The sequence below is a fragment of the Nitrosomonas sp. Is37 genome, assembly GCF_033063275.1.
Lineage (GTDB): Bacteria > Pseudomonadota > Gammaproteobacteria > Burkholderiales > Nitrosomonadaceae > Nitrosomonas.
This window is the reverse complement of sequence record NZ_JAWJYP010000009.1, coordinates 57,672-115,342: the sequence shown is the minus strand read 5'-3', so window position 1 is coordinate 115,342 and position 57,671 is coordinate 57,672. Positions and strand designations below refer to the sequence as shown.

Annotated in this window: 56 protein-coding genes and 3 pseudogenes (2 of these 59 cut by a window edge); 38 read left to right on the top strand and 21 right to left on the bottom strand. The window is 43.6% G+C overall.

What is annotated here, in order from left to right; all coding sequences use genetic code 11:
• Window positions 1-155: pseudogene (locus tag R2Q26_RS06185) on the top strand (IS5 family transposase); its annotated part reaches 280 nt to the left of the window's first position; the annotation flags it as partial.
• A 143-nt stretch (window positions 156-298) separates the two neighbouring features.
• Here the strand turns inward: R2Q26_RS06185 and R2Q26_RS06180 are convergent.
• The 4 genes and pseudogenes from R2Q26_RS06180 to R2Q26_RS06170 all read right to left on the bottom strand — a co-directional run bounded on the left by R2Q26_RS06180 (window position 299) and on the right by R2Q26_RS06170 (window position 2,327).
• The gene (locus R2Q26_RS06180; protein ID WP_317535476.1) at window positions 299-487 is read right to left on the bottom strand and encodes a hypothetical protein; all 189 of its coding nucleotides are present in this window, start codon (window positions 485-487) and stop codon (window positions 299-301) included.
• Window positions 488-738: 251 nt separating this feature from the next.
• A complete protein-coding gene (locus R2Q26_RS06175; protein ID WP_411182326.1) occupies window positions 739-1,704 on the bottom strand; it encodes an IS481 family transposase in 966 nt (321 codons plus the stop codon).
• Window positions 1,705-1,791: 87 nt separating this feature from the next.
• Window positions 1,792-2,004, bottom strand: a pseudogene (locus tag R2Q26_RS15500) (transposase); the annotation flags it as partial.
• A gap of 20 nt (window positions 2,005-2,024) precedes the next feature.
• Window positions 2,025-2,327, bottom strand: coding sequence for a transposase (locus R2Q26_RS06170; RefSeq protein ID WP_317535474.1), 303 nt, complete (start codon window positions 2,325-2,327; stop codon window positions 2,025-2,027).
• A gap of 383 nt (window positions 2,328-2,710) precedes the next feature.
• Here R2Q26_RS06170 and R2Q26_RS06165 point away from each other — a divergent pair, with 383 nt between their 5' ends.
• Window positions 2,711-3,697 carry a multicopper oxidase domain-containing protein gene (locus R2Q26_RS06165; protein ID WP_317535473.1) on the top strand — a complete coding sequence of 329 codons (987 nt, stop codon included), beginning with the start codon at window positions 2,711-2,713 and terminating at the stop codon, window positions 3,695-3,697.
• Window positions 3,698-3,748: 51 nt separating this feature from the next.
• Window positions 3,749-6,496 carry a multicopper oxidase domain-containing protein gene (locus tag R2Q26_RS06160; RefSeq protein ID WP_317535472.1) on the top strand — a complete coding sequence of 916 codons (2,748 nt, stop codon included), beginning with the start codon at window positions 3,749-3,751 and terminating at the stop codon, window positions 6,494-6,496.
• Between the two features lie 114 nt (window positions 6,497-6,610).
• Here the strand turns inward: R2Q26_RS06160 and R2Q26_RS06155 are convergent, their stop codons facing one another.
• The gene (locus R2Q26_RS06155; RefSeq protein ID WP_317535471.1) at window positions 6,611-7,447 is read right to left on the bottom strand and encodes an SDR family oxidoreductase; all 837 of its coding nucleotides are present in this window, start codon (window positions 7,445-7,447) and stop codon (window positions 6,611-6,613) included.
• Window positions 7,448-7,583: 136 nt separating this feature from the next.
• Here R2Q26_RS06155 and R2Q26_RS06150 point away from each other — a divergent pair, with 136 nt between their 5' ends.
• The 7 genes from R2Q26_RS06150 to R2Q26_RS06120 all read left to right on the top strand — a co-directional run bounded on the left by R2Q26_RS06150 (window position 7,584) and on the right by R2Q26_RS06120 (window position 14,685).
• Complete coding sequence (locus tag R2Q26_RS06150; RefSeq protein ID WP_317535470.1) at window positions 7,584-7,940, top strand: DUF6164 family protein; 357 nt, start codon at window positions 7,584-7,586, stop codon at window positions 7,938-7,940.
• A 71-nt stretch (window positions 7,941-8,011) separates the two neighbouring features.
• On the top strand, window positions 8,012-9,505 hold the full coding sequence (gene lnt / locus R2Q26_RS06145) for an apolipoprotein N-acyltransferase (protein WP_317535481.1): 1,494 nt from the start codon (window positions 8,012-8,014) through the stop codon (window positions 9,503-9,505).
• A 44-nt stretch (window positions 9,506-9,549) separates the two neighbouring features.
• Window positions 9,550-10,467 carry a glycine--tRNA ligase subunit alpha gene (gene glyQ / locus R2Q26_RS06140; protein WP_317535469.1) on the top strand — a complete coding sequence of 306 codons (918 nt, stop codon included), beginning with the start codon at window positions 9,550-9,552 and terminating at the stop codon, window positions 10,465-10,467.
• Between the two features lie 2 nt (window positions 10,468-10,469).
• A complete protein-coding gene (gene glyS / locus R2Q26_RS06135; protein WP_317535468.1) occupies window positions 10,470-12,668 on the top strand; it encodes a glycine--tRNA ligase subunit beta in 2,199 nt (732 codons plus the stop codon).
• A gap of 1 nt (window position 12,669) precedes the next feature.
• Window positions 12,670-13,209: a D-glycero-beta-D-manno-heptose 1,7-bisphosphate 7-phosphatase gene (gene gmhB / locus R2Q26_RS06130; RefSeq protein WP_317535467.1), complete on the top strand. Its 540-nt coding sequence runs from the start codon at window positions 12,670-12,672 to the stop codon at window positions 13,207-13,209.
• A complete protein-coding gene (locus R2Q26_RS06125) occupies window positions 13,206-13,988 on the top strand; it encodes a lysophospholipid acyltransferase family protein (RefSeq protein WP_317535466.1) in 783 nt (260 codons plus the stop codon). The genes gmhB and R2Q26_RS06125 overlap by 4 nt, the downstream gene beginning before the upstream one ends.
• On the top strand, window positions 13,936-14,685 hold the full coding sequence (locus tag R2Q26_RS06120; RefSeq protein WP_317535465.1) for a SprT family zinc-dependent metalloprotease: 750 nt from the start codon (window positions 13,936-13,938) through the stop codon (window positions 14,683-14,685). Before R2Q26_RS06125 ends, R2Q26_RS06120 begins: the two co-directional genes overlap by 53 nt.
• A 148-nt stretch (window positions 14,686-14,833) precedes the next feature.
• Here R2Q26_RS06120 and ybaL read toward each other — a convergent pair whose 3' ends face one another.
• The gene (gene ybaL / locus R2Q26_RS06115) at window positions 14,834-16,543 is read right to left on the bottom strand and encodes a YbaL family putative K(+) efflux transporter (protein WP_317535464.1); all 1,710 of its coding nucleotides are present in this window, start codon (window positions 16,541-16,543) and stop codon (window positions 14,834-14,836) included.
• Between the two features lie 358 nt (window positions 16,544-16,901).
• On the opposite strand from ybaL, the gene R2Q26_RS06110 reads away from it, so the two are divergent.
• The 3 genes from R2Q26_RS06110 (at window position 16,902) to R2Q26_RS06100 (ending at window position 18,978) form a co-directional block, all read left to right on the top strand.
• Entirely contained in the window at window positions 16,902-17,426 is a 525-nt protein-coding gene (locus R2Q26_RS06110; protein WP_317535463.1) for a cytochrome P460 family protein, read from the top strand.
• A gap of 188 nt (window positions 17,427-17,614) precedes the next feature.
• Window positions 17,615-17,773 (top strand): hypothetical protein, encoded by a 159-nt coding sequence (locus R2Q26_RS06105; RefSeq protein ID WP_317535462.1) that lies wholly within the window; start codon window positions 17,615-17,617, stop codon window positions 17,771-17,773.
• A 254-nt stretch (window positions 17,774-18,027) separates the two neighbouring features.
• Window positions 18,028-18,978, top strand: a complete 951-nt coding sequence (locus tag R2Q26_RS06100; protein ID WP_317535461.1) for a L,D-transpeptidase family protein — start codon at window positions 18,028-18,030, stop codon at window positions 18,976-18,978.
• Between the two features lie 59 nt (window positions 18,979-19,037).
• Here the strand turns inward: R2Q26_RS06100 and R2Q26_RS06095 are convergent, their stop codons facing one another.
• From R2Q26_RS06095 to R2Q26_RS06065, 7 genes are all read right to left on the bottom strand, one after another.
• The gene (locus R2Q26_RS06095; RefSeq protein ID WP_090572223.1) at window positions 19,038-19,325 is read right to left on the bottom strand and encodes an Lpp/OprI family alanine-zipper lipoprotein; all 288 of its coding nucleotides are present in this window, start codon (window positions 19,323-19,325) and stop codon (window positions 19,038-19,040) included.
• Between the two features lie 631 nt (window positions 19,326-19,956).
• Window positions 19,957-20,262 (bottom strand): hypothetical protein, encoded by a 306-nt coding sequence (locus R2Q26_RS06090; RefSeq protein WP_317535460.1) that lies wholly within the window; start codon window positions 20,260-20,262, stop codon window positions 19,957-19,959.
• A gap of 115 nt (window positions 20,263-20,377) precedes the next feature.
• Window positions 20,378-21,727, bottom strand: a complete 1,350-nt coding sequence (gene chrA, locus R2Q26_RS06085) for a chromate efflux transporter (protein WP_317535459.1) — start codon at window positions 21,725-21,727, stop codon at window positions 20,378-20,380.
• A gap of 16 nt (window positions 21,728-21,743) precedes the next feature.
• The gene (locus R2Q26_RS06080) at window positions 21,744-22,214 is read right to left on the bottom strand and encodes a hypothetical protein (RefSeq protein ID WP_317535458.1); all 471 of its coding nucleotides are present in this window, start codon (window positions 22,212-22,214) and stop codon (window positions 21,744-21,746) included.
• A 42-nt stretch (window positions 22,215-22,256) separates the two neighbouring features.
• A complete protein-coding gene (locus tag R2Q26_RS06075; protein ID WP_317535457.1) occupies window positions 22,257-24,662 on the bottom strand; it encodes a penicillin acylase family protein in 2,406 nt (801 codons plus the stop codon).
• 21 nt (window positions 24,663-24,683) lie between these two features.
• Window positions 24,684-25,172 (bottom strand): DUF1499 domain-containing protein, encoded by a 489-nt coding sequence (locus tag R2Q26_RS06070; RefSeq protein WP_317535456.1) that lies wholly within the window; start codon window positions 25,170-25,172, stop codon window positions 24,684-24,686.
• 132 nt (window positions 25,173-25,304) lie between these two features.
• On the bottom strand, window positions 25,305-25,931 hold the full coding sequence (locus tag R2Q26_RS06065) for a hypothetical protein (RefSeq protein WP_317535455.1): 627 nt from the start codon (window positions 25,929-25,931) through the stop codon (window positions 25,305-25,307).
• A 142-nt stretch (window positions 25,932-26,073) separates the two neighbouring features.
• Here R2Q26_RS06065 and R2Q26_RS06060 point away from each other — a divergent pair, with 142 nt between their 5' ends.
• The 4 genes and pseudogenes from R2Q26_RS06060 (at window position 26,074) to R2Q26_RS06045 (ending at window position 29,506) form a co-directional block, all read left to right on the top strand.
• Complete coding sequence (locus R2Q26_RS06060) at window positions 26,074-26,847, top strand: glycerophosphodiester phosphodiesterase family protein (protein ID WP_317535454.1); 774 nt, start codon at window positions 26,074-26,076, stop codon at window positions 26,845-26,847.
• Entirely contained in the window at window positions 26,825-28,000 is a 1,176-nt protein-coding gene (locus R2Q26_RS06055; RefSeq protein ID WP_317535453.1) for a glycerol-3-phosphate dehydrogenase/oxidase, read from the top strand. The genes R2Q26_RS06060 and R2Q26_RS06055 overlap by 23 nt, the downstream gene beginning before the upstream one ends.
• 14 nt (window positions 28,001-28,014) lie before the next feature.
• Window positions 28,015-28,686, top strand: a pseudogene (locus R2Q26_RS06050) (FGGY family carbohydrate kinase).
• Window positions 28,628-29,506, top strand: coding sequence for an FGGY-family carbohydrate kinase (locus R2Q26_RS06045; protein WP_317535480.1), 879 nt, complete (start codon window positions 28,628-28,630; stop codon window positions 29,504-29,506). The pseudogene R2Q26_RS06050 and the gene R2Q26_RS06045 overlap by 59 nt, the downstream one beginning before the upstream one ends.
• A gap of 169 nt (window positions 29,507-29,675) precedes the next feature.
• On the opposite strand, the gene R2Q26_RS06040 is transcribed toward R2Q26_RS06045, so the two are convergent.
• The 8 genes from R2Q26_RS06040 to R2Q26_RS06005 form a co-directional block, all read right to left on the bottom strand.
• Window positions 29,676-31,070, bottom strand: coding sequence for a transporter (locus R2Q26_RS06040; protein WP_317535452.1), 1,395 nt, complete (start codon window positions 31,068-31,070; stop codon window positions 29,676-29,678).
• Window positions 31,071-31,302: 232 nt separating this feature from the next.
• Window positions 31,303-31,794, bottom strand: coding sequence for a hypothetical protein (locus tag R2Q26_RS06035; protein WP_317535451.1), 492 nt, complete (start codon window positions 31,792-31,794; stop codon window positions 31,303-31,305).
• 18 nt (window positions 31,795-31,812) lie between these two features.
• A complete protein-coding gene (locus tag R2Q26_RS06030) occupies window positions 31,813-32,514 on the bottom strand; it encodes a C39 family peptidase (protein WP_317535450.1) in 702 nt (233 codons plus the stop codon).
• Window positions 32,515-32,531: 17 nt separating this feature from the next.
• Window positions 32,532-32,903 (bottom strand): hypothetical protein, encoded by a 372-nt coding sequence (locus tag R2Q26_RS06025; RefSeq protein ID WP_317535449.1) that lies wholly within the window; start codon window positions 32,901-32,903, stop codon window positions 32,532-32,534.
• A 177-nt stretch (window positions 32,904-33,080) separates the two neighbouring features.
• Window positions 33,081-33,953, bottom strand: coding sequence for a hypothetical protein (locus R2Q26_RS06020; protein WP_317535448.1), 873 nt, complete (start codon window positions 33,951-33,953; stop codon window positions 33,081-33,083).
• 445 nt (window positions 33,954-34,398) lie between these two features.
• The gene (locus R2Q26_RS06015; RefSeq protein ID WP_090571860.1) at window positions 34,399-35,055 is read right to left on the bottom strand and encodes a response regulator; all 657 of its coding nucleotides are present in this window, start codon (window positions 35,053-35,055) and stop codon (window positions 34,399-34,401) included.
• Window positions 35,056-35,500: 445 nt separating this feature from the next.
• Window positions 35,501-35,737: a hypothetical protein gene (locus tag R2Q26_RS06010; RefSeq protein WP_317535447.1), complete on the bottom strand. Its 237-nt coding sequence runs from the start codon at window positions 35,735-35,737 to the stop codon at window positions 35,501-35,503.
• A 25-nt stretch (window positions 35,738-35,762) separates the two neighbouring features.
• On the bottom strand, window positions 35,763-36,971 hold the full coding sequence (locus tag R2Q26_RS06005) for an ATP-binding protein (RefSeq protein ID WP_317535446.1): 1,209 nt from the start codon (window positions 36,969-36,971) through the stop codon (window positions 35,763-35,765).
• 638 nt (window positions 36,972-37,609) lie between these two features.
• On the opposite strand from R2Q26_RS06005, the gene R2Q26_RS06000 reads away from it, so the two are divergent.
• The 21 genes from R2Q26_RS06000 to R2Q26_RS05900 all read left to right on the top strand — a co-directional run.
• Window positions 37,610-37,906, top strand: coding sequence for a hypothetical protein (locus R2Q26_RS06000; protein WP_090571857.1), 297 nt, complete (start codon window positions 37,610-37,612; stop codon window positions 37,904-37,906).
• A 260-nt stretch (window positions 37,907-38,166) separates the two neighbouring features.
• Window positions 38,167-39,255 (top strand): histidinol-phosphate transaminase, encoded by a 1,089-nt coding sequence (gene hisC / locus R2Q26_RS05995; protein ID WP_317535445.1) that lies wholly within the window; start codon window positions 38,167-38,169, stop codon window positions 39,253-39,255.
• A 30-nt stretch (window positions 39,256-39,285) separates the two neighbouring features.
• Window positions 39,286-39,873: an imidazoleglycerol-phosphate dehydratase HisB gene (gene hisB / locus R2Q26_RS05990; protein WP_317535444.1), complete on the top strand. Its 588-nt coding sequence runs from the start codon at window positions 39,286-39,288 to the stop codon at window positions 39,871-39,873.
• Window positions 39,874-39,897: 24 nt separating this feature from the next.
• Window positions 39,898-40,548, top strand: coding sequence for an imidazole glycerol phosphate synthase subunit HisH (hisH, locus tag R2Q26_RS05985; RefSeq protein ID WP_317535443.1), 651 nt, complete (start codon window positions 39,898-39,900; stop codon window positions 40,546-40,548).
• Between the two features lie 71 nt (window positions 40,549-40,619).
• Window positions 40,620-41,366: a 1-(5-phosphoribosyl)-5-[(5-phosphoribosylamino)methylideneamino]imidazole-4-carboxamide isomerase gene (hisA, locus tag R2Q26_RS05980; protein WP_317535442.1), complete on the top strand. Its 747-nt coding sequence runs from the start codon at window positions 40,620-40,622 to the stop codon at window positions 41,364-41,366.
• Window positions 41,367-41,458: 92 nt separating this feature from the next.
• Complete coding sequence (gene hisF, locus R2Q26_RS05975; protein ID WP_090571864.1) at window positions 41,459-42,235, top strand: imidazole glycerol phosphate synthase subunit HisF; 777 nt, start codon at window positions 41,459-41,461, stop codon at window positions 42,233-42,235.
• Between the two features lie 44 nt (window positions 42,236-42,279).
• A complete protein-coding gene (gene hisI / locus R2Q26_RS05970; protein ID WP_317535441.1) occupies window positions 42,280-42,669 on the top strand; it encodes a phosphoribosyl-AMP cyclohydrolase in 390 nt (129 codons plus the stop codon).
• Window positions 42,666-42,995: a phosphoribosyl-ATP diphosphatase gene (locus R2Q26_RS05965; RefSeq protein WP_317535440.1), complete on the top strand. Its 330-nt coding sequence runs from the start codon at window positions 42,666-42,668 to the stop codon at window positions 42,993-42,995. Before hisI ends, R2Q26_RS05965 begins: the two co-directional genes overlap by 4 nt.
• On the top strand, window positions 42,996-43,346 hold the full coding sequence (locus tag R2Q26_RS05960; protein WP_090571850.1) for a histidine triad nucleotide-binding protein: 351 nt from the start codon (window positions 42,996-42,998) through the stop codon (window positions 43,344-43,346).
• 26 nt (window positions 43,347-43,372) lie between these two features.
• The gene (tatA, locus tag R2Q26_RS05955) at window positions 43,373-43,615 is read left to right on the top strand and encodes a Sec-independent protein translocase subunit TatA (RefSeq protein WP_090571849.1); all 243 of its coding nucleotides are present in this window, start codon (window positions 43,373-43,375) and stop codon (window positions 43,613-43,615) included.
• 119 nt (window positions 43,616-43,734) lie between these two features.
• A complete protein-coding gene (gene tatB / locus R2Q26_RS05950) occupies window positions 43,735-44,139 on the top strand; it encodes a Sec-independent protein translocase protein TatB (RefSeq protein WP_317535439.1) in 405 nt (134 codons plus the stop codon).
• Window positions 44,140-44,209: 70 nt separating this feature from the next.
• On the top strand, window positions 44,210-44,992 hold the full coding sequence (gene tatC, locus R2Q26_RS05945) for a twin-arginine translocase subunit TatC (protein WP_317535438.1): 783 nt from the start codon (window positions 44,210-44,212) through the stop codon (window positions 44,990-44,992).
• Between the two features lie 169 nt (window positions 44,993-45,161).
• Complete coding sequence (locus R2Q26_RS05940; RefSeq protein ID WP_317535437.1) at window positions 45,162-48,479, top strand: mechanosensitive ion channel domain-containing protein; 3,318 nt, start codon at window positions 45,162-45,164, stop codon at window positions 48,477-48,479.
• Window positions 48,480-48,853: 374 nt separating this feature from the next.
• The gene (locus tag R2Q26_RS05935; RefSeq protein WP_317535436.1) at window positions 48,854-51,379 is read left to right on the top strand and encodes a PAS domain S-box protein; all 2,526 of its coding nucleotides are present in this window, start codon (window positions 48,854-48,856) and stop codon (window positions 51,377-51,379) included.
• A gap of 5 nt (window positions 51,380-51,384) precedes the next feature.
• Window positions 51,385-51,819, top strand: coding sequence for a response regulator (locus R2Q26_RS05930; RefSeq protein WP_317535435.1), 435 nt, complete (start codon window positions 51,385-51,387; stop codon window positions 51,817-51,819).
• 26 nt (window positions 51,820-51,845) lie between these two features.
• Window positions 51,846-52,295, top strand: coding sequence for a response regulator (locus R2Q26_RS05925; RefSeq protein WP_317535434.1), 450 nt, complete (start codon window positions 51,846-51,848; stop codon window positions 52,293-52,295).
• Window positions 52,296-52,316: 21 nt separating this feature from the next.
• Window positions 52,317-54,782, top strand: coding sequence for an EAL domain-containing protein (locus R2Q26_RS05920; RefSeq protein WP_317535433.1), 2,466 nt, complete (start codon window positions 52,317-52,319; stop codon window positions 54,780-54,782).
• A 251-nt stretch (window positions 54,783-55,033) separates the two neighbouring features.
• Complete coding sequence (atpD, locus tag R2Q26_RS05915) at window positions 55,034-56,404, top strand: F0F1 ATP synthase subunit beta (RefSeq protein WP_411182325.1); 1,371 nt, start codon at window positions 55,034-55,036, stop codon at window positions 56,402-56,404.
• A 15-nt stretch (window positions 56,405-56,419) separates the two neighbouring features.
• Window positions 56,420-56,830 carry a hypothetical protein gene (locus R2Q26_RS05910; protein ID WP_317535431.1) on the top strand — a complete coding sequence of 137 codons (411 nt, stop codon included), beginning with the start codon at window positions 56,420-56,422 and terminating at the stop codon, window positions 56,828-56,830.
• 9 nt (window positions 56,831-56,839) lie between these two features.
• The gene (locus tag R2Q26_RS05905; RefSeq protein ID WP_317535430.1) at window positions 56,840-57,112 is read left to right on the top strand and encodes an AtpZ/AtpI family protein; all 273 of its coding nucleotides are present in this window, start codon (window positions 56,840-56,842) and stop codon (window positions 57,110-57,112) included.
• Window positions 57,112-57,671, top strand: partial view of a F0F1 ATP synthase subunit A gene (locus R2Q26_RS05900; RefSeq protein ID WP_090572065.1) — the 5' portion only. It continues 112 nt past the right edge of the window; 560 of the gene's 672 nt are visible here — the first part of the coding sequence; the start codon lies at window positions 57,112-57,114; the stop codon falls past the right edge of the window. Before R2Q26_RS05905 ends, R2Q26_RS05900 begins: the two co-directional genes overlap by 1 nt.

Here is a 57,671-nt window from a genome sequence, read left to right as displayed (position 1 = left end):
ATGTTAAGACACACCAGCATAGTGCGGAGGCAGCCGATAAGAAGCCGCAGGCCATCGGTAAAAGCCGTGCAGGGAATACCACAAAGATTCATCTGGTGGTTGATGATTATGGTTTGCCAGTTGAATTTGAAATCACTGGTGGAGAAATCAATGATCCTAAAAAATGCAGTTGCCCATCATTTTAGTGGATCAAGAGTTGAACTTGGGGTAGGTCGATAGCTGTAAATGTCTATTTGAGATGGTCGCACACGTTATGCCACACGGTAGTTGTTTTCAACTGCTCTGCAGTAGTTTTAGCCTAAGCTTGAAGCTGTGCAGAAATTTGCGTGAGCAGCTGTTTTGCCTTCTTGAAATGGGCATGCAAACCAGTCAGTGTGAGGGTGGTCTGACTGGCATGCTCGGTTCGTCGCCCGATTGACGACATCAACCACGGCCGGCTGGTTATAGTTTCGCGCCGTCCCTCAGGGCTAGCCAGACGAACAAACAAACTCCACCAATTATCCTTATAGCGTTTTTTAGGATTATTTTGATGAAGAAATATAGATTTTCAATTTAAAACTTGATATGAAATAATTTTAGAAACAGCGGAAGACTGTGGCTAAGCAGCTCTCATAATGGATAAAAAATAAGGATTAATTTTTATGCTTAGGAAGATCACTAAAATTGGGGATATAAACACTTCTAATAATCATGTAGTACATCAAGTAATTGAAGACTTTCATTTTTATAGCCAATTACCTAATTGTTTAGTCCCACGGTGTGCTGGAAAGGGTCAACGTTAAAGCGTTCAGGTTCTTTTGTCCATATATTGCAGATATATTCGTAAGGGGTAAGACCCTTGAGTGTTTTGAGCCTGCGGGCGAAGTTGTAGGCCATCAAGAAGCTGTGCATGTGGGCTTTCAACTGATCGTGGGAGGCATAGTAATACCGCTTTACGGTGGCTTCCTTGAGAGTTCTGTTCATGCGTTCCACCTGTCCGTTCGTCCATGGATGTTTTGGTTTTGTGAGTCTGTGTTCGATGTTGTGCTCGTTGCAGCAAAGATCAAACATATGTGTGATGTATTGCGCTGTCGGTCCATTACGGTAACGTGGCGGATGGCAGAACTGGCTGCCATTGTCAGTCAGGATGGTGTGGATTTTATAAGGAACAGCCTTGATCAGATTACGCAGAAACGCGGTCGATATCTCTCTATCCGATTTATCGTGTAATTCCACATAAGCGAACTTCGATGTCCGGTCGACGGCAACGAACAGATAAAGCTTCCCTTCTTTTGTGCGCGCTTCAGCCAAGTCGATATGAAAATAGCCAATCGGATAGTTTTTAAATTTCTTCTTTGCAGGCTTATCACCCTCGACATCCGGCAGACGGCTGATGCCGTGACGCTGATAACAGCGATGCAAGGTCGAGCGTGACAAATGCGAGATCATGGGCTGCAACGCATATAGGCAATCGTCTAGAGGCAAGAGCGTATGCCGCCGAAAAGCCACACACAGAGCTTCTTCTTCTGGCTTCAAAACCGTGGAGGCAGGTTCCTTTGGTCCCATCGGCGCATCATGGATAAAGTCACGTTTGCGCCACTTGGCTACGGTTTTCGGATTGATGCCGTACCGCTTCGCCAGAACGTTCAGGCTCTCTTGACTATGTTGTATCGTTCGACGCACCGCCTCCGTCGTGCGGGCGCTTCCATGCAGAATTTGTCCCATAATGCCTCCTTCCGTAGCTGTTCGTATATTATACCAGTACACCGTGGGACTAAACACTCTCTCTCTCTCAACAAAGTCTACAGCAGTACCCCGATAGCCTGCGTCACCGGAGAAGACGCTCATACGCGGAGATTTTTCCACTGTCGCACGCAATACGGAATGAGCTGCCTTAGTGTCATGAATATTCGCAGCATGAACAACGACCTGGATCAGATGGCCTAGCGTGTCAACCACGATATGGCGCTTCCTACCCTTGATTTTCTTGCCCCTGTCGAAGCCACGGAAATCACTGTATGACACAGTCTTAACGCTTTGCGAGTCTATGATTCCAAAACTGGGGGTTGGCTCTTTGCCGCTTTTTTTCGATGGAGTTCATTGATCTCGTCCAGTACGTTCTCCCAGATATTCCGTTGGTTCCAGCGCCAATAGTGGTCGTAAACAGTTTTCCACGGCGGAAAATTCATGGGCAGCATGCGCCATTGAGCACCAGTTTTGCTGATGTAGAGAATCGCATTAACGATGATACGTTTGCTATGTGTCGGCTTTTGTCCCCGAGGATCTTTGCGCTCAAAATGGTGGGCAACCAATGCCCATTCCTCGTCAGATAAATCACTTGGATACATAGAATTCATAAAATAGTTGAGAACATCGTTGCAACTATATGACAAATCATCAAATTATTTCAAGACGGCCACTTAGTTGCTTATTTGACTTATAGGGGAAAGCTATGCAGGAGTCTTTATATTTTTGTCACCACTCCACTCCAACTTCCTATGCCTAATCGATGTTTTTCTCAATCTGTATGCTATCTGTAAGTAAATTAATGCTAAAAATCATTCCGCTAAATATAGAAGCAGAAATGGAGGTCATTAACTTAGATATATTGAATATATATAAATATTGATTTGAATTTATTTAAAAAATAATTATGAACAGTTAAGCGGTTATTTTGAAGCTGTGATAAATCGTACTTTAATCTAACCACGCCAAAGGGAGGGCGATAAAAATGGGGGGTAAACTCGTTCCAGAGCTAGTTGCAGATAGCTTCAATTCATCGCATAAAAGAAAAAAGAAATGCGATTTACGCTCATCATCAACCATTTGGTCGATGATGTTGCTTGTCATATCCTTGCTATTTTGGGGGAGTAATGTATTAGCAGGAAATCTTCATCGCATCGGCATGTTTGCTGAGGAAATTCAAGGTGGTTATTATGCTTATCGCATGATGCGATATGAAATTATAGGCCAAGATGGTAACTCAGCTGATATAACCAGCCGCTATAGCAATGCGGCTACGATTCCAGGACCGACCATAATCATTACTGAAGGTGATGAGGTTGAAATCGAACTCATGTATCAAATTCATCCCGATAGGGAAAATTCTAAGCATAATCAAGTCAGCATACACGTGCATGGGGTTCACTACGATAAAGACAGCGATGGTACGTTGAAATATATCAATCTGTACAAAGATGAAAGTGCTACCCCTGTCATGTCGTATACCTACCGTTGGCATGCTGCACTCGGCACTGCCGGCACATGGCCCTATCATGATCACAATATGGATAGCCATAATGGTGCTGAAGATAGGGGACTCTTTGGAGCGCTTATCGTGAATCCTGCATCTGCTGCAATGAATAACATTAAAAAGGAATTTGTTCTTTACATTGTTGATGACGCTTTTGTAGGAATGGAGACCAATAACACGACTGGTCAGCACACGCCTCTTTGGGTTAATCCTACTCTGACTACAGAGAAAAATAGCGATGTCAGATTTCATGTGCTTGCATTGGGCACCAATTTCCATCAATTTCAACTTAATGAGTACACATGGGTAGATCCAGGGACGGTTAATCAGATCAACACAAAAGCGATAGGCCCTCTTGAAAAACATGTATTTGTAGTTAATGCAACTCATTCTTCAAGCTATATGGATACAGCTTTCTCAAGCGTATTACTCGGCATGAAAGGCGATTTTGTTGTCGCTCATTAAGGTCAATTTCTAATGAAAGGAAATATGAGTTCACATATTTATGGAAAAAAAATGAAAACCATTACAGCAATTATATTGTTTATTACAACATGGCTGTTTTCCTCGATTACGCTGGCAGCCTCGCATAACATCATATTATCAGCCGAAACACTTCCTAATGGGCAATATGGTTATAAAATGATCAGCCATACCACTGATGGTGCTGCGCCAAATTATCCAGCCGACGCAGTTATTCCTGGTCCCACTTTGTTTGTACAGGGAGGAGATGTCGTTAATATTCAACTCACAAACAATACCAATATCAAAGTTGGATTCAATGTTGGTGGATTATCTGTCGGTAATGCCATATCCATTTTACCGAAACAGACAAGGAATTATAGATTTAACGCCGATAAAGTGGGTACTTTCCCCTATGGTGATGAGAAGTCAGCATTACTGGGATTATTTGGCGCCATTGTAGTGGATGATCCAAGTGGGAAGGTGCAAAGCTTTCTCGATGGTGATGGGACGCTAACTGCTGTCAAGCGCGATCAACTAAACAAAGAGTTCGTTATGTTCATGGTTGGCTCAACCTTCTGGGGAGCCGAAATCAGTGCGGATGGCACACAAAAACCGTTGTGGACTAACCCGACTTTGGGTGCAGTTGAGAATCAGCTTGTGCGCTTCCACGTTCTTGCAGTTGGTCATGCTCATACTTTCCATTTACATGCACATCGCTGGCCTGATTCGACCAATAATGGCAATACAGCTTCATCAAATATCATCGATGTTAAATTGATGAACAGCCCTCATAGTAGCCATACTTTTACCATTAAAGCTGGAACAGGTGTGGGGCCAGGTGTCTGGCAATATCACTGTCATGTGATGTCACATATGCAATCCGGCATGAATGGCAAATTCCATGTAGTTACAGCTGGATCGGGTGAGACAGGCGACAGCATCGCTGGCGCCTCTCCCCGTGGCAAAATATTTTTGAACGATAGTGATGAACCGGGTCTGGTTACCTTCATTATGTCGGACGAACCAGGTAGCTGGTTTAGAAGTGCGCGAGGAGATGCATTAAGCCCTGTGACTCACACTAAATCACTGGAAATTATTCCTCCAGGCAACAGTGTTCATTTCATCATGTCCGACACCAACGGTGTACATACCGTTACCAATCTTCTGTGGCCGAGCGATGCAGGGAAAAATGATCATGGCGGAGATCATTTTATGATTCCTATTGACGAGACTAAAGCTTACCGGGGTGGTGGCATAGTACAACTCAATGTGCCTGGCTTATATGTATTTACCTGCAAGATTCACCCATTCATGTTCGCAGCAGTCATTGTTGATGATCCTAAAACAGATGGATTGGATCTCGGTAATACCATCGATCTGGTATCAGGTATCAAAGACTTGCCTACCAGCAGTGACTTGGCAACCCGTTTAGTAAGTACCTTCTTTATTGCCACCACACCGAGTAATTGGCGAGATTTTACCTCAGCTAATCCTTGGCACGTAGCCTATCCAAATGTGGATGTTGTAACTGATGCGGGCAAACTCTCATTGGTGGAGGTTCTTGAAGCAAGGTATGGTCAGGATGTTAAACTGGCACCATTATTTAACCCGACTACACCGGGTGTAGGTGAAGTATGGGTCGACACTCAGTTTGAGAAAACATCTGGTAAAACCAAACCCGGCACTATTACTGTTCTGGATACCAGTGACTGGACACTTAAAAGAAAAATTGCACTACCGCAGATTAATATGAATAATCCACATAACATGTGGGCTGATCGCGATCATTCAGTCGTTTATGCAACTCAGTGGTTTGATACCAAACTGACTTTGATCGATCAAAAAACAGGTAAGTTGATCAAAAATATCCACGTTGGGGATACTCCTTCGCATGTTATGACTCTTCCTACTACGGACGATGTGACTATAGCGATTCATGGTGAGAATGGCGTAGTCCGCATGCCTGTCGGTACTACCGAGGTGGATTACATGATGCCGACCCAACAGCATGGACAAGCCCCGGCTAACCCACATGGGCACTGGATTTCTGCCGATGGTAAACGCATCATTACGCCTAATGAAAATACCGGTGATGCCGGTATTTATGACACAGAAACAGGCCAAATCGTGGCTAGAACACAGACAGGTGGGGGGGCGCCTGCACCACATCCAATTGCTATCGGTCTGATGCCGGATTCCAGTAAAGCTTATGCTGCGAATTTGCTGCATCACAGCATTAGTGTGTTGGATGGCAACAATGGCGCACTGTTAAATACCATCAATTTGATTGCTGATTATAATCCAGTTACCGGTGAATTCGCGGATAAAGATGGAAATGGAGTAGTCGCCGTTGGCGTGCTTCCGATTCAGACTCCAGTATCACCGGATGGCAAAGTAATGGTAACTGCTTCGATGGGTGGACAGATTGTCATCACTGATACGACTACTAATAAGATCGTTAAAATGCTGTCATGTGATCCTGGCTGCCATGGGGCAAACTTTGGTGCCAAACAAGGCGGTGGTTACTATGCTTATGTTTCCAGCAAGTTCTCCAACCGTCTGATCGTTGTTGATCCCGATCCAAATGGTGATGGCAAATTGGATGATGCTGAGATCGCCGGTTCCGTTTCCATGGTGGCTGATAAGGGTGTGCCAAAAGATGATACTGTCAGCAGTCTGGCTGGATTTGGTGGTCAGGGCGTGTTGCCACTGCCCATTGTCTATAATGGCTGGGTACAGAATCTCCCAAGTGAATGGAGCGCAGGATTAACAGATAATCAACGTAATCCAATCCACTAGATGGAGAATTAGGTATCAAGTATAAAATTAAAAAACTTTTGTAGTCATAACATAACGCTAATCAGATATTTTCTGGTTAGCGTTATTTTTGCTTAATAACGGATAAAGTTGGGATTAATTGCTATTACCAGCTTTAGCAAGCAATTTATCTAACAAACGAATGCTCAGGAAGCGTTTGAGGAAACCAAATAAATAGGTGGGGAAAGTAACGTAATAACGCGGTTGAGGGTTGTGCGCTTCAAGTGCATGAATGACTCTTTGAAGTACAGCCTCGGGCGGCAGTGTGAAAGGAACGGCTGGCCCTTGCTTGTTGAGTCGATTCAATACCCTGAGGTATTTTTCACCATGGAAGCTATTGTCTATATCGATATATTTTTGTAATGCCTTAAGTGCGTTAGCCCGGAATTGAGTAGCAATCGGACCTGGCTCGATCAAGCTTACAAAGATTTGAGTACCCATCAACTCAAGACGGAGCGTATCGCTCAATCCTTCGATAGCATATTTGGAAGCATTGTAGGCGCCGCGAAATGGCATGGCTGCAAAACCAAGCACAGAACTATTCTGGATAATTCGACCATAACCTTGCTTGCGCATGATGGGCAACACAAGATTTGTCAACTCTAGCCAGCCGAAAACATTGGTTTCGAATTGTGCACGTAAGGCGTCGCGACTTAAATCTTCAACTGCTCCCGGTAAACCATAGGCGCCATTATTGAACAGGGCATACAATTGACCATGAGTGCGATGCATGATTTCTTTAAATGCTTGCTGAATCGAATCTGGATCATTTAAATCTAGACGAAGGCTTTCTAGCCCTTCAGCTAGTAACATTTCGACACTTTCCCGCCGTCGCGCTGTGGCGAATACGCGATAGCCTCGTTTGTGCAATGCATGGGCGACACAATAACCAATGCCGCTGGAGCAACCAGTGATTAAAATAGATTTTTTCATCAACCAAGCTTATCTTGAAAAACCATTCATATTTGTTTTGGACTTGACACAAGAAAAAGCATAATCATAGCATCACATAGATAGATTCATTACAAATGACATCACAATGATCATAATTGAATAAATGGCAAGAATATTGTTTAAACTACGAAACGTTCCAGATGATGAAGCAGAAGAAGTGCGCGAGTTACTGATCAACCATCATATTGATTACTATGAAACATCTGCTGGCAATTGGGGTGTTTCAATGCCAGCTCTCTGGGTAAAAGATGATAATCAATTCCGGAAAGCAAAAGAATTACTTGATGTTTATCAGGAAGCACGTTCAATACGGATCAGGGAAGAATACGTCCGACTCAAAAGAGAAGGCAAAAACAAAACGGTGTTGGATAGTATGAAGAAAAATCCTGTCTTGTTTGTTGCCTATATATTGATTGTGCTGACCTTGCTTTACTTGCCATTCAAGCTGATCATGGAGCTAGCCAGGTTGTAGTTTCTTATTTTATTCCCTCGTTGCTCGAAATCATTTGAGATCTTTTTGCTTAGTGGTCCGAATTGAACCAAATTAATTTAAAAATAATCATTTCTTTCCTATCAGGTGCGCTTACTGTTCTAGGGTTTGCACCGTTTTATTTTTTTCCAATCCCCTTAGTTACCCTGGCGTTACTAATCTATTTCTGGCGTAAGAGTGTAAAGCCTTTAAGTGCTGCAATGCTGGGTTTTTCTTTCGGCATGGGGATGTTTGGTGCAGGTGTAACTTGGATTTATGTCAGTCTGCATGATTTTGGCGGTATGCCGATGCCATTGGCTGTATTGGCTTTGATCCTGCTCTGTGCTTATCTCTCGTTGTTTCCTGCATTCACTGGATGGATTTCGGTAAGATTGCGCACTGCTGCGCCAGCTATTTGGCCATGGATGGTTGCGTCGTTATGGATGTTATCAGAGTGGTTGCGTGGTACCTTGTTTACTGGTTTTCCCTGGCTAGCGGTCGGTTATTCGCAGGCACCCTATAGCCCTCTCGCAGGTTTTGCTCCAGTAGTGGGGGTCTATGGTATTTCGCTACTGCTGGTTGTGAGTGCTGGCTGGCTATCAGGCTGGTTTGAGCAAAGGCGTGCATGGCGATTTTTATTCTTTCTGAGTGGTATCTGGGCAATAGGCCTGGGACTACAGTGGATAAACTGGACTCAACCCCAAGGGGATGTCTTGAAGGTAAGTTTATTACAGGGAAATATTCCCCAGGATCTAAAATGGCGAGAGGATCACCTCATAACGACTATGGATACTTATGCTAAGCTTATCGGGGAAAGTAACAGTCAATTGATTGTGACACCAGAAATATCAATTCCGCTGTTTCACGAAGATGTGCCATTTGATTACTTGTCTGAGCTTGCCGCGCATGCGAGAACAAATGATGGCGATGTGCTGATCGGCATGGCTGAATCAGTATCGTCGGACAGAAGTGAATACTACAATACCATGTTCAGCCTGGGTGTATCTCCTGAACAACGTTATCGGAAACACCATCTTGTGCCATTTGGGGAATATATCCCGTTAAAGCTCGTATTTGACTGGATCATCCAGGTGTTAAATATTCCTTTATCAGATTTCCTACGCGGGTCACTCGATCAGCAGCCTTTGCATCTGGCTGGACAAAGTGTGGCAATCAATATCTGCTATGAAGATGTGTTTGGGGAAGAAATCATCATGCAGTTACCCGAGGCATCATTGCTTGTCAATGTCAGCAATGATGCCTGGTTTGGGCGTTCTATCGGCCCTTGGCAGCACATGCAGATCTCACAGATGCGTGCCTTGGAAACAGGACGATACATGTTGCGTGCCACCAATACGGGTGTTACTGCCATCATTGATCAACGCGGCAATGTCATGCAGCAATTGGAAATGTTTACAACCGCTGGTTTACATGGGGTTGCACAAGGTTATTCGGGCGCTACGCCGTACGTACGTTTTGGTAATGGGCTGGTATTAGGATTGGCTGGCTTACTATTGATCATGGGGTGGCTATCAGTCTTTTTTTATAGGAAGCGTAAAACCCTGTAAAATACTTGCTGTAATCAACAAAACAGTTCTGAGCTAACTCTTACATGCCTATAATAACATTTCAGGATATGATTCTGACGCTCCAGCATTATTGGAGCAAACAAGGTTGTGCGCTATTACAGCCTTATGACATGGAAGTTGGCGCAGGCACAAGTCATACCGCTACTTTTCTGCGTGCACTGGGACCGGAGCCGTGGCGTGCAGCGTATGTGCAACCATCGCGCCGCCCTAAGGATGGTCGTTATGGTAATAATCCGAATCGTTTGCAGCATTATTACCAATATCAGGTTGTGCTAAAACCTGCTCCGCAAAATATTCTGGACTTGTATTTTGGTTCGCTTCAGACATTAGGTTTAGATTTGAAGCTGAATGATGTCAGATTGGTTGAAGACGATTGGGAAAATCCAACGCTTGGGGCTTGGGGACTAGGCTGGGAAGTATGGTTGAATGGCATGGAAGTAACACAGTTTACTTATTTTCAGCAAGTCGGAGGTATCAATTGCAGGCCGATTACCGGTGAGATCACTTATGGGCTAGAGCGATTAGCAATGTATCTGCAAGGAGTGGAGAATGTTTTTGATTTAACTTGGACAGAAGGACTCAGCTATGGTGATGTTTATCATCAAAATGAAGTCGAGCAATCGACTTATAATTTTGAATGCAGCGATACTGAATTCCTTTTCCTCGCTTTCGGTGAATATGAAGAACAAGCTAATGATTTGATGGAAAAACAATTGCCGTTACCTGCCTATGAACAAGTACTAAAAGCAGCGCATAGCTTCAATTTACTGGATGCCCGAGGAGCCATCTCGGTCACCGAACGTGCGGCCTATATCGCGCGCATTCGCAATCTGGCACGGCGAGTCGCACAGGCTTATTACGATAGTCGTGAACGTTTGCAGCCTTCCTTTCCACTGGCGCCGCGTGAGTGGGTGGCGCAAATACCCAAGAAAGCAGGGTGAGCATGATACCAAGAAATCTACTCATAGAGCTGCTGGTCGAAGAGCTACCACCAAAATCGCTGCATAAACTGAGTTCACATTTTGCTGAATCATTGCTAAATAGCCTGAAAAGCCAGAATTTAGCCATGCCTGATGCGGTGGTGACCGCATATGCAACGCCACGTAGACTTGCTGCTCATATTACTCATGTTTTGGTGCAAGCCCCTGATCAGGCCGTGACGACCAAGTTAATGCCCGTTTCGGTTGGTTTGGACCAGGAAGGGCGAGCTACGCCGGCTTTGGTCAAGAAATTGAGTAGTCTAGGGGTGGAAGCATTTGTTGTTTCGCAACTGACGCGGGCTATGGAGGGCAAGTCTGAAACGCTTTTTCTGGAGCGTGTTGTGCCAGGCATTGTGCTTGCTGATGGGCTGCAACAAGCAATTAATGATGCTATTGCGCAATTACCTATACCCAAAGTGATGACTTATCAGCTCGCAGATGGTTGGGAGAGCGTCAATTTTGTGCGCCCCGCTCATGGACTGATCGCGCTGCATGATGCAGAAGTCGTTCCTGTGAGCGTGCTGGGTTTGATTGCCAGCAATGTGACACAAGGCCATCGCTTCGAAGCAAGCATCCATCCTATCGTAATTAGGGAGGCGGATAGTTATAGCCAGCAACTGGAAACAGAAGGTGCGGTTATTGCCAGTTTTACCGAACGCCGTACCCGGATCTCGAATCAGCTTTCTGCTGCTGCAGCCAAAGAAAATTTGCAGCTTATTCAGGATGAGGCATTACTGGATGAGGTAACGGCACTGGTGGAACATCCCAATGTGCTGATAGGAAAATTTCCATCAGAATTTCTTGAAGTACCGCAGGAATGCCTCATTCTGACGATGAAAGCAAATCAGAAATACTTCCCGTTGCTGGATAGTGATGGAAAACTGGCAAATACATTTCTGATTGTAGCGAACATTTGCCCAGCAGATACTCATTTTGTCGTCGATGGCAATGAACGGGTCGTGCGCTCGCGTTTGGCTGATGCAAAATTTTTCTTTGACCAGGACCGGAAAAATACCTTGGCTTCGCGCATTCCTGGGCTGGACAAGGTGGTTTACCATCATCAGCTGGGTACACAAGGTTTGCGCATTGAATATGTACGTATCATTGCATGCGATATCGGACAAATGTTGGGTGGAAATATTCTGGCAGAACAAGCAGAGCAAGCAGCGAGATTAGCTAAAACGGATTTACTGACTGACATGGTCGGAGAATTTCCCGAGTTGCAGGGCATTATGGGGCGTTATTATGCTCAGCACGAGGGCTTGAGCGATGCTATTGCCTATGCGATAGAAGATCACTACAAACCGCGTTTTTCGGGCGATTCACTGCCACGTAATCTGGTTGGTGTTTGCGTGGCTTTGGCGGATAAGCTTGAAACTTTGATCAATCTGTTTGCTATCGGGCAGCTACCCACTGGAGATAAAGATCCCTTTGCGCTGCGTCGTCATGCCTTGGGTGTGATTCGTATCCTTATTGAAAAGGACCTGCCGCTTGAAATGAATAGACTACTTGAGCGAGTCATAGAAATTCTCCAGGATGAACGTATTGCAGAGCAATGGGCACAGCGGACAGTAGCTGAGACGCCAACTACTTATGCTGAGGAGAAGGCTCATCAGAAAAATGTCCGGCATGAGATATCTGCAGAGGTGAGCGGGCAATTATCAGATTTTATCTATGATCGACTGGCCGTAAGTTTGCGTGAGCAGGGTTATAGTGCGCAAGAAGTGGATGCAGTGTTGGCGCTCCATCCTCAACATTTGAATGATATTCCAAAACGACTTGCCGCTATTCGTGCTTTTGCCGCTTTACCAGAGGCAGCCAGTCTTGCTGCTGCCAATAAGCGTGTGAGTAATATCCTTAAAAAGGTTAGCGCTGCTATCAGCTCGCAAGTAGACGTTGAACTTTTGCAGGCGCCTGCCGAGCAGGCGTTATATCAAGCGTTAATCGAGCTGAAAGATAAGGTGGATAAGGCATTCCATGAGAAGGATTACACGGTTGCCCTGCAAATCCTGGCAGCATTAAAGGCACCGGTTGATGCCTTTTTTGATCATGTCATGGTCAATACCGATGATGACATGCTGCGTAACAATCGCCTGGCTTTACTTAAAAAACTTCAGCTGGTGATGAATCGAGTGGCCGATATTTCCAGATTGGCGAGCTAAAATGAAACTGATCATCCTTGATAGTAATGGTGTAATCAATGAGGTCAGTCAAACTTTTGTCAAATCACCGGATGAATGGAAACCCCTGCCAGGTAGCTTGGAAGCCATCTCACGACTTACCCATGCAGGTTATCGCGTGATCGTTGCGACTAATCAGTCTGGTATTGGGCGCGGGCTGCTTGACATGGCCACTTTCAATGCAATCAATGACAAGATGTTCAAAGCTGTTCACCACGCGGGGGGACGCATTGATGCGCTTTTCTTCTGCCCACATACCCAGCAGGATAAATGTGATTGTCGTAAACCAGAAACAGGCATGTTCCAGGAAATCATGCAACGTTATAGTACGGATCTCAAAGGCGTTCCTGCTATTGGAGATTCACTGAGGGATTTGCAGGCAGCGGTCGCGGTAGATGCTATTCCGATTTTAGTGCTCACTGGAAAAGGTGAAATGACTCATGCGAATAATAACCTCCCAGAAGGTACACAAATTTTTGCCGATCTGGCATCAGTCGTTGATGCATTGGTGAAGAAAATATGATACTGGCTGTATTGCGCTCACTGTTTTATACTTTATTACAGATCATCATCACTCCTCCCTATGCATTGATCACGCTCGCCTGTTATCCGCTTACTCCGCATTATCGTTATAAGATGACTTATGGCTGGACATGTATCATGTTGTTTCTGCTAAGGGTAATCTGTGGTCTGCATTATCGTGTGATTGGTGCTGAGAATATTCCTGCTCAGCCAAGTATTGTGCTATCGAAGCATCAATCAGCGTGGGAAACTCTGGCATTACAACAAATTTTTCCTCCTCAGGTATGGGTGCTTAAAAAAGAGTTATTGCGCATTCCATTTTTTGGCTGGGGACTGGCAATGACCAATCCGATCGCAATTGATCGTAGTTCGGGTAAAGCGGCTTTACAACAAATTGTTGAGCAGGGTAAAGAAAGATTAGAACAGAATTTCTGGATCGTCATTTTCCCGGAAGGAACACGCATTCCTCCAGGTAAGACGGGTAAATACAAGATAGGTGGCGCGTGGCTCGCAACCCATACCGGTGCACAGGTTGTGCCAGTTGCGCACAATGCTGGAGAATTTTGGGGGAAAAATTCATTTGTCAAATATCCTGGAACAATTACGGTAAGTATCGGTAAGCCGGTTGATCCAACGGGGATGGACCCTGATGAACTTAATGCACGTGTACAAGCATGGATAGAAACTGAGGTGTCGCGTATCAGCTGTTTTGGGAAAGAAGAGGGTGATGGACAATTTGTTTCGATCTCAAACGAGTCGCTCAAAGACGCTGAAAAATGAAGCTCGTAGCATTACGCTGGCCGATAGGACAATCGGTTACACGCTTATCCGTCGTAACCGAAAAACGGTTGGGCTGAGAATCAACCGAGATGGTTTAACTGTTAGCGTCCCTTCGCAAGCGACTCTCAGCAGCATTGAGCGAGCACTACACAGTAAAGCTGCATGGGTCATCGAAAATCTGGATGCGTGGAAAGAGAAAAAAATTATCCAGCCTCAGTGGTGTCTGGATAGTACTTTCTGGTTGTTGGGCGATCCCTATCGATTGCTATTGACTGAATCAGAAAAGCTGCAACTCGTTCCGCAAGACAATAAAACAGATCAAATTGAGAAAATAACCCAGCAAATTGTATCGTTAACTTCCTGTCAAATCGAGAAATTCGTGATGACTTGGTATCGTAAACAAGCCAAGGCGTACATGAGTGAGCGGGTAGCGCTCTATGCAGATAAATTGGATGTGCCATTGCCGAAAGTAAGATTGTCCAGTGCGCGCACCCGCTGGGGAAGCTGTAGTTCAAATGGGACGGTATGCCTCAACTGGCGGCTAATACAGTTGCCACTTTCTCTGGTGGATTATGTGGTAGCGCATGAATTATCTCACCTTATCGAAATGAATCATTCTGCAGCATTTTGGAGAGTGGTCGAGAGCATTTATCCGGATTACCGGCAAGCTCAGGCAGAGTTAAAAAAAATCGGCTGAATAAATAAATACGATCCAAGATTTTATCTGAAGTTATGAGTCCAATTCATCATTACCATTGAGACAGACCCTGGTTAGGGTGAGTGTTTTTCCAAACGATAATAGTTCTTCTTCAGAGTCAGGAACATTCGGATTTTGTACCCTATTCTTACCCAGAAGTTGTCGTTTGCGGGGTAAAGCGTTGCAGCACATGGCTCGTCATACCCTTGGCGAGTTCCTCTTCGCCAAAGAATACTGTGCCGATCCCCTCTTTCTGCAGGAGCTGTAACTCATCTTCACTATGAGTACGTAGCACGATTTCTATATTTGGATTGAGTGCGCGTGCAATTTCAGCCATTTGCCGCACATCGAGAGTATCTGGTATTGCAATAACCAGCATTGCCGCATTTGCAATATGTGCCTGGATGAGCACTGCTGGATCAGTCGCATTGCCCGATACAGCAACCACACCTTTTTTACGCAGATCCTCCACTTGTTCGCGGTTTTGTTCAGCAACAACATAGGGAATCTTGCTTTCATCCAGCGCCTTGGCGATGCGCCGTCCAACGCGTCCGTAGCCCACCAGCACCACTTGTCCTTCAAGATATTTTCGTTCTGTAGTTATCGGTAGCTCAGCGAAAGGATCCTCACGGCGTTCTAGGCGACGAGCCAATTCCGAGCGTTGGAGAACCCAGTTTCTGATCGGTGCAATCGCAGCAAACACAAATGGATTAAGTGCAATGGAGAACAGCGCTCCAGCAAGAACCAAATCCATTCCTTCGGTAGAAAGCAAGCCAAGAGACATTCCTAGTCCTGCCAGAATAAAAGAAAATTCACCGATCTGTGCCAAACTAGCGGCTACCATCAGTGCAGTATTAAGTGGATAGCGGAAAGTAAGAACAATTACCATTGCCGCGATAGATTTACCAATGATAATAATAGCAACGACCCCCAGCACATGCATCGGTTTCTCCATTAGTACCGCTGGATCGAAGAGCATACCCACTGAGACAAAGAAGAGCACTGAAAAGGCATCGCGCAGCGGCAGTGATTCTTCAGCTGCCCGGTGACTGAACTCAGATTCACGCATTACCATTCCAGCAAAGAAAGCACCCAGTGCAAAAGACACATTGAACAATGCTGCTGCACTGTAGGCGACACCGATCGCTGCTGCGATAACGGTTAAAGTGAAGAGCTCTCGCGAACCGATACTTGCGACCTGCCATAATAACCAAGGTAACATACGACGTCCGCCAATCAACATCAGGGCGATAAAAACTGAGACCTCAAGTAGTGTCTGTCCGATCGTGCGCCATAGCGGAATAGCTTCTTCGGTGGAGGTGATCGTTCCACCTAGCATACCCGCAAATGATGGTAATAGTACTAAAATCAATACAGTAGCAAGGTCTTCTACTACCAGCCAACCCACGGCGATACGCCCGTTCATGGTTTCGAGTATGCCCCGTACTTCAAGGGCTTTAAGCAATACCACTGTACTGGCACAGGACAGAGATAGTCCAAAGATCAAGCCGGCACCAAAATCCCAACCCCACCACGAGGCTATAATCATGCCTAGCGCAGTCGCCAATCCCATCTGGACTACAGCACCTGGTAGAGCGATACGCTTGACTGCCAGCAGGTCATCAAGAGAAAAATGTAAGCCTACACCAAACATGAGCAGCATGACCCCAATTTCTGACAACTGTGAGGCGATGCTTACATCAGCAACGAAACCTGGCGTTGACGGCCCAATGGCAATCCCTGCCAGTAGATAACCAACCAAAGCGGGAATCTTGAGTCGTTCAGCAATGAGGCCAAATATCAGGGCAAGACCAAATCCAGCAGCAATAGTCGTTATCAGTGAGATGTTATGTTCCATTCAGTTTACCTTTGTCTTTGTTATAGCGGCAGTAGTAGGTGAGTTTTTTAGTCGTTCTACAGTCAGTTCGGTGCGTAAAATCAATAGTCTTATTCTACAGTCTGACAAGCTTGTTAAGAGTCAGTCTTTTTAACTAAAAAGACTGTTGACTGGAAATTAATTAGGTATCTCATAGAATTATAATATCCGCTGATTACGGTTGGGTAATGCTAGTTTCTATTGTTGGATATTCTGCATATAATGCTTCAGGCTATGCAGAGGGCAAGAAATCCTTCCAAGGCTTTTCAGTATAGTTATTAAATAAATGATTCTACAGAGAAACTTCTTAACTATTAGGTACTACAAGCAAGGAGAGAAAATGAAGCATCGATTTAAACTCATTACCCTAGTCTGCACACTTTTACCCTTCTATGCCCATGGCGGAGGTGATCCTGATTTTGTCAAATTCCCTGAGGGTTATCAGCAAGCCTTTACACAATACGATACTGCCAATCGAGCCAATCAGAAGCAAGTAGCAAAATTCTATGCTAATGAGACTGCTATCGCGAGTTACAAAAAAGGCGCGGAAGCAGCGTCTGGGGCAGTAGTGATCATGGAGATATATGAACCTAAAAAAGATGCGGATGGCAAGATCATCTCTGGTAAAGACGGTATTTTTGAAATTGAAAAATTGGCAGCAGTTGCTGTCATGGAAAAAAGAAGTGACTGGGACAAAGCTTTCTCTCAGGATAACCGCACAGGTGACTGGGGATTTGCCGTGTATAACCCAGATGGCACGCCCAAAAGCAACGATCTGAATTGTGTTCAGTGCCATACTCCTTTGAAAAATCAGGACTATTTATTTAGCTTCCAGAAGCTAGTTGATTTTGCAAAGAAAAATTGATAGTTAATGTGAAATAAATACTATTGGTGATCTATGAACAGGCTGTGAGTTTTTAAAAACTTGCAGCCTGTTTTATTATCTGGCTTTGGATAATTATCAATGGAAGTAGCTAAAGTACTGAAGTATTGGTAATTTATTCCATTTCTAAATTGAACCTGATTTTATCAGCTTCATCTTGCCATATTATTATGAAATGTACTGATGCATTCAAAGGTGCTGCTGTATTTCATGCCACCATCGCTGCTGGGCTTGCCAAGTGGGTAGCGCTGATTGCCAGTAAATACCATTGTGCCCTGGTCGCACTGGGAGGAGATGATTTCATAATGAGCTTTTACTGCAGCTATTGAGCTAGCATCTTGCTGAAAATAGCCTAAAAGCATTATCCACTAAATAGTTATCACCTAATGACAATGCTATTTCATTGGGTCAAGCGTGGATAGTTGCGCAATGATATGAAACAATCGATGCTTGAAGACAGTCAATTGTTTGTATGCCATTTCTAATCAGAATTTTCAGTATCTGTTATAGTTAAGCATTTTGTCATTTGTAAATGTTTTCCTGTACGACCAGGAAGATGGATATATTTTTTGTGAGCTTGATTATGCGTAGCATTGCTATATTATTCTTTACTTTATTTACAGCGATATTGGCCCAGGCAGCAACCTGGGTATTACCCCCATCGGATATTGATATTTTTGGCCAAGTAAAGGTCGTAGCAGCGAACCGGGAGGAAACCCTGCTTGATATAGCACGCAGTTATAGTATCGGGCAGGACGCAATGGTGTTGGCCAATCCTCTTATTGATCGTTGGCTCCCTCCTGAAGGTGCCAAGGTTGTAATACCGGGTCGGCATATTTTTCCACAGGCTGAGCGGACAGGCCTGGTAATTAATCTACCTGAAATGCGACTTTATTATTTTCCCAAACCCAAAAAAGGGGAGAAACCAGTCGTCATTACTGATCCTATTAGCATAGGCAGAATGGATTGGCGGACGCCACTGGGAAGAACAACCGTCATCAGAAAACAAAAAGATCCTACCTGGATACCGCCTCAATCACTCAAAAAAGAGGCTATTGAATCAGGCGGTCCACCACTGCCGGATATTGTACCTCCTGGTCCGGATAACCCATTAGGTCGCTATGCGCTCTATCTGGGCACATCAGGTTATCTGATCCATGGCACTGATAGGGATAAAGCCTTTGGGATAGGTATGCGCGTTACTCATGGATGCATGCGCATGTATCCCGAAGATATCGAGAAATTGTTTGATCAGGTGCCTGTAGGAACGCCTGTTCAATTGGTCAATCAACCCATAAAACTTGGCTGGCTGGCTGATTCGTTGTTTATAGAATTGCATCCTCCATTAGAAGAAGACGAAAAGGAGTATGCCGATTATATGCAGAAAGTACGTGAAGCGATTGCCAGTTTTTTTGAGAAGAGTGCCAATAGTAAGAAAACAAATCAAGCTAGAGAAAATATTGTCATTGATGAAATGGCGCTTGAGCTGGCAGTATTTGAAAAAAGTGGTATTCCGGTCTTGATTTCAAAGTAAAATGCAATATGCAATAAAAAAAGCCCCGAATGGGGCTTTTTTTATTTAGCCAGCATAAATTATTTATGCATGGCTCGCTTGAACATGCGGTCAATTTTTGTTTCAGTTTCCATTGAACGTGCATTGGCTTCATTGGCAGTGCTGAGTGCTCTGTTTGCAGTATCTTTTGCTTCATTAGCAGTTGCTCTAGCTGCAGCTGCTTCTGACTTGGCAGCATTTGCATCTGCTTGAACAGCATTGAGTTGTGATTTTACTTCTTCGAGCTGCCCTGTGGTTGCACAACCAGATAATGCAACTAAAGCGCTTAGTGCTGCTACAGTAAATACATGTTTCATTTTCTTATTCATCTTCATCTCCTTACTGTTATTTGATTAAGACAAAACTCTAAATTCTCAGCATAAGTTGTTGTCCATTCAAGTTCATATCCAAAAATCTATGACAACACCGCGATGCTACCTGATTTCTTAAACAATATAAAGCGTGAATGTATCATATTTACCACAGTTTAATAATATTGAATTAGAATTTTGATTCAGTTAAATAAAGGTTTAACTAATAAATTGAATCTATACCAATATACTTAACATATGAATATCGTTAACGTAATAATTTTACATGGAATAATCAATAATTTAAAAATAAAACAAATCTCAACAGTAGCGGATAGAAGCAATGAATCAAACTAACTAGACTCTATTGTAAATTAATGCTAAAGAATTACAAATAAATAGACAATAATGCATTTGCATACATTTTATATACATTAGCAATAGGAATATCAAAAAATAATGATGCGATCTAGTTGCCTGCCTTGTTATGTTCCGATCCGATCAGGAGCTTTAACTAATAAATTGTATTTATGACAAAATTATTGCCATATGAATAATACTAAAGTAGTTATTCCGTTTCCAAATCAAACATGACATGAAGGCAAGACGCAGACAGTATAAATAATATGGCAAAGAGAAGCCGACAAGGTCAGGTTTGACTTTGAAATGGAATTAAAACCTTCAAGCCATCAAAGCCTTGCTCAAACAGAAACTCGAGTAAATTGGTTTCGATCGTCGTCAATGAATACATGAGCGAGGAAACACCGATACAATGAGACAGAATGATTGGTTCCCTGCCTCCTCCTCGATAACGTTTGAGGCGCAGGGAGACCCCGTCAGAGCAAGTAAAAAAATGGATTCCGGGTGTTCCTGTACACAATGTGTGCTGTGGCAGATGCGACAAATGGGGCTCATAGCGTTTAACCCTTATGACATTATTTTTCAATAACGACATGATTAGACACTTCTTGTGTGACTAAAAACTTCAGTATGAAAGTGATCCTTGTATAGCCATATTATGTGTTTGCAGTCTGATGGAAGGTGCTGCGCTTATTGCACCTCGCCCAAACTTACCCCAAAAAGATACTATAAACTAGGCCCATCAGGGCACATGCGCCAATCACATAAATGACATTGCGCTTGAAATAGAGCAACGCGATGCTGGCAACCAGTGTAATCAGCGCAGCTGGCCATTCGAATGAGGCTGAGAAACTTTGCGGCCACAGCACATGATAGGCGAAGAACAGTACCAGGTTCAAAATGACGCCAACCACAGCGGCAGTAATGGCGGTCAATGGGGCAGTGAATTTAAGGTTGCCGTATGTGGTTTCTACTAATGGTCCGCCGGCCAGTATGAATAAAAACGAGGGTAGGAAGGTAAACCAGGTTGCTACCACGGCTGCCGTAGCACCAGACAGGAAAGAGAGTTCAGTACCAAACAGCGTATTTGTATAACCACCGATAAAGCCGACAAACGCGACTACCATGATGAGTGGGCCGGGGGTGGTTTCACCGAGTGCCAGGCCATCGATCATTTGAGCAGGATTCAGCCATCCATAGTATTCCACTGCGCCTTGATAGACATAAGGCAGGACTGCATAGGCGCCACCGAATGTCAGTAAGGACGCTTTAGTAAAAAACCAGCCCATCTGAGTCAGCGTGCCATGCCAACCAAATTGACTGAGAAGCAATGCCATCAGCACAATCCATAGCAAGGCGCACACTGTGATTACAGTGATCAGACGTGACCAGCGGAAACGGGTGTGCTCAGGCAGGGGGGTGGTATCGTCGATGATGGCCGGGTCGTATGATCGATTAAGCTTACTGTGGCTTGTGCCTACTATGAACTGAGCCGGTGCCATATATCCCCCGATATAGCCGATCAGCGCGGCAGTCAGCAGAATCGACGGGAATGGTACTTGGAAAATTGCTATGGCGACAAAGGAAGCAACAGCGATAGCCCATAATCCAGGATTTTTGAGTGTACGCAATCCGATTCGATAGGCGGCTTGCAGAACGATAGCGGTTACTGCAGGCTTGATACCATAAAACAGTCCGGCCACGAGGGAGATATGACCAAAAACAAGGTAGAGCCAGGATAAGACAATCAGGATGATGAGCGACGGCAAAACAAACAATACGCCCACGACGATGCCGCCCCAGGTTCTATGCATGAGCCAACCGATATAGGTCGCGAGCTGCTGGGCTTCTGGACCGGGTAATGCCATGCAGTAATTGAGCGCATGCAGAAAACGCCTTTCACTGATCCAGTGTCGTCGCTCAACCAATTCCGTATGCATGATGGCAATCTGTCCTGCCGGTCCGCCGAAACTGATCCAGCCCAGTTTAAACCAGAACAGCCATGCTTCACGCAAGCTGATTTTATCAGGCAGCGTATTTTTGTCAGAAACAGCAGCCATGTCGCCTGATTTTTTATCAATGATGTTTATGATGAGCAGGGTGGGCTTCAGCCTCGGCGGGTAGCTGGGTCGTTCCGATCTGATAGGAAGCATGGCAGGTGACACAGTGTTGCATGGTAGTGCTTAGCTGGAGCAGGGTATGCTTGGGATTTTTCAAAGTTTCTACATCGGCTGCAATTTGATCAAAACTTTGGTGTACTGACATGCCAAGCTGCATGAAATCCTTCGGTAGCACGGAACGTAAATGATTCTCTCCCTTATGCGTCATGTCCATGCCCAGCATACGGGCGTGGCGAGCGACTGCCATCATATCCTCTTCCGAAAGCGCTTGGAGTATCTGCTGTGTGCCAAGCAGCAAGGCACGCATCTCGGTCAGAATGTGATTGCGTTGCATTTCGTTGAGTGAGAGTATTTTACGTTCATCAATATCTTTAGCCATGACTGTAGTTACACTCAGGCACAATACAAGCGCATAAATCTTTTTCATTGGGATCTCCTCCAGGCTTAATAATTAATACGAACAATAAAGTTATTGGCTGATTTTGAGTGGTAGTAAAGAGAGTGTGCGTTCAGGCGGCCCAGGCAAAAACGCCGTGGCCTTGCCAGCTACCCAATCAGCATGACCGCTGCCGTAGTAGGGTGAGAGCGGGTGTCCGCTTTGTCCTCCAGGCATCGAAAAATAGCCTTGCTCTTCCTCGCCCGGTGCAACCACAAAACGCTGTGAAGCACCAAAATTGGGTGACTGGATGCGTGGCATATAACTATCGCCCGGCAGTGGATCATGGGGCATATCTAGCCACTGAGCGATAAATCCTGGCAGTACACGGCTTAATGGATGCTGGATCTTTGCAGTGTTCTGTTCACCCCACGTGCGCGCAGAGATCCCACCTGGTTGAGCCTGCATCTCGACAGCAATACGTTGTGCACAAGCTTCAAGCAGTTGATTCCAATTGGCGTATTCCGGTGATAACAGATGCAGAGGGCGTTGCTCAATTAACATCCAAACGGCATGTTCGATCTGAGCTAGTCGTGGGAATAAGAAATCTGGATGATGACGTCGTACTTCAGCAGCAAAATTATCCAGAATGTTACCGATGACTTCTTGACGAAACGTACGCACTATACGGTAGGCCGCAGAGTTGATAGAGGCATGACCATCCCAATCATGTAGTGCTTTTTGCATTTCTGTACGCCAGGTAGAGGAAGGCACCTGATCTAATGTTCGTTCAAGCAATTGCCGCCAGCGAGAAAGAAACAAGGCGCGGTCATCTAACTGAATCAAGAAAAAATCAATGGGTGTGAAATGTTCAATTTTCTGCAAATTGTCACGGATCTGCCGGGCGCGTGCGCCGAGTTCATAGCCACCATCACCAAGATGTTCGAACATGACGCCATCGACCATTCGTCCATTACCACTCCACAGGCGCTGCTCCTGTGGATTGCTGATCACTGGATATTTTGCCGCTTCGAGCCAACCATACCAGCCGATATTTCCTTCACTCCAGTCCGCTGGTTCGCTTGGATTGTAATGCCCCTTACGTAATGGGATGCGTCCCGCGATTGTCCACGCGATATTACCATCGCGATCCCCAACAATGAAATTTTGTGCGGGAATACCTGCATGCTGGGCAACTACAATAGCCTTGTCTACTGTTTCCACTTGTTCGAGCTCGATCAGATCCAGATTGACCGAACCTACCTGATAGGCAGCCCAGACCAGCGCCAGCGGTGTGCCATCATGATCGCTTGCCAGTATCGGTCCCCATTCGGTTTCGCGAACCTCAATCGTTTCGTCTGGTGCGCCACGCACATGCAGTGTTTCACGGTGGACTGTGACTGGTTTCCAGCCCTTGGTACTACGATAACGCGATGGATCTGCTGGATCAATCATTACCCGTACCCAGTCAGCCGTGTCACCGTAGCTGTTGGTAAAACTCCAGGTAATATGGCGATTGGAACCTACAACAATCGCAGGTGTGCCGGGCAAACTCACGCCACTGGTATCAATGAAGCTATCGGGTCGTTGGGAATGTAGATAAATAATGCGCGTGCGGAACCATAAGCTCGGCGTCCGTAACGGGAGATGCATATCATTGGCTATCAGCGCAGCATTCCCAGCCAGTGAACCGGCTACTGCGAAACTGTTGCTACCTGGCGCTTCATCATGCTGATCATTCCTATGATGCTGTAAATTGCGCTTCAGGTCGGGACCATGTTTGCGCAAATCGAGTTCTTCGCTGGAAGGAGGTTGTGGCCACTTAAAAGGAGCACCGACCAGCGGTGCATCCCATTCACCCCCGCTTGCGGTTAAAAATTGGTAAACAGTTTCGGGTAAACCGGCACGCAATGTGGAAAGTTGCAGCTCACGCTGAAAGGTTGATTCTTGCAAAGTAAAATACATTGATATGACCACTAGTAGAGTGTCTTCACTGTGCCAGGTATGCGGTTGAGCGCGTGTCAGCAGATAGGGAAAAGGACGCACTGCCAGTGCAGCCAAACCTTCATTTACGCCATCACGATAAGCATCAATCAAGCGGCGCTGGTTTTCAGGTAGCTCGGTCAACATTGCTGTGGCACGGGCGCGCATACGATGTCCCCGTGCTTTGCGATCGGCTGGCAGCGCTGCCGCACCAAATAACTCAGCCAGCTCTCCTGCGGCACTACGGCGCATAAGATCCATTTCAAAAAAACGCTCTTGAGCGTGAACATAACCGAGGGCTCTAGCGAGATCAAGACGATCCTGCGCGTGTACGGTTACACTTCCCAACGCATCCCGCTCGATTCCTACTGGTGCGGAAAGACCAGGAATATGCGCTTCTCCATTATATTTTGGCAAGCTGCCTTGTAATAGCAGCCAGAATGCGCCTGCCAACCCTAGCACCAGAAAAAGCAGCGCGAGCAGGAGCCAGCGAATCAGATTAACTCGACGAGCCATTTCACCCACCGTTTGCCGTTATTAGGACGATTGAAGCTGTGCGCGTATTGCTTCAATTCGTTTGCGATTCACGGATAAATCACTTTTCCCTAAGCGAGAAGCTGAGCGCACTTGAATTACATTGTCAACTGGATCAAACCAGAATTCGGCATCATCCACGAATTTCATGATTTTGGTGGTAAATTGAACATAGAGGTAATCCTCATTGCTTTTGATGATTTTTGCGCCTTCCATGCTTTTGACAATACTGCGTATGCGGGCTAATGTAGTCGTTGCATCGTCGATAATCGGCAAGGGTTCGATGCTGGCGTAAAGAAGTTGTGGATGATCGGGATAAAGTGCTGCCTGGCTGGATATACTATTGGGCGTCATGGCAGGCGGTTTAAGCCTGCCATCATGGACACCTAGATCAGTCGGCGCCGTTCCTTTGAGCATACCAAACTGACCTGCCAGCACTACTGCAATGACTATTAATAAAATAATGAACAGCGCCCATTTGATGAGTATCATAAAAGTATCCTATTTGATACTGATGTAAAACTGATAATTTATCAGAAATGTAAATATATTAAATAAATTGGACCAGATCGCATTGTAATGATTCTGATCAGTATCACTTGCGTATTATATATTTTCTATTTTTTAAGATCGGCGCATTCTTCGCCAGATTCCTATTGCTAACAAGCCCGCTGCTATAAACCAGATTCCATACCGTTTCATCCATTCAGTCGGATTTTTTTGGACAAAGGTTTGTATCTCAGCGAGATCAACAATTTGTTGGCTTTCCTGTCTGCTATCAATGGCTTTCAGATGAAGCCGAAGCGTGAGTGCTTGACGATTCGGTGATAAAGGGGTGATTTTCCAGGACCAGAGCGTTTTGCCACGAGCGGAAAAAAGCTGCACTTGTGGCCCTGGATTGTCAATATGAAACCCGTTCCCGACAATTTCTGCTTGCATGCTGGAAAGCACCTTGCCGCTAATACCCTGCATGGCAACACCATGGGGAGACTTGGCTACAATGTCAGTGATGCGTTTTGCTAACGCATCACTATCCAGTTGAAGCGTAATATCAAAAGGCGTGAATTGCACTACTTCTGCAGGTAACGCGACAGCCGTACTTTCAACGGGTAATTTCATCATGATGATGGGAGGAAACTGTTTTTCTCCAACCATAGCGTGTGCAAGAAAATTTAATATATAGGGTATGAAAAGAAGAGCTGCCAATATGGCAGGAAGGAGCATATTGAAACTGATAGCAAATTTACGCATTATTTTTCCCAGCGAGTTCATAAATTTCTATATTATTTTATGGATTTTATCATCTATTTTTGCAGTCAAATCTTGATTGATCGCTATGATTTAAAATGCAGAGTAGACTCTGATCTACATTATTTGCAGGAAAACTTAGCCTATGACTGAACAAAATATTCCTTATCTCATCGCTCATCGTGGTTATCCTGCGCGCTATCCCGAGAATAGTCTCGCTGGGCTTAAGGCTGCGATGCTGGCTGGAGCATGTTTTGTCGAGATCGATATCCAGTTAAGTGCTCGCCGAACCCCTTACTTATGCCATGATGATCATCTCAGACGCTTGACGGGTAGTGATCACTGGTTGACTCAGCTTGACGATGAAGTCATTAATACGCTTTCAGTACCTTACCCAGGTTTTAATCTTACTAGCCCACCAGAAACAGAACCATTGTCTGATTTGGACGCTTTCTGTCAGCTCTTACAGGAGCGACCGAGGGTAACCGCATTTGTCGAAATAAAATCGGAAAGCCTTGCTAGATTTGGTTTGACGGCAACAATGGATATCATTCTTGAAGTCATTTATCCATACATCAAGCAATGTGTCTTGATTTCATTTGATTCACAAGCAGTAGCGTTTGCAAGGAAGCAAGGCGCTGAGCGGATTGGCTGGGTCATCCCTAAACGGGATCAAGAACATGCGGCTATCGCCCAGCAACTGACACCAGAATTTCTGTTTTGTAACACCAAACGTCTGCCACAGAGAACTGAGAGACGATGGCAAGGTCCTTGGCAATGGGTTATCTATACGGTCAATGATAGTCGCACGGTACTCAAGTATGCGGATGAGGGAATTCCTCTGATTGAAACCGATACCATTGGCACATTGTTACAACATCCGATCCTAAAAAGAAATGCCTGCCTTCAATCACTATGACATTGTTATCGTGGGTGGCGGGATTCAGGGTGCCGCTGTGGCGCAGGCTGCCGCAGCACGTGGCTACACCGTTCTGGTGCTGGAAAAAACCGCACTGGCTGCCGCTACTTCCAGCCGTTCCAGTAAATTGATTCACGGTGGTCTACGCTACCTGGAAAATGGCCATTTTGCACTCGTCCATGAAAGCTTGCGGGAGCGATCTGAGTGGCTGAGATTAGCGCCTTCCCTAGTCAGATTGAGCCCATTTTATATTCCCGTTTATCGGGAAACATCTCGCAGCTCGCTGGTAATACGTGCTGGCCTCAGTCTGTATGCCTTGCTGGCTGGTGGGGGCAGTTCAGCGCGTTTCCGCTCTGTTCCCAAATCGGAATGGGAACAACTGGACGGCCTGACAACTGAGGGATTAAAGCAAGTTTTTCAATACTGGGATGCTCAGACTGATGATCGGCTTCTGACACAGGCACTGATGCATTCTGCGCAGTCATTGGGGGCAGAATTGCTGTGCCCTGCTGAATTCATTCATGCCACCCTCTCTTCATCAATGTGTGAAATTGACTATCTGCAAGGAGACAGAATAAATTACTGCAGGGCAGCAGTGCTGGTGAATGCTGCCGGTCCATGGGTTAACAAGGTACTGCATCGGATCGATCCTCTGCCAGTGGAATACCCAATTGATTTGGTGCAAGGAACCCATCTGGTGCTGGAAGGTTGTCTAAACAGGGGGTGCTATTATCTGGAGTCTCCTGCAGATCGAAGAGCAGTCTTCGTGCTGCCATGGTATCAGCATACCCTGCTAGGGACGACCGAAACTCTATTTAATGGCGATCCGGAAGAATCATATCCATTAGTTACGGAAGAGACTTATTTATTAGATTGCTTTCATCATTATTTTCCAGAAAGAAATAGGGTCGTCAGAGAAAAATTTTCTGGTTTGCGCGTGCTGCCCGCGAGTCAAGGGGCTGCTTTTCGTCGCTCCCGAGAAATTCATTTGCAGTGTGATTCGCCTCAGAACCCACGTCTCGTCAGCATCTATGGTGGCAAGCTGACAGTGTGCCGTGCAACTGCACAAAAAGTGCTGCATACCATTATGCCAACATTACCTCATCGCACGCCCAAAGCGGATGTTTCCAGATTGATGCTTGAATCTCCATAAGAGAACACCAAGTGATGTCCAATTTCCATACTTTGGCTATTGATCAGGGTACGCATATGACACGTGCTCTATTATTTAACGAGAAAGGGGAGGCAGTCGCAACATTTACCCGGAAAATTGCGATATATCAGCGTAACCCGATGGAGGTGGAGCAGAGTCCCGATGAGATCTTAAGCTCTGTCCGGCAGGTTGTCGCTGAGTCTGTGCGTTACGCTAACAAACATTCGCTCATGATCAAACGAGCAGGTCTTGCCACGCAGCGTTCAAGTGTGGTCGCCTGGGATCGAGAAACCGGCTAGGCCTTAAGTCCTGTGCTCAGTTGGCAAGACCGCCGTGCAGCAGCTTGGCTAACTTCATTTAGTTCACACGAACAAGCTATCGTGCAACGTACAGGACTACGTCTTTCACCACATTATGGTGTGAGTAAATTGCAATGGCTCAGACAAACACTCCCTTCAGTCATTAGAGCGGAACAACAATCTCGTCTTGCGCTGGGTCCTTTGGCAAGCTTTTTACTCTTTCATCTGCTGGAACAAGCTCCTTTTGTCATTGATCGTGCCAATGCTGCGCGCACACTGTTATGGAATCTTGCGGATTGCAACTGGGATCCCTGGTTGATGCAATTTGATGCAATTGTTTGGTATTCCACAATCCATTCTGCCCCTGTGTTGCCCTATCCGTCATGAATATGGCTACTTGACCGGCTACTCTATTCCTTTGACGGCAGTTAACGGCGATCAAACCGCAGCACTTTTTGCTACCACTGCATTTGCGGAAAGCAGAATATTGGTCAATATCGGAACTGGTGCGTTTATCCTGCAACCAACGGGCCAAATGTTATATCGTCATCCCAGATTGCTGAGTGGAATAGCCGATAGCGCTGCTGAACAAACTAGTTATACGCTGGAGGGAACCGTCAACAATGCAGGCAGCGCGTTGGATTGGGCTCGTGCAAATTGGCACATTACTGATTTGTACTCTCAGCTTGAACAGGGATTAATGGTGATTCATGATCCACCGTTGTTTTTGAACAGTATCAGCGGATTGGGATCACCCTGGTGGCAGGAAGGTCCAGAACCACAATTAGTCGATCTTGATGGAAATATCATCGCAAGTGACACTTTGCCGCGCATGCTAGTGGCAGTTACCGAAAGCATTCTTTTTATGATTCAGGCTAATTTGGATGCATTAGCAGAAATAGACGATAAATACAATGAGTTGGTTATTAGTGGTGGTTTGGCGCAATCGAATGCACTGTGTCAGAAACTGGCTAATTTATCCGGTTTTACGGTTCATCGACCGGTGTCGGTAGAAGCGACCGCACGCGGTATTGCCTGGCTTGCAGCCGATAGACCGGCAGATTGGTCAATTTTGCAGGAAACCAGTTTCTATCCTTCCCAGGAATCGCATGAGCAAGATTCGGGGTTAACTAAACGATATCACCGATTTCTCCATATTCTGGAAAAGAAAATAAAAAATAGAGGAGATCTTGTCCGCTTTGAGTAACGGAGTATTCTAGTGTTTAATTGCATTAATTCATTATAAGTTTTCTGAGGTTTATATCTATAAAAAACAACTGGTTAACTAAGATAATAAAATAACTTATTTTTGCAATTAAACACTAGGTTCCAGGCGGTAACTGAGATATACTTAGGAACTGCTACTCATGCCGAAATTAAAAAATTATCGGTACTCGGAAAGTAAGGCTTACATCTTGTGCATTATCTGTCGCACCTATCCCCACGGATAAATTGAAGTTAGTTTTTTGGGTATATCTAAATGCGTAACCTAGTAGCAATTGCCCAATGTCCAGCGCACTACCTCCGACTTTATGATGATTAACCCGAGTATTAAAGAAATGTCGATGAGAGTAGCCTAAGTTAAAGGATGATCGTTCATTAATGTTAAATGCCATGCCAAAAGTCATCCCTACTGCATCGCCCGGATCGACTTTATTACCATTTCCGCTTGCATTCGTGGTATAGGTGTATTGGATATTGCCGAAGAATACTGCGGGATCGGTTGGGTAAAGCGCAGTAATACTTGGCTGGAAACTAAAAAAACCTGCTCCTGTTGGGACTTCTGTAGGGAATGCGGCACCAGGCACTTCTTGTGATTGTACTAAATCGATTTTAAAGGGACTGGTTCCTGTAGGCATCGTTGATACCATATTAGCAACCAGAATGGGCCAACCACCAGCACCCTCAGTAAGCTGATAACGGGCTGTAAGCTCAACATCACCGATATTATTTCCGGTAGCATCAAACGTTTCATTGATAGCAGAACCAATACTTACAGGGCGGGAGCGCTGGATATCAGCTCGATACACATAAGGAACCCTGGCTTCAAATTCCAGACGATTAGTTGCCCCATAGCGGACTCCAAGGCTAGCAAAAAGACTGTGCCGAGTAATGTCACGAATATCGATAAGCCCCACTGCAATTGCCGGTATAAAAGTAAATGCATCCAGAAAGACGCGATTGTTATCAGAAAAAGAATATGCCAGGGCAGGTTCAACAACAATATTTCCTTTTCTGGTTAAAACCCCGCCTACTGTTTCACTCAGCCTGGGCATTTCGGGAGGTCTGTGCTCTTCTGATTTGGGCGGTGCTTGACCAACAGGTCCAGAGGGTGATGGGTTCGGTGATACAGGTTTTTCTTCGGTTGCTGCAGTCTTTTGTGGAGGTGAACTGGGTGGTGGACTTGGTTCAGCCGATGTGCTTGAGGGTTGTGCAGAAAGCGCATCCAGCTGTTTTCTTAAACGCTCTAGTTCCTTGCCCTGCTCGTCAAGTAATTGGCGTTGTCTTTCATACTTTTTTTCCTGCTCAGCAAGAAGCTGTTTATATTGCTGTAATAAGACCGCATTCTGGTTTGTTTCAGCAAAACTTCCATTTACGAAAAAAAGACTAAAGATCAAAATAAAGGATTTAGTTTTTCCAAATAAACGTAAATTTTGATAGCTATACTTTTTTCTAATTTTATTTGTTTTTTTTTTCATTTTTAAAATGATGAAAATTAAGCAAATAAAGCAGATGTATGATAAATATCTGGGATAGTCGTTTGTTATCAAAAGCTTCCTCCCTTTAGTAATGAGTACTTTACGGGGTTTAATCAAAGCTAGCTACAAAATTTTTACGCTGCTCATCTTAAGAAGATATAAATTATTAATATGCAAAATAGATTGAATAGAAAATGTAATGGCATTTAAAAAATAAATAAGCCAATTATTTGTAGGCACAAAAAGAGCTTTTCTTTATTAGACAGAATTTCGTATCCAGCTCAAACATAATAGCGGGATGCTGTTAGCGTAAATTAGGCAAAATAAAATCGATACCTGTGTGATTATGGTTTAACTGCAAATTCTGCAAATTACCTATTTCGATGTTAATTTGATTGATAGTCTTGATTGCCTGGTCATCTAAACTATTCTGAATCACAGTACCCAAAGTTGAACCTATTGAGTCTGGAGCGAGATTAGAGTCACCATGCTGTAACAAAACAGCATTTTCAGGAAACTGAAAAAAGGAAGAAAATAATTGTGCATCATTTGAGAGAATCATTCTTTCTAAGCTAAAATTTATGATCATTCCATTGGGGAGGGTAAATCCACCTCTTAATTGTGCTAACTCATCGTCGGTTGCTCGAATCCAATTAGCATAGAGGTCATTGGAAGCTGGCTTGTTTAATGCTTCATCTGCCAATGCTGGAGAGGCAAAACTTGAGCTCACAAGCATGGCTGATAAGGATAGAACCTTCAATATTTTTCGCTGAATGCTTAATTGATTGATGTTCATTTTAATAATCTCATGTAATTAAAAATCAAAAGCACCTGGTACTTGACCACGCATCAAAATATGGTATTCAGCTAAACTGCTGCGATCGATTCCATTACTCAGCGGTGCCAGTCGAGCATTCCACTCACTTTCGCTTTGAAAATTACCATTTCCACTACCTTTGTCAGCATGGATTAAAAACAGAACTCCGTTTTCCCACATTTTTTCAAATTTGTCGCGCGGTATGATGCTGACGCCTTTTGCGGGGTCACCCACTAGGATAGTTTGTGCAGTGACACCCTTAATAATCACGAAATGTAAATAACCTTCTGTATTGATAATAGTAATAGCGGGACTGTTAGCGGTTATTAATTGATCTAGATTTATTTTGAATCCGTCGGACTGGTAGCCACGTCTTTCCAGATAGTTTTTCATGTCCAGCAGTGAAAAACCTAGTACTTTGATTTTTTCTTGATCACCATGCTGGAACATGTCAACAAATACACTTTGCTCATTGACCTTGTCGTTATAGTGGAAAGTCAGCAGACTTGCTAATGCTGCCGAGCCACAGCTGTAGTCAAATTGCTGTTTGTAAACAGTTTTAAATTTCATCTCTGCGAAGCTCTTCACTGAGACATTAAAGTTTCCTCCTCCTGCAATTCCATTAAGATCAAGAGAGCTGGCGTTGCCACAAACTGCAGCCAAACTGAGCAAAGCATATTTAGTTAAGAAACGCTTCATATCATTGCCTTTCGCCATTAAGGCATGATGGTGACATTCACGATCGTTGAATCCTGAATGAGTACATTGTTGCCAGTGTTTTGAATCACGGAGAACATGCCGGCTGAATTTGCAAAGGCACCGTGGTCAATAATATTGGCGCCTGTGACATTATGATTCGCTATATTGCCCGTTAGGGCTGCTTGCAAATTCATGTCATTAATAGTGGTCAAATCAAATCCACCCCGTGCCCTTTGATTTTCCAGTTCTTCTAACATGACAACCTCAATTTGCGAAAGGAATGTTTTATTTTGCTGGTGATGCGTTAAATCGGCTCTGGTTGCCAGGCTTTGTAATCCAACAAGCAGGAGGAGCGAAGATACGCAACGCTTTAAAATAAAAGTTTCCATGATTGTTAATCCTTTTTAACGAGACCAGTGAGTGATTAGGTACCCACTGGTAGGTCATACTGAGGATGGAGGATACGTAACGCTTTAAAATAAAAATTTTCATAATTATTAATCCTTTTTTACGAGGCCAGTGAGTGATTAGGCACCCACTGGCAAGTCATACTGAGTTAAGAAAAGTTAATGAGGATTAACAGTTACGTTTCCTTGAAAAGACACTTCTTGCTGGGCCAAAGAGCCGTTACCTGAGTTTTGTACATTTTGATTAATGCCGGCAGAGCCATTGAACGCATTCGCCAAGTGGTTACCAACTGGTAAATTGGCAGCAAGAGCTGCTGAGTGGTTTTGTGCAGTAGCACTAGCACCTTGACCAGTGACAGTTCCTGACAGGGAAGAAATATTTACTTTGAACTCGGAGCGAGCATCTCCGCTATTAGAAGCGGCACTGCCAGTTCCAATAGCATTAGGGTTCATAAGAGTGTTAGTAGCAGTACCATTACCGCCTACTGCTGCAGCTTTATCATGAGCATCGGCTTTGGTAGCGTTAGTGTGAGTAGTAGTCGTTGCGTCACCATCACGACCAACTGCTGCTGCTTTGTCATTAGCATGAGCACTGCTGTTCATTTTGGTAACGTTAGTCGAAGTGGTTGCGTCACCATCACGGCCAACTGCTGCTGCTTTGTCATTAGCTTTAGCCGAGCTATTTACTTTGGTAGCGTCAATAGTAGTCGTTACGTCACCATCACGGCCAACTGCTGCTGCTTTGTCAGTAGCCTTAGCCGAGCTATCTACTTTGGTAGTGGTATCGTTATCATTTTTGGTCACATCGACCGCTTTATTGAAGCTATCATTAACTCTTACATTTTTGTCATTTCTGGTGGCGTCGATGGCTCTATTAAAGCTATCTGTTATGTTGTTAGTGACTGGCTTAGGGGTAGGAATTGGCTGTGTTTGACTATTTCCCGAAGATGGGGTTGCTGCAAAAGCTTGACCTGAAGTACCGAAAATAAGAAGAATGCTGGCAATCATGATTTTTTTATTAAATTGATTCATTTTATTTCTCCTTAGAAATTGAATTTCTAGTTCTATTAGAATGGTTTTGCTTCACCATCATCTGGTTTGGCGATTACATTCTGGTATGGCAAGCAATAAAAAAAAATAAGCGCTAGCCTTAATTTCCTATAAGGAAAATCTTTAAAAATGAAGTAATTGATTATTGCGAAACTACTGTAGCGTCAGAGTAGGTATTTCTGGGCTTGAGGAAACTTTGTTACGACGGTTGTGCTGCGGAAACCTAGATATGATCTCTGGAATCAAGATAAAGTTAAGCGACATCATCAACTTACTATGAAACAAGTTGCCATTGGCGGCTTAAGGTGTGACAGATATTTGGACGACAAATGCCTTTGGTTTGCTTACTTTATTGAGGTTAGTTTTGCCAGAGAATTGGAAGCACCCGCGCTCCTCTAATATTAGGAAATAATGGGGATGGTAAGCGTTACGCTTGAATGACATTACAGTTAATAGCGAGACGAACAAGTTGAGATCTATTTTTTAATTTTAATTTCTTCATGATGCTTGCCTGATGGACACCAACAGTTTTTGGACTGATAGAAATCATTTCTGCAATTTGCACTACTGAATTTCCCTCCGCTATTAGTTTAAATAACTGGAATTCACGTTTGGAAAGCACATCCAGGGGATTTTCAGAAGGTTTGCCGCCCCATTTATCAGTAAGTAAATTAGAAGCCAACTCTTGATCGATATAGACGTGCCCCTCACTTACCTTGCGAACCGCTTTTAGCAATTGTTCGAGGTTACTTTGCTTGGTAATGTAGCCGGTTGCTCCCATATTCAGCGCGCGCTGGACCATGATTTCATTGCTGTACATGCTGAATACTAGAATATTGGCAGCTGGATTTTTTATTTTGATACGATGAATAGTCTCTAATCCATCTATTCCTTGCCTGTCTAGATTTAGATCAATAATGGTCACATCGGGTTTATGCTCTTGATGAAGGAGACAGCCAGTTTCTCCATTATCGGCATCAGCTACTACATGAATATCTGCCGTACTTTCGAGTAGACGGCGATATCCATTGCGTACTACTGGATGGTCATCAATTAATAAAACTGTAATTGGCTTTTCTCTCACAATTCGAGCCCCTCTACTGTTTTCAGTGGAAGCCTAACGTGAATTTTTACACCATTCACTGCTGAGCTTGGTGAAGTTAGTCCACTATATCTCATGATCACTTATACTTATTTTAATTTTTACGTTTCTAAAGTCTTAACCCACAGGCGGATTCAAGGTTGAATCTGCCTGCAAAGATATACTAAGTAACCTTAGGTTGTGAATCATGACTCAAGTGAGTTTAATTATGGTTTGGGTATATTTTGGGGCATTGGGCACAGTAATAAAATAAGTATAGAGTTTAATTTTATCTAAGGAAATTCCTTAAGAGCGTAATAAGCGAGGTAAGAATACTAGATGACTGGAGAAAATAGTCTTCTTGCAATGGAAGCTAAAATCAGAGTTTAGAATATAAAAACAAAAATGTGCGTAGAATTATTTATATTTCATATAAATGGCATTGCAACTAATTTGCAACCGATAGCAGGGGAGTGAGTTGGATGGAATGGACTGCAATTTTAGTTTTTTCTCCTACGACTGTGATGAAAGACGCTAGTTTTAGTGCGGATAGAAAATATTGCATTTCCGCAATTTGTATGAATGAATTTCCTTCCGCTATAAATTTTGAATATCTGGAATTCTCATGTGGTAAACGCATTTGATAGCTGGCGCGTACTACAGGATGATTATCCATCAGTATCATTTAGCGACTCATTTGAGCCGAGCCGCTAAAGTGCATCCGTTTTTCTTCTTCTGTTGGAGGAGTCAAGTGGAAACTTTGCGTGAATCTGTGTTCCATGGTTTGGAATGCTGCGAACAAAAAACTTACCACCCGCAGCAATTGCTCGTTCACGCATTCCCAGCAGCCCTAATCCATGAGGTACTTGATCGACATCGTAACCTTTGCCATTGTCTTCCACGCTTAGTGACAGAACGTCATCCGCAGGGATTGCCCCAGTTTTGCGATGCAAGTGTATCAGAACCCAGTTAGCTTGGGCATGATTGCGAACATTGTTGAGCGCCTCCTGAACAATGCGAAATGTGGTGATATTAATGAGCTCGCTGAGATTGTCAAATTTACCTTCGAACTCTAGTTCGAGCGTGATGTGAGGATTGTGGGTAGTCCACTGTTTTTTAAGTTCAAGTAACGCATCTTCCAGCCCCAGCGTGTCCAGGAGAACAGGACGTAATTGACACAACATATCGCGCATCGCGTCATGCATTTTTTTTATGCATTCTTTAATAGCTTGAGCGCTGATATGAATGGCTGAATCTTTTTCCGAGAAATAGGCAATCGTTTCTGTTTCTGCGTGGATGGCTGTAAGCCACTGCCCTAGTTCATCATGTAGCTCATGCGCAAGAAGGCGTCGTTCCTCTTCCTGTATCTTGAATAGATTCTGCATCAGCCGACGGTTTCCGTGTAATAATTCTTGATTGCGACCGGTTGTTTCTTTGATAAGGTTGATGTTGGTCATTACCGTGCGGCAAATATTGGCATCTTTTATGACTAAACTTTCCAGCCGTATGTGAATTACTTTGTCGAACGACCCTTTGATCCTCAGTTCGGTGACGGTGTTAGTGGATGAATTGAAAATTTGTTGCAGGTGGTTAAGAAACTTGCCATTATCGTCTTGAACAATGTAACTTAAGAAAGACTTGTTCAAAATGAACTCACGCTCCTTACCGAGTAGGGTAGATCCGGTTAGGTTGATTGCTAGGATATTCCCGGCTTTATCTAGAATAAGATAGCCTACCGGAACATTATCATAGAGAGCAGCATAGCGATTGTGTGTTTCTTTTAGCTGTTGTTGCACATCGTTAAGTTTGCTGTTTTGTTTCTCTAATTCCAACCGATGTGCTTGCAGTTCGGTAAGAAGTTCTATTTTACTGTGGATTTCGCTGTCATCAGTTTTTATGGAATCCTGATTTTTATTCATATTATCCCCTTATTCGATAATAGCAATAGCGATTAAATGGACTGCTTTGCGCTACAATAATAGTAGCGATCTAATTCCTCCTTTCTTGCTTCTCACTATCTACACAAAGTAATTTCGTAATTTCGGCTACATCCCGTAATGCTAGAGTAGTTATCGATACCCTATGCAGGTGAGCATACCTTGTTTGGCTTCTTTGCGGTGGCCTCCTGAATTATAATTTTGTTTAAAAATAAGGTAGTGACTTTTTGATTGTTTGGTCATGAGCAAAACCTTGTTTGTAATTTTTGTTCTAATAGCTGGTGGCATACTAATCTATTTAAGTTTCTGCATGATAGCAGCACTTCAAATCCGAATTAAAGAAGCTTGGATACATGATTGTGACAAGCGAGTAGTATTTATTCATTATCATTTTAGAATGATGGAATATATTAGATAAGTATTTTATTTCTATACAATAATTGATTGAAATACGAGGTGAAGCTTTGACCAAATCAGACGCTTGAGCCCATTTAACTGAGGAATACAAGTTGATTGATGATCAACTGTTTAGGTATTATCGCGAATAAAAGAAATTGGAAAGAGATTGACTTGATCATTCATTTGATTTATCCGACAAACTCATAAATTTACTGACATCAGTGGGTGCATTAATTTTTTATACGGTAGTCTATTTTCTTGGATACTTTGCTACACATGGACTTAATCTAATAGCAGGTCGACTATTATTCAATCGGCGGATTGCAGGACTGGTGGGTGTATTCTTTGTGGCGGTATTCCATGGTTACAAAATTATCAGTAGTCCCTTGCCAGCAGGGGAGGAGATGGATGCAGCAACTTATGCGCTTGGTTATTATGTAATTTTTCCTGTCGCAGTCATTGTATGTATTTTTTGGTATATAACGTGGCAAGAGAAAAAAGATAATGAGCCGTCGTAAAAAAGAACTGATAGACTTTGCCATTGAATAATTCAAGAATATAAAAATTTTTTAACACTCTTTTTAATTAGATATAAAATGAATAAGTATCTAATAAAGAGATTGAATACTAAATGATGATCTATCCATTGAAGTTGGCAATTTGATTTATATAACATGTTAGTCGATATCAATCCTCCAATTTAACTTGCTGCGATTAAATGCTTTACATACTTCTTGTCTTTCAAGCTTGAATTTCCAGTTACCCTTGATCAAATAGCATGTCCAATTTACTCAAAAGTATCATCCGCCCGGAAATTCTTGCGCTTTCCGCTTATCATGTTCCTTCTGCAGATGGAATGATAAAGTTGGATGCAATGGAGAATCCTTATACTTTGCCTTTGATTTTGCGAGAAGAAATTTCTCAATTAGCAGAGGATGCCCATATTAATCGTTATCCTGATCCTAGTGCCACGTCACTTAAGGTAATATTAAGAAATACCCTGTCCATTCCTTCTGAAATGGCGATTATGCTGGGAAATGGATCGGACGAGATCATTCAGGCCATTGCGCTTGCTACGGCTAAACCAGAAGCAGTGCTGATGGGTGTTGATCCCGGATTTGCCATGTTTCGTATCATTGCTACTTTTTGTGGCATGAATTATGTGGGAGTGCCATTAACCGCTAATTTTTCTCTTAACTTGGATGCCATGCTTGCCGCTATTTCTCAACACCGGCCTGCAGTTATTTTTCTGGCTTATCCGAATAATCCCAGTGGTAATTTATTTGATCCTCAGGCAATCTGTCGTATTATTGAGGCTACTCCAGGCATTGTCATAGTCGATGAAGCCTATCAGGCATTTGCCGATGCAACTTTTATGGATATGCTCACTCAATATCCCAATTTATTGCTGATGCGTACGCTCTCAAAATTAGGATTGGCTGGGTTAAGATTGGGGCTGCTGGTTGGGCGGCCTGAATGGCTGGCACAATTGGAAAAGCTGCGTTTGCCCTATAATGTAGGGATCATGACACAATTGATAGCAGAGAGAATATTTCAGCATTATGATATATTGTTGGAACAGGCTGCAGCCATTAAAGCGGAGCGAACTATTTTGAGAGCTCGCCTGGCAACGATGGAAGGTGTTGAAGTTTTTCCATCAGATGCAAATTTTGTTTTATTTCGTCTCAACGAGGCTAGTCGGATTTTTCAAGAACTTCAGCAGTACGGTATATTAATCAAAAATCTTGATGGTACACATCCATTATTAAAAAATTGCCTGCGCGTCACAGTAGGTACTTCTGATGAAAATACACAATTCTGCAAAACACTTCGTCGCATACTCGATAAACCATTGCAATTAGCCTGATCGTATATAATCACGAAACAGAACTTCTCTATGCGTCAAGTCCAAGTTACACGTAATACGCTGGAAACTCAAATTACTGTCGAAATCAATCTGGATGGTAGTGGTCAGGCGATACTAGATACCGGCGTACCTTTTCTTGATCATATGCTTGATCAGATCGCGCGTCATGGCATGATTGATCTGAAAATAAAAGCAAAAGGTGATTTACATATCGATGCTCATCATACTGTGGAAGACATTGGTATCACCATGGGACAGGCGCTAGCCCAGGTGTTCGGGAATAAAAAAGGCATACGCCGCTACGGGCATGCTTATGTGCCGCTCGATGAGGCATTGTCAAGAGTGGTAATTGATCTATCTGGTCGCCCTGGCATGGCGTTCCATGTTGAATTTATACGTGCACGTATTGGTGAATTTGATGTCGATCTGGTGCATGAATTTTTTCAGGGTTTAGTCAATCATGCCATGATTACCTTGCACATAGATAATCTCTCAGGTAATAATGCGCACCATCAGGCAGAAACTATTTTTAAGGCATTTGGGCGAGCTTTACGCATGGCGTTAGAGGTAGACCCGCGTGCTATAGATTTGATTCCTTCCACAAAAGGTTCTTTGTAAACTTCTTCTTTTTTCAAATCAAGTATGACTGATATCGCCATTGTTGATTACGGAATGGGTAATTTACGTTCGGTATCTAAAGCGCTCGAGCATGTTGCGCCCACTGCTTCCATTGTTGTAACCAGTGATCCAGCTGTTGTCCAAAAAGCGTCACGCGTTGTTGTTCCTGGTCAAGGGGCGATGCCTAATTGCATGCGTGAGCTGACGAGTCATGGATTAAAGGATGTTGTGCTGGAAGCAGCCAGAAATAAACCTTTTCTCGGTATCTGCCTAGGTTTGCAAATGTTGTTTGATGAAAGTGAAGAAGGAAATGTAAAGGGTTTAGGAATCTTGCCTGGCAAAGTGCGTCATTTCTCGCATGATGCGATGATAGATTCTGATAGAAATAAGCTCAAAGTTCCTCACATGGGCTGGAATCAGGTACATCAAACAATCCAGCACTCGTTATGGAAAGGTATTGACAGTGATGCACGCTTTTATTTTGTTCACAGCTATTATGTGGAAGCGATCAATCCGGAAATAACAGCTGCTTATACGCTTTATCCAACTCCATTTACGTGTGCAATTGCTAAAGACAATATTTTTGCTGTTCAATTTCATCCGGAAAAAAGCCAGTTGGCGGGTTTGACGTTATTAAGTAATTTTACTAAATGGGAGCCGCATTCCAGTCGTTAGTTTAACTAAATTCATTATCTATAGTTTTTTAGTCCGCTACTTTTATTTTTAATTATTTATCCTGACAACATATGTTGATTATTCCTGCAATAGATATTAAAGATGGACAATGCGTACGTCTTAAACAAGGAGTCATGGATGACGCAACTGTATTTTCTGAAAATCCTGATGCTATGGCTCGGCACTGGTTGGAGCAAGGTGCGCGTCGTTTACACTTAGTCGATTTAAACGGCGCATTTGCTGGTAAACCAAAGAATGAATCAATTATTCGTACTATTGTTAAGGCAATTAACGGAAGCATTCCGATTCAGCTTGGCGGAGGGATTCGTGATCTAGAAACCATCGAGCGTTATTTAGATAATGGCATTAGTTATGTCATTATTGGAACAGCTGCAGTGAAAATACCTGGGTTTTTGCATGATGCGTGTTATGCCTTCCCTGGTCAGATTATGGTAGGGCTTGACGCTAAAGAGGGTAAGGTGGCAGTGGACGGTTGGTCTAAAGTCACTGGCCACGACGTTGTGGATCTGGCGAGAAAGTTTGAAGATTATGGGGTCGAGGCGATTATTTATACTGACATCGGTCGTGACGGCATGCTTACGGGTATCAATATTGAGGCAACTATAGCGTTGGCGCGGAAACTGACTGTTCCGGTGGTTGCCAGTGGAGGCATTACCAATCTGGATGATATTAAGACACTTTGTGAAATTGAGTCAGAAGGTATAATGGGTGCGATTACTGGTCGCGCTATTTATGAGGGTACGCTGGATTTTAAAAAGGCACAACTATTGGCCGATGAACTAAGTGCAATGGTCTGACGAAAAATAACATGACGTCGTGAATAGAATTCAAGTCTGTTCACATGTTTCTTCCTTCTTTTTTATTCGATATTGTAAAGGTCTCTGGATTCATGGGTCTTGCCAAACGAATTATTCCGTGTCTTGATGTCAACAATGGACGTGTTGTCAAGGGTGTTAATTTTGTTTCGCTTCGAGATGCAGGTAATCCTGTGGAAATAGCGCATCGCTATGATGAGCAGGGTGCTGATGAGCTTGTTTTTCTGGATATTACTGCCAGCTCAGATAATCGCGATTTGATTCTGCATATTGTTGAAGAAGTGGCAGCTCAGGTCTTCATTCCGTTAACTGTCGGTGGAGGGGTACGTAAGGTTGATGATGTTCGCCGGCTGTTAAATGCAGGCGCTGACAAGGTCAGTGTCAACACTTCTGCGGTGCTTAATCCGCAGCTGGTAGAAGATGCAGCGAGTCATTACGGTTCCCAATGCATCGTTGTCGCAATAGATGCCAAACAAGTCATGGACGATAAACATAATAGTCCACGCTGGGAGGTATTTACTCATGGGGGGCGTAATGCAACAGGGCTTGATGCGATAGAATGGGCCAAAAAAATACAGGCGCTAGGTGCTGGTGAAATTTTACTGACTAGCATGGACAGAGATGGCACACGCCACGGCTTTGATCTGGCCCTGACTCGCGCCATTTCTGACGCAGTCGATCTACCGGTAATTGCTAGTGGTGGAGTAGGTAGTTTGGATCACCTTGTTGAGGGTATTCTGCAAGGGCATGCTGATGCAGTACTGGCGGCCAGCATTTTTCACTATGGTCAACACACGATCCAGGAAGCCAAGCGATATTTAGCAAAACATGGAATTGAAGTGCGTCTGTAATATGCAAATAGAGTTTCGATAATCTCTTATTAAAATGAACTTTTATGTCGGATGCTTGGCTAAATAAAATAAATTGGTCTGCAGAGGGGTTAGTACCCGTCATTGCACAAGATGAAAAGAGCGGTAAAGTATTGATGGTAGCCTGGATGAATAGAGACACTATCAAATTGACTGCCGAGACAGGTGAGGCTGTTTATTGGTCACGTTCTCGCAAAAGAATTTGGCGGAAAGGAGAAGAATCTGGTCATGTGCAGAAGGTGAAGGCAATTTACTTGGACTGTGACGAGGATGTGATATTACTTACCGTGGAGCAAGTGGGAGGGGTTGCATGTCACACGGGCAGGCAGAGTTGTTTTTTTAATAAATTAGAAAGAGATCAGTGGGTAGTCATAACACCTATTATTAAGGATCCGACGAAGATCTATAAGCAATGATTGATTCATCTATTCTTTATCGTTTGGCAGAAACTATCGAGGCGCGTAAAAGCGCTGATTCCTCCAATTCTTATGTAGCAAAACTGCTCACGAGTGGTCAGGATAAAATACTCAAAAAAATTGCTGAAGAAGCAGCGGAAACTATCATGGCTTCAAAAGATGGAAATACAGCACATCTTGTTTATGAAATCGCAGATTTATGGTTTCATTGCCTAGTATTACTTGCGCATCATGGATTAAAACCCGAAGATGTATTGCACGAATTGGAGCGACGAGAAGGTATTTCGGGTATTGAAGAAAAGCTCGCGCGTAAAACAGGAGAATAAATGGAAGAGTGTATTTTTTGCAAGATTGTAAGAGGAGAAATTCCTGCCAACAAAGTGTTTGAAGATCAGGATTTTGTTGCGTTCCATGATATTCATCCGGCTGCACCAGTCCATTTCCTCCTGATACCCAAGCAACATATCAATTCATTATATGATGTGGGCGAAACGGATCAACAGCTATTGGGAAAAATGTTATGGTTGGCTCCTCGTCTGGCAAAAGAGCAGGGATGTGCAAACGGATTTCGTACGATTATTAATACAGGACGGGTAGGCGGGCAAGAAGTGTTTCATCTTCACATCCATATTATAGGAGGAAAAGACCGTTTGCCCACGATGGTTCATCATGGGTAATAAACCGTTTATTAAGAGGGTAAACAATGGGAACATTTAGCATTTGGCATTGGCTAGTAGTGTTAGCAATTGTCGTGCTAGTTTTTGGTACAAAGAAGCTCCGGAATTTGGGCAATGATCTTGGCAATGCGGTCAGAGGATTTAAGGAAGGCATGAAAGGTGCTGAAGAGAGTAATACAAGTAATACATCTTCTTCCTCTCAGTCTCAGCAGATCACTCATCGCTCTGTCGAAGCAGAAGCCAAAGAGAAAAATGAGATTAAATTATAATATCACTGCATCGCATAAGGCAGGCGATATCGGTGAGTACTATCACTGAAGGATGCAAATCAGTAGTTTCTTTCGATATAGTTCCTTCGGCAAAGTAATATGTTTGGGGGAAATGAAGTATGTTTGATATCAGTTTTGCAGAAATGCTCGTCATTTCGATGGTGGCATTGATTGTAATCGGACCAGAACGACTTCCTCGAGTAGCGCGTACGATAGGGCATTTACTAGGACGTGCACGACGGTATGTCGATAATGTCAAGAATGATATTCGCCACGAGATAGAGCTCGATGAATTAAGGCGTTTAAAAAATTCTGTACAGGAGACGACTCACTCCATCGAAGAAGCAGTAAGGAAGGAATTTGATCAAATAGAGACAGCTGCCAGTATAAACGCAGCAGAGAAGATAAAAGACCCGGCGCTGATTGAGATCGAGCAAATTAGCGCTCCCACAGAAAAGACAATTGCTGTTCAGAGTCAAACTCTGTCTTCACAACAGACTTCTGAGTCAAATAAAAGTACTTGAAAAGTTTCTTAATAACGTAACTGCCAAGTTTAACAATGCCTATTCACTTAGTCTGATTCATCATGAACATATGAATGACGAGAGCACCTTTATTTCACATCTAGTGGAATTACGTACCAGGTTAATTCATGTATTTTCTGTGTTGGTACTTGGTTTCTTACCCTGCGCCTATTTTGCGCGCGATCTTTACACCATCCTGGCGCAGCCTTTGCTGGAGAAGCTTCCATTAGGTGGGCAAATGATTGCAACAGCAGTCACCACACCTTTTTTTATACCTATGCAAGTGGCTCTGATGACAGCGTTTTTGATGACCTTACCGCATACGCTTTATCAGATTTGGGCTTTTGTCGCGCCTGGACTGTATTCCCATGAGAAGCGCCTGTTTTTGCCACTCGTTATTGCTAGCAGTTTATTGTTTTTCGTAGGTATGGCATTTGCTTATTTGGCCGCATTACCCCTAGTATTTGAATTTATTGTTTATTTTGCACCTGAAGGGGTGGCGGTTATGACCGATATCGGCGAATACCTCGGTTTTGTCCTCACCATGTTCTTAACCTTTGGCATTACTTTTGAAGTCCCTGTGTTCGTTATAGTGCTAGTTCGGACAGGCGTCATCTCGTTGTCAAAAATGAAAGAGGTACGTCCTTATGTTTTAGTAGGTGCATTTGTGATAGGCGCGATTTTTACGCCTCCTGATGTAATTTCACAGTTTATGCTGGCAATACCGCTCTATTTACTTTACGAATTAGGTATATTGCTCGCTGGTTTATCGAGTAAACCTGCAAATCCGATTCCGGATCAGCAGCTTGTAAACAACACAAATAAACCGGTTATTAATGAAAAAAACGATTAGATCCAACGCAATAAGATCATCATTACTTATTCATCTTTTTTAATGCTTTTGTTTTTTTACCTGGCTAGCATCGCCCGGTAGATACAAATTTCCAGCGGTTGTTTTGAATTGCTCTAGAATTTTTTTATTTTTAGAAATCTTGAGCAAATCCATCAAAAAGTGGGTATTCATGATTAAATTACTTTCTATCATCTTTTTTCTATTTTGGATCGTTACAGGCGCTGAGTATACTCAGGCAGATGAATTCGCTAATCAACTTCAGGTAATCCAGGCTAAGCTTGAAACGCTGAATAGTGGGGAAGAAACGCCACAAAAAAAGGAACTTAAAGAGATTTATCTCAATACTCAGCAGGTTCTACTTGACCACCAGGAATACCTCAAGAAAACCCAACTCTATTCGCAACAACTAAAGGAATATCCACAGCAGCTCGAAACATTTAAAAAGCAGAAAGACAAAACTATTTCGACCCCAACTAATGTCACAGAGCTGACAGGATTATCTTTAAGTGAAATGGAGCAACAGCGTGTTATCACTCAAGCGAAATTGTCAGAACTACAAAATCAGCAGCAGAAACTGACTTCCGAAATCGGCACGCTTCGTCAACGCGCCATTAAGATTCAAGAAGAATTAGATGCAACAAGCAAGGTGCGTGCATCATTGACAGAAAAAATGTCTCTGGCGAAAGACATGTCTGATGAGAAAATTGCTGATGCATTTAAGATTCACCAGGAATATCAGAATCAAGCACTGACAGACAAGATTCGCATGCTGGAGATGGAAGTTTTAACCTTACCTAATGCTATTGAAATTGCTACCTTACAGGAAAAGCTGGTACTTAAGCCAGAGATCCAAATGTTAGTGCAGAAGGTAGAATGGTTAACCAAGCAGATTAACCTGAAAAGAAAAACCGAGACTAAAAAAATTGTTGAGAGATCTGAACAGTTGCTAGGTGAAAGTAAATGGCATCCAGCACTATTCAAGATGGTTAAAAATAATGAAGAGCTTGCTGCCAAGCTCAGTGACTATGCTGCGCGTGCGACCAAATTGGTGGTGCAAACAACACGTCAAGAAAACCGACTTAACCTTATTACTAAGAACTATGCAACACTCCAGCAAAGACTCGAATTCCAAGAGGAAGATGAAGAATTAGGAACCGAGATCAGGAAACAACTAAAGCAAATATTATCTAAGCCGAATATAAGGCAAACACAAAAATTATTAAGTAGTGCAAAACTAGAATTGTTCCAGCTTGAGCAAGAAAAGCTGGAAATGACGAATGATAAAGTTTATTTCAAAAGAATGACTGAAGGTTATGCTATTGATGAGCAAACACCTTCTTACCAGGAAATAACAGAAGGGTTCCAGGAGCTTAAAGATTCCCGTTTACATATCATCGATCAATTTCTAGAAATATTGCATTCTTATGTAAAAGAGTTAGAGCTTTATGCTTCGATTAAGAATCAATTGCTCGAGAAAATCAATCAATTTGAGCTTTTACTCAAAGAAAACTTGCTGATCACGCGCAGTGCAAAACCGATCGATTTACACATAAAGAATGATCTCAGCGATGCAGCCGCCTGGTCTGTTTCCGACAAGACGCAAACAGCGCTAGCAAATACTATCGACAAAGTATGGCTGCCAGTTTTAGTCGTTCTAGCCTTTTCTTTATCGATCAGCGTGATTTTTAGGCGGATTTACTGGCCTCGCTATTTACGTTGGGAAGAAATCGGTGAAGAAGCTTGGGGGAAAGTCAATCAAGACAAGGCACGCTATCCTATCGGAATGTTGTTGTTCGTAGTTATTCAATCTTTAGTGACTTCCTTACCATTTCTACTGATTCATCTAATTCTGCAGCACAGTATGAATACAGAAATGAGCCATGCGTTTTCTCTTGCTTTTTACGTCGCTACCATCACGGTTTTTTTCTGGCATTTTCTTCTTCAGCTTTGCCGACCAACCGGATTATTCATTGCTCAGTTCCGATGGCATGCGGATATGGTCGATAAAATGTACCGGGATATCAAATTTTATGCACCAGTGATACTTGTATTAAGTGTCATTATTGCTTTTACAGATTGTCTTGCGGATGACATCGTACGTAACAGTATTGGAAGAATTGCTTTTATGCTGCTCTGCATAGTGTTGGCGATATTTGCTTTAAGTTGGATGGCTATCACACCTTCTGGAAAAAAGCTCTATAAAGAGAAAAGTTTTACTTTAATTCAGAATCCCAGGTTGTGGATGTTACTTCTTTTCGTGCAGCAGGTGTACATGATTGTCATGGCAGCAAGAGGCTATTACTTCGCTGCATTGTATCAAAGTATTCTGATTTTCCAGTCAGTCACCTTGATAATACTTTGTAGTCTGATTTTTTTTCTGGGTTACCGCAGCTTATTAATTGCCCAGCGTAGAATTGCTTTTAAAAGAGCAATTGCCAAACGGGAGGAAATGCTTGCCCAGCGCGCAACTACTGGAAAAAGTGAGGTTGAGTTCGTGGATGATAACTACATTGATATCGAATCAATTAGCACACAATCAGCTACCTTATTGAAAATAAGTGTGTGGGGATTGCTGATTAGCAGCTTAAGCGTCATCTGGTTCGAGATGCTACCGGCACTGGGATTTCTTGAAGATATTATTGTCTGGCGAACCTCAATTATGAGGGATGGTGAAGCGGTCGTGCGCTTGATCACGTTGGAAACATTGCTGGTGGCATTGATCATTCTGGGCTTGGTCATGGTGGCTGCTCATAATTTGCCTGGTACGCTGGAGCTCCTGGTTTTGCGGCATTTATCCTTGAATACAGGCACCGGATACGCTATTACTACGCTACTCAGATATGCGATTATCATTATCGGAGTGATGGTCACATTCCAAATGCTCGGTATGGAGTGGTCCAATATCCAATGGCTGGTTGCAGCACTGGGTGTTGGATTGGGCTTTGGCTTACAGGAAATTGTAGCTAATTTCGTATCAGGGTTAATCCTACTGTTTGAGCGTCCTATCAGAATAGGCGATCTTGTCACATTGAATGATGTGACCGGTACAGTCAGCAAAATTAATATTCGTGCGACAACTTTGATCGATGCTGATCGAAAGGAAGTCGTGGTACCTAATAAAACATTTATCACCCAGCAATTGTTAAACTGGACTCTCAGTGATCAGGTCACTCGTATCAAAATACCCGTGGGCATTGCTTATGGATCAGATTGTGATAAGGCCAGAGAATTGTTACTGGAAATTGCCAGAAATCATCCCTTGGTTCTACGCGAGCCGGAGCCTGTCGCCTTATTTACGGCATTTGGGGCAAGCTCGTTGGATTTCGAGTTGAGGGTTTATGCGGGTCAGCTTTCGGATCGATTAGATCTGCATCATGATTTGAACATGGAGATCAATCGTCGTTTTACTGAAGAAAAAATTAACATTGCATTCCCGCAACTGGATATTCACCTACACCGGGGAAGTAATAAGGAAATAGCTGAGTAAGTATGCAAAAAATATTGCAAAAAAAGATGATTGACATTGAAATTCTTCTGTGTATATTGAAATAATAATTATGATTTGTTCCATTAGTGTTAGAGTTGGTTTTTTGCTCATCTGGAGCATTGCACAATGGTCTGTTAATCCCGTGTTTAGGTCACTAAACTCGCAACTTCCATTCATATTAAAGAAGTATTGATGTGTATCAATAAGCACATCTGGTACTAGTCAGTACGATACTACCCGGACGATTGAATTGTTGCGGATGAATATTCTTTTTTTTCGATGGCTAATGGGTTGCTTCTCTGAATGTTGAACTGATAAAAGGGATGTTTATGAGATCAGATAGAGGGCGCTATAGGTTTATAAAGTATCTCCTGATGATAAGCATACCCCTTGTTCTATTGCTTTCAGTGGTACTATGGCTTCTTCTCCATGCCCACGAAGATGCAAACATAGCGATCATGGAGTCAAACGAACGACTGTCAGTGCAGCTGGGTGAGAAAACCATCGATTATGTATTCGCTACAATACGAGGTGATGCCCTTTATCTTGCAGAACTTTCGTCGCTGCAGCAATGGCTTGATACGGGTGACCCTGCAGCATTTTCACGTCTTACTGAAGATTTGTTGGCTTTTACGCAATTTCGCCAACTCTATGACAAGACTCGTTTCATGGATGAGCACGGTCAGGAAGTGGTGCGCACCAGCTATAATGAAGGTAAACCAATAATAGCACCGCAGGAGAAGCTACAAAACCAATTTGAACTAGACTTTGTGCAGAAAACGCTTGCCCTGGGTGACAAGACTGTTTACATATCGCCGTTTGAGCCCACTATCGAGCATGGGACTATTGTGCATCCCATCAAACCAACGATACGGTTCAGTGTACCAGTATTTGACAGTAAGAACCAGCTACGCGGCCTCATAGTTCTTAACTATAGGGGGGACAGATTAATGAAGCGCCTGCAAGCCATTTCTGACCTTAGCCTGGGCAACCTAGGGTTGGTTAACGATAAGGGCAACTGGTTGCTGGAACCACATCCGGCAGGGCAAGGTGGCTTTATGTTCCGAAGTCAGGGAACAGAATCCTTTAGTAATAAATTTGGTGAAGAGATGTGGTCGTTTATTTCGCGTGAATCTCCCATAGGTCAATGGATGCATGAAAAGGGACTATTTACTTACACTAGGGTTAGTCCGTCAAAAATACAAAATCCGATGGGAGGTTTAAATATCAAAGGTACCGAAGAATGGATTCTAGTTTCTCATATCCCCTCACAAATCATCGCTGCGAGCACAGCCGAATATGCTCGCAATCTGGCCTTGGCATTCATTGTGCTCACTATATTACTTTTGGTGTTAAGCGGGGTGTTTGCTCATTATGTGGTGCTGCGTGAAAAAGCGGAGACCAAGGTGCGAGCCAGCGAAGCACAGTTTCGTGAATTACTCGAATCAGCACCAGAAGCTATTATGCTTGTGGATCAGACTGGTTGTATAGCCTTGATTAATTCGCAGACCGAGAAGTGGTTTGGTTATAGCCGTAATGAATTAGTGGGCCAGTCAGCGGAACAACTTATACCAGAGCGATATCGTAAAGAACATCCAATTACCTTGCAGCTTAGTGCTACAACAGTAGCTCATCCGATTAGTTCCGGATCGGAACTACATGGCAGACGTAAGGATGGGAGTGAATTTCCAATTGAAATTAGCTTAAGTCCGCTTGAGACAGAGCAAGGAATACTCATTACCAGCATCATTCGTGACATTTCCGCACGCAAACAGACAGAAGAAGCTCGGCAACGAGTGCAGGCACGTTATCGTGATCTAGTCAATAATTTGCCCATGGGGGTTTTTCGCAGCATCCCCGATGCTAAAGGAAGCTTTCTTGAAATAAACCCAGCCATGGTTAATATCTTCGAAGCAGAATCTGCCGAGCAGCTTTCCGCGCATTCTTTTAGCGAATTTTATTGTGATCCTGCTGAACGTAAGATACTGATGGGTAAAGTTTTACTCCAGGGTCATATTTATGGTGAAGAAGTGCGGTTAAGAACTTTAAAAGGCCGGGAATTTTATGCCGCATTGACGGCAGTAATGAAAAAAGATGAGACTGTTGGAATTTATTTCGATGGCATTGTCGAAGATATTAGCGTGCGCAAAGAGAATGAACGCCGCATTAACAGGTTGAATAAACGTCTTCAAGTTCGCTCCAAGGAATTGGAAGCGATCAACCGTGAACTAGAGGCATTCAGTTATTCTGTTTCCCATGATTTACGTGCGCCATTGCGGGCCATGGATGGTTTTAGTCGCACATTGCTCGATGAGTATGCCGATCAGCTGGATAACAGGGGACGCGATCGACTTCAGCGGATACGGGTGGCTGCTCAGCGTATGGCCGAGCTCATTGATGGTCTGCTCAAATTGTCACGGGTCACTCGTGCAGAGCTTAAGTGGGAAGTTGTTGATCTTACGCTGCTTGCAAATGAAATTTTAAGCACACTGGAGCAGATGGAACCTGAACGTATTGTGCAGTACTCAGTCCAACCTAGTTTGATTGCTCGTGGCGATAAGCAATTACTGCGCATCATGCTGGATAATCTGCTGAGTAATGCCTGGAAGTTTACCGCTCAAAGCCAAAAAGCTTTCATTGAAGTAGGATGCAACGTAGATGAAGAAAGAATTATTTATTTTGTCCGAGATAATGGTGCTGGTTTCGATATGGCTTATGCTGATAAATTGTTTGGTGTTTTCCAACGGTTGCATGATACGCACGAATTTCCAGGTACCGGTATCGGACTTGCAACTGTGCAGCGTGTGATTCATAAGCATGGTGGGCAAATTTGGGCGGAAAGTGCTATTGATCAAGGAGCGACATTTTATTTCACGTTAGATGAGAAGGAAATAGTATGAATAATATGAGCAATAGAGTAATTATGCTGGTTGAGGATAATCCTGATGATGCAACACTAACGATGGATGCGCTGGAAGCTAACCAGATCACTAACGAGGTGGTTGTGGCGAACAATGGTGCTGAAGCGCTTGATTACCTGTTTGGGCGGGGGAGATATGAAGGACAGAAAATAGCCGAACTGCCGATACTTATGCTGCTCGATCTTAAACTGCCGAAGATAGATGGATTAGAAGTATTACGTCGCGTGCGTGCTGATGAGCGGGCACGTCTGATACCGACTGTGATTCTGACCTCATCCAATGAAGATGAAGATCGACTTAAAGCTTATTCCTTGGGAACCAATAGTTATGTACGTAAACCAGTAGATTACGATGATTTTCTCAAGATGGCCGAGCAACTTGGTCTTTACTGGCTGACAGTGAATGAATCACCCTATTAGATGAGAATAGATGAGAAGGAAATAGTATGAGTAATACGAGCAGCGGAGTAATTATGCTGGTTGAGGATAACCCTGATGATGCAACACTAACGATGGATGCGCTGGAAGCTAACCAGATCACTAACGAGGTGGTTGTGGCGAACAATGGTGCTGAAGCGCTTGATTATCTGTTTGGGTGGGGGAGATATGAAGGACGGAAAATAGCCGAACTGCCGATACTTATGCTGCTCGATCTTAAACTGCCGAAGATAGATGGATTAGAAGTATTACGTCGCGTACGTGCTGATGAGCGGGCACGTCTGATACCGACTGTGATTCTGACCTCATCCAATGAAGATGAAGATCGACTTAAAGCTTATTCCTTGGGAACCAATAGTTATGTACGTAAACCAGTAGATTACGATGATTTTCTCAAGATGGCCGAGCAACTTGGTCTTTACTGGCTGACAGTGAATGAACCACCCTATGGACGCTAGCTGTATGCAGAGGAATTATTTATGTCAAATACACAAAAACAACATCTGCCGTTATTGCACTTCTTGTTCATAGAGGATGCAATAGACGATGCTTTGTTGCTAGTTGATTATTTTCAGTCACATGGGTTCAGGTTTAATTGGCAGCGGGTAGACACTGAAAAAGGTGTGATCGCGAAATTACAAGAACAGTGGGATATCATCTTTTCAGATTATTCCATGCCTGGGTTTAGTGGTATGCGGGCATTGGAAATCGTTCGTCAGCATGATCCTGATATTCCTTTTATTTTTATTTCGGGTGCTATTGGCGAAGATGTGGCGGTAGAAGCCATGAAACTTGGTGCTCAGGATTATGTCATGAAGGGAAATCTTAACCGTTTATTTCCCGCTGTAAATCGCGAGCTCCAAGAAACTGAGAAGCGCCGAGAGCTTCGTCAGTTCGATCAATTACTGCGTAAACTGTCGCTAGCAGTTAATCAAACAACTGACAGTATTTTTATCACGGACCCCGAAGGGCGCATCGAATATGTTAATCCAGCCTTTGAGAAGCTAACAGGATATAGTGCAGAGGAAGTTATAGGTAAAACACCTGCTTTTCTTCATTCTGACCCCCGGGACAGCAATTATTTGCAACTATGGCACACCGTTGCGAATGGTAATGTTTATCAAGGGACCTTTGTTAACCGGCGCAAAAATGGAGAGTTTTTTTACGAAGAACGGGTCATTACCCCTTTGAAAGATGGGAAAGGAAATATCACACATTTTGTTTCTACCGGTAGAGATATCACTGCTCGCATACAAGCTGAAGAAGAGCGGGCGCAGTTAACAGCAATATTGGATGTTACACCTGATCTGGTCGCTATTTTTGAGCCGGAAGGTCATTTACGCTATTTAAATGAATCGGGGCGTCGATTGCTTGAGATGAGCAGGGATGAAGATATTAGTCAGTATTGCATGGGGGATCTATTTTTTAATGGCGCTACTCAGCAGTCAGTTTCGGAGATTCTTGTTGCAGTTAAGCAGCATGGTATCTGGAGTGGAGAAACCTATTTACATACTCCCAGAAATAAAGAGCTACCGGTTTCTCAGGTAGTGCTTGCTCATAAGGAGAGTGGAAATTCTTCTATTGAATATTTATCAACGATTGCACGAGATATCTCGGAACGGAAGCGTTTCGAGGCCGAACTGCAGCATCAAGCTACTCACGATCGTCTGACAAATTTACCAAACCGCTCTTTATTGGCTGACTGCTTTGCATCAGCATTAAAATATGCTCAGCGACACAACAGTAATGTCGGGGTGCTATTTATAGATCTTAATAATTTCAAACGGATCAATGATAACCTCGGTCATGCAGCAGGGGATATGTTGCTTGAACAGATCGCCCAGCGCTTGAAAAGCTGCATGCGGGCAAATGATACGGTCGCTCGTCATGGGGGTGATGAATTTACTATTGTGATCAGCGAATTGCATGATCCAGAAAATATCCTGGATGTACTCAATAAGATATACAGCGCTTTCGAACACCCAGTGATTATCCATAACCATGAAGTCTATGTCACCTTTAGTATTGGTATTGCCATTTATCCGCATGATGGTGATCGAATAGAAGACTTGTTACAGCATGCTGACATTGCCATGTATCGGGCAAAGTCAATGGGTCCCAATCAATACTGCTTTTATGCGTCCGATATGAATGTTCGTGGTCATGAGCTACTTGCTCTGGAAGCAGATCTACGCCGTGCCTTGGAACAAGAGGAATTTGTATTGCATTACCAGCCACAGATAGATCTTCGAAATAATCGAGTTATCGGGACTGAAGGACTGATTCGCTGGCAACACTCAGTGCGTGGGCTAGTCCCTCCTGGTGATTTTATCTCTCTTCTGGAAAGATCAGGTATGATTATTCCAGTTGGTGAATGGGTATTGCGCGAGGCTTGCAAAGCGCATCGTAGCTGGCGAGCATTGGGATTCAATGACATACGTATTTCTGTCAATGTTTCTGCTACCCAATTTAATGATATAGATTTGCTCGATAAGATACGGCGTGCATTGCGGGAGGAGCATATGCCTAAGCATACACTTGAACTAGAGATTACTGAAAATATCCTGATGCATGATCCAGTTGGCGCAACTGAAGTACTGGAGGCAATTAATGCGCTGGGTGTACGGATCGCTGTGGATGATTTTGGAACGGGTTACTCTTCACTGGCTTATTTGAAGCGTTTTCCACTTGACACACTGAAGATTGATCAGACATTTATGAGTGACTTAACTAATGATTCTGGTGATGCTGCTATCGTGGAGACAAGTATCTCTCTTGCGCATAAGCTTGATATGGAAGTAACAGCGGAAGGTGTAGAAACCGATGGGCAACTTGAGTTCCTGCGTACACACGATTGCGATTTGGTGCAAGGGTATTATTTTTACCGACCTTTGCCCATGTCTGAACTTACCAATTTATTACATGGAAGGCATGGAAAGTGCTAACAAATAGATTGAGTATGTGATCTTGCCTTGAGGTGAAATGAGCATTTATTTGTATCTTTGAAAGTTTAACAGTCTTAACAATCTAAGTCCGCGATTTTGTCGGGAATAGTTTAACTTCTTTAAAACTAGACGATTAGTACTTACAGATCTAATCTAAAAATAGATAGTCTTCAATTCAGCAGTATAAAAAGCAGTCATTGAGTAAAACTGTAACTGAGGAGTTTTTTCCGATGGAACAGATAATCCCATCAATGCATCCCGCAGGAGAGCCACTTGGGGTAATCGAGGAAATTCATGGACCTGTAGTTGACGTATTTTGTAAACGTTTACCTCCGCTGCATCAGGCTCTATTTAGCACAACCGATCATGAATTTTACCCTTTTGAGGTTTATCGCCATCTGGATGAGCAACGCGTGCGTGCAATTGCTTTGCACCCTACCAGTGGTCTTAAGCGTGGTTTATCTGTTTTCGATAGTGGTGGCCCTTTACGCGTTCCAGTAACACCGGATTGCCTGAATCGGGTACTGAATATGTTTGGTATGCCGCTTGATGGTGAGCCACCGCTCGAGGCAAAAGATATGCGGAGCATTATTGTTCCTCCCGCATTATTATCTGAAACAGTGCCAGTTGGAGGAATTCTCGAATCAGGTATCAAAGTCATTGATTTACTTTGTCCATTTATTAAAGGTGGGAAAACCGGCTTATTTGGGGGTGCGGGCGTGGGAAAGACAGTCCTGATTATGGAGTTTATGCACGCCATTGTTAGTCTCCATCAGGGTGTGTCGGTATTTGCGGGCGTGGGTGAGCGTATCCGTGAAGGTCATGAATTATGGTACCAGATGCAGGAATCCGGAGTAATGCCGCGCGCACTGATGATATTTGGTCAGATGGATGAATCACCCGGTGTGCGTTTCCGTGTGGGCTTATCTGCTTTAACCTATGCGGAGTATCTGAGAGATACCTTAGGCAAAGAAGTATTATTGATGATAGATAATGTCTTTCGATTTGTGCAGGCAGGGAGTGAAATTTCTGGATTACTGGGTCGAATGCCTGCTACGGTTGGTTATCAACCTACCTTAATGAGTGAAGTCGCAGAATTACAGGAGCGGATCATCTCAACGCGTAGTGGAAATATTACAGCAGTGGAAGCAGTGTATGTGCCTGCAGATGATATGACTGATCCTGCTGTCAGTACCATTCTAACGCATCTGGATACTATCGTGATTCTGTCTCGTAGCCAGGCAGCCAAGGGAATTTACCCGACAGTCGACCCTTTGCAGTCATCGAGCAAAATGATGAATCGCGCATTTCTGGGTGATCGGCACTATAGTATTGCCGAAGGTGTCCGTGAACATCTTGCGCGCTATCAGGAACTGGAAGATATTATTGCCATGCTGGGTCTGGAGGCGCTCTCCCAGAAAGATCAACGTATTGTAATGCGCGCTCGTAAACTGCAACGATATTTAACGCAGCCATTCCATGTAATGGCTTCGCACACTGGTGTACCCGGCGTATCAGTGGGACTGGATGTAACACTGACCGACTGTGAGGCTTTTCTGCGAGGAGATTACGATGCTGTGCCGGAAGAACGGTGCTATATGCGAGGTTCAATGCAGGGATAAATTCGGATATTGAATATGAAGACTTTTAATTTGCATGTACAGAGTGCGACGCAATATGTATACGCTGACGATGTGATCAGTTTTGTAGGAGAGGACAGTACTGGCAGTTTCGGCATTCTGGCCAATCATGAACGCATGATGACTGCAATGGACTACGGTCTGGCGCGCTATCAGCTACAGGATGGTGGCTGGATTTATCTTGCGCTTCCTGGTGGCATACTTTATTTTACGAACAATAATCTCTATCTGAGCACGCGCCACTTCCTGCAAGATAAGGATTATCAGCGCATCAGTAAAGGCTTGCTGGAGCAGCTGCTCAAGGAAGAAGAAGCATTACGAGCGCTAAAAGAAAGCCTCGCTCACCTGGAACAGGAGATGTTCCGGCGTTTATGGCAAATTGGGCATTTTGGCAGCCAGATGATCTGAAGACAAATCATGAACGACGAAGAGCTACGCAAATCAGTGGAACGCCAGGTGAAACGGATGCAACGCGCCCAACGGGAACGTCCTACTCTGCTTGCTCAATCCATATTTTTGGGAACACTTTCCTTGTTGTTCATACTGCCAATCATCATTGGGGCCTATCTTGGTAACTGGCTGGATGAGAAGGCGCAAGGATATTCTGTTCATTGGACCATAGGACTCATTATCGTGGGCATTATCGTGGGTATGGTTAATGTTTATTTGTATGTGCGGAAGCACGACTGATGGAAGAAGCCGTTGTCGTATTTTATGCTGGACCCTTTGCAATCACCTCAATCGTGATCACTACCTGGGGCATCATGTTATTTCTAGGTGTATTTTGCTGGCTTGCCACACGACAATTATCGCTTGATCCTGGGCCCGTACAGACCATGCTGGAGGGGATTATTTTGTTAATTGAGGAAAGCATCGAAGCGGTATCGCCGGGTTATGCGCAGCAAATGATGCCGTTTATCGGAACTTTATGGATTTATATTGTCATTGCCAACCTGGTCGGCATTGTTCCGGAACTCCATTCTCCGACTGGCAATTTGTCCGTAACCGCAGGTCTAGCGATACTGGTTTTCTTGTCGGTTCATTGGTTTGGGATACGCAATGAGGGAGTGCGTTATTTAAAACACTATCTCAGCCCTTCTCCAATCTTGTTACCATTTCACTTGATTAGTGAGGTCACACGCACAATTGCTTTAGCAGTACGTTTATTTGGCAACATTATGAGCCTAGAACTGGTGGCATTGCTAGTTTTGTTCGTAGCTGGCTTACTGGTGCCGGTGCCCGTGTTAAT

Excerpts from the sequence above, each read along its gene's own strand:
- R2Q26_RS06175 (WP_411182326.1), bottom strand. The coding sequence starts at position 1,704 with ATGGGACAAATTCTGCATGGAAGCGCCCGCACGACGGAGGCGGTGCGT.
- R2Q26_RS06170 (WP_317535474.1), bottom strand. The coding sequence starts at position 2,327 with ATGTATCCAAGTGATTTATCTGACGAGGAATGGGCATTGGTTGCCCAC.
- R2Q26_RS06165 (WP_317535473.1), top strand. The coding sequence starts at position 2,711 with ATGGGGGGTAAACTCGTTCCAGAGCTAGTTGCAGATAGCTTCAATTCA.
- R2Q26_RS06160 (WP_317535472.1), top strand. The coding sequence starts at position 3,749 with ATGAAAACCATTACAGCAATTATATTGTTTATTACAACATGGCTGTTT.
- R2Q26_RS06155 (WP_317535471.1), bottom strand. The coding sequence starts at position 7,447 with ATGAAAAAATCTATTTTAATCACTGGTTGCTCCAGCGGCATTGGTTAT.
- glyQ (WP_317535469.1), top strand. The coding sequence starts at position 9,550 with ATGCCTATAATAACATTTCAGGATATGATTCTGACGCTCCAGCATTAT.
- glyS (WP_317535468.1), top strand. The coding sequence starts at position 10,470 with ATGATACCAAGAAATCTACTCATAGAGCTGCTGGTCGAAGAGCTACCA.
- gmhB (WP_317535467.1), top strand. The coding sequence starts at position 12,670 with ATGAAACTGATCATCCTTGATAGTAATGGTGTAATCAATGAGGTCAGT.
- R2Q26_RS06125 (WP_317535466.1), top strand. The coding sequence starts at position 13,206 with ATGATACTGGCTGTATTGCGCTCACTGTTTTATACTTTATTACAGATC.
- R2Q26_RS06120 (WP_317535465.1), top strand. The coding sequence starts at position 13,936 with ATGGACAATTTGTTTCGATCTCAAACGAGTCGCTCAAAGACGCTGAAA.
- ybaL (WP_317535464.1), bottom strand. The coding sequence starts at position 16,543 with ATGGAACATAACATCTCACTGATAACGACTATTGCTGCTGGATTTGGT.
- R2Q26_RS06110 (WP_317535463.1), top strand. The coding sequence starts at position 16,902 with ATGAAGCATCGATTTAAACTCATTACCCTAGTCTGCACACTTTTACCC.
- R2Q26_RS06105 (WP_317535462.1), top strand. The coding sequence starts at position 17,615 with ATGAAATGTACTGATGCATTCAAAGGTGCTGCTGTATTTCATGCCACC.
- R2Q26_RS06100 (WP_317535461.1), top strand. The coding sequence starts at position 18,028 with ATGCGTAGCATTGCTATATTATTCTTTACTTTATTTACAGCGATATTG.
- R2Q26_RS06095 (WP_090572223.1), bottom strand. The coding sequence starts at position 19,325 with ATGAATAAGAAAATGAAACATGTATTTACTGTAGCAGCACTAAGCGCT.
- R2Q26_RS06090 (WP_317535460.1), bottom strand. The coding sequence starts at position 20,262 with ATGTCGTTATTGAAAAATAATGTCATAAGGGTTAAACGCTATGAGCCC.
- chrA (WP_317535459.1), bottom strand. The coding sequence starts at position 21,727 with ATGGCTGCTGTTTCTGACAAAAATACGCTGCCTGATAAAATCAGCTTG.
- R2Q26_RS06080 (WP_317535458.1), bottom strand. The coding sequence starts at position 22,214 with ATGAAAAAGATTTATGCGCTTGTATTGTGCCTGAGTGTAACTACAGTC.
- R2Q26_RS06075 (WP_317535457.1), bottom strand. The coding sequence starts at position 24,662 with ATGGCTCGTCGAGTTAATCTGATTCGCTGGCTCCTGCTCGCGCTGCTT.
- R2Q26_RS06070 (WP_317535456.1), bottom strand. The coding sequence starts at position 25,172 with ATGATACTCATCAAATGGGCGCTGTTCATTATTTTATTAATAGTCATT.
- R2Q26_RS06065 (WP_317535455.1), bottom strand. The coding sequence starts at position 25,931 with ATGCGTAAATTTGCTATCAGTTTCAATATGCTCCTTCCTGCCATATTG.
- R2Q26_RS06060 (WP_317535454.1), top strand. The coding sequence starts at position 26,074 with ATGACTGAACAAAATATTCCTTATCTCATCGCTCATCGTGGTTATCCT.
- R2Q26_RS06055 (WP_317535453.1), top strand. The coding sequence starts at position 26,825 with ATGCCTGCCTTCAATCACTATGACATTGTTATCGTGGGTGGCGGGATT.
- R2Q26_RS06045 (WP_317535480.1), top strand. The coding sequence starts at position 28,628 with ATGCAATTGTTTGGTATTCCACAATCCATTCTGCCCCTGTGTTGCCCT.
- R2Q26_RS06035 (WP_317535451.1), bottom strand. The coding sequence starts at position 31,794 with ATGAACATCAATCAATTAAGCATTCAGCGAAAAATATTGAAGGTTCTA.
- R2Q26_RS06030 (WP_317535450.1), bottom strand. The coding sequence starts at position 32,514 with ATGAAGCGTTTCTTAACTAAATATGCTTTGCTCAGTTTGGCTGCAGTT.
- R2Q26_RS06025 (WP_317535449.1), bottom strand. The coding sequence starts at position 32,903 with ATGGAAACTTTTATTTTAAAGCGTTGCGTATCTTCGCTCCTCCTGCTT.
- R2Q26_RS06020 (WP_317535448.1), bottom strand. The coding sequence starts at position 33,953 with ATGAATCAATTTAATAAAAAAATCATGATTGCCAGCATTCTTCTTATT.
- R2Q26_RS06010 (WP_317535447.1), bottom strand. The coding sequence starts at position 35,737 with ATGATACTGATGGATAATCATCCTGTAGTACGCGCCAGCTATCAAATG.
- R2Q26_RS06005 (WP_317535446.1), bottom strand. The coding sequence starts at position 36,971 with ATGAATAAAAATCAGGATTCCATAAAAACTGATGACAGCGAAATCCAC.
- hisC (WP_317535445.1), top strand. The coding sequence starts at position 38,167 with ATGTCCAATTTACTCAAAAGTATCATCCGCCCGGAAATTCTTGCGCTT.
- hisB (WP_317535444.1), top strand. The coding sequence starts at position 39,286 with ATGCGTCAAGTCCAAGTTACACGTAATACGCTGGAAACTCAAATTACT.
- hisH (WP_317535443.1), top strand. The coding sequence starts at position 39,898 with ATGACTGATATCGCCATTGTTGATTACGGAATGGGTAATTTACGTTCG.
- hisA (WP_317535442.1), top strand. The coding sequence starts at position 40,620 with ATGTTGATTATTCCTGCAATAGATATTAAAGATGGACAATGCGTACGT.
- hisF (WP_090571864.1), top strand. The coding sequence starts at position 41,459 with ATGGGTCTTGCCAAACGAATTATTCCGTGTCTTGATGTCAACAATGGA.
- hisI (WP_317535441.1), top strand. The coding sequence starts at position 42,280 with ATGTCGGATGCTTGGCTAAATAAAATAAATTGGTCTGCAGAGGGGTTA.
- R2Q26_RS05965 (WP_317535440.1), top strand. The coding sequence starts at position 42,666 with ATGATTGATTCATCTATTCTTTATCGTTTGGCAGAAACTATCGAGGCG.
- R2Q26_RS05960 (WP_090571850.1), top strand. The coding sequence starts at position 42,996 with ATGGAAGAGTGTATTTTTTGCAAGATTGTAAGAGGAGAAATTCCTGCC.
- tatA (WP_090571849.1), top strand. The coding sequence starts at position 43,373 with ATGGGAACATTTAGCATTTGGCATTGGCTAGTAGTGTTAGCAATTGTC.
- tatB (WP_317535439.1), top strand. The coding sequence starts at position 43,735 with ATGTTTGATATCAGTTTTGCAGAAATGCTCGTCATTTCGATGGTGGCA.
- tatC (WP_317535438.1), top strand. The coding sequence starts at position 44,210 with ATGAATGACGAGAGCACCTTTATTTCACATCTAGTGGAATTACGTACC.
- R2Q26_RS05940 (WP_317535437.1), top strand. The coding sequence starts at position 45,162 with ATGATTAAATTACTTTCTATCATCTTTTTTCTATTTTGGATCGTTACA.
- R2Q26_RS05935 (WP_317535436.1), top strand. The coding sequence starts at position 48,854 with ATGATAAGCATACCCCTTGTTCTATTGCTTTCAGTGGTACTATGGCTT.
- R2Q26_RS05930 (WP_317535435.1), top strand. The coding sequence starts at position 51,385 with ATGAGCAATAGAGTAATTATGCTGGTTGAGGATAATCCTGATGATGCA.
- R2Q26_RS05925 (WP_317535434.1), top strand. The coding sequence starts at position 51,846 with ATGAGTAATACGAGCAGCGGAGTAATTATGCTGGTTGAGGATAACCCT.
- R2Q26_RS05920 (WP_317535433.1), top strand. The coding sequence starts at position 52,317 with ATGTCAAATACACAAAAACAACATCTGCCGTTATTGCACTTCTTGTTC.
- atpD (WP_411182325.1), top strand. The coding sequence starts at position 55,034 with ATGCATCCCGCAGGAGAGCCACTTGGGGTAATCGAGGAAATTCATGGA.
- R2Q26_RS05910 (WP_317535431.1), top strand. The coding sequence starts at position 56,420 with ATGAAGACTTTTAATTTGCATGTACAGAGTGCGACGCAATATGTATAC.
- R2Q26_RS05905 (WP_317535430.1), top strand. The coding sequence starts at position 56,840 with ATGAACGACGAAGAGCTACGCAAATCAGTGGAACGCCAGGTGAAACGG.